Source organism: Enterococcus ureilyticus (assembly GCF_001730315.1).
Taxonomy (GTDB): domain Bacteria; phylum Bacillota; class Bacilli; order Lactobacillales; family Enterococcaceae; genus Enterococcus_L; species Enterococcus_L ureilyticus.
The window spans coordinates 1-57,671 of the sequence record NZ_MIKC01000023.1 but is presented as its reverse complement, the minus strand read 5'-3'; the positions used below and the strand labels follow the sequence as shown (position 1 = coordinate 57,671).

General features: G+C 34.9%; 57 protein-coding genes and 1 pseudogene. 47 read left to right on the top strand and 11 right to left on the bottom strand.

The window, feature by feature from the left end:
• The first annotated feature begins 292 nt into the window (after positions 1–292).
• From BCR24_RS09375 to BCR24_RS09360, 4 genes are all read left to right on the top strand, one after another.
• Positions 293–910, top strand: coding sequence for a hypothetical protein (locus tag BCR24_RS09375; protein ID WP_240604563.1), 618 nt, complete (start codon positions 293–295; stop codon positions 908–910).
• A gap of 91 nt (positions 911–1,001) precedes the next feature.
• A complete protein-coding gene (locus BCR24_RS09370; RefSeq protein ID WP_069640289.1) occupies positions 1,002–2,225 on the top strand; it encodes a hypothetical protein in 1,224 nt (407 codons plus the stop codon).
• 200 nt (positions 2,226–2,425) lie between these two features.
• Positions 2,426–2,881, top strand: coding sequence for an arginine repressor (gene argR, locus BCR24_RS09365; RefSeq protein ID WP_069640288.1), 456 nt, complete (start codon positions 2,426–2,428; stop codon positions 2,879–2,881).
• A 38-nt stretch (positions 2,882–2,919) separates the two neighbouring features.
• Positions 2,920–4,440 (top strand): phosphohexomutase domain-containing protein, encoded by a 1,521-nt coding sequence (locus BCR24_RS09360; RefSeq protein ID WP_069640287.1) that lies wholly within the window; start codon positions 2,920–2,922, stop codon positions 4,438–4,440.
• A gap of 44 nt (positions 4,441–4,484) precedes the next feature.
• Here BCR24_RS09360 and BCR24_RS09355 read toward each other — a convergent pair whose 3' ends face one another.
• Together BCR24_RS09355 and BCR24_RS09350 are read right to left on the bottom strand one after the other, a co-directional pair.
• Complete coding sequence (locus BCR24_RS09355; protein WP_069640286.1) at positions 4,485–5,345, bottom strand: RluA family pseudouridine synthase; 861 nt, start codon at positions 5,343–5,345, stop codon at positions 4,485–4,487.
• A 585-nt stretch (positions 5,346–5,930) separates the two neighbouring features.
• Positions 5,931–6,887 (bottom strand): endo-beta-N-acetylglucosaminidase family protein, encoded by a 957-nt coding sequence (locus BCR24_RS09350; protein ID WP_069640285.1) that lies wholly within the window; start codon positions 6,885–6,887, stop codon positions 5,931–5,933.
• Positions 6,888–7,435: 548 nt separating this feature from the next.
• On the opposite strand from BCR24_RS09350, the gene BCR24_RS09345 reads away from it, so the two are divergent.
• The 9 genes from BCR24_RS09345 to BCR24_RS09305 all read left to right on the top strand — a co-directional run bounded on the left by BCR24_RS09345 (position 7,436) and on the right by BCR24_RS09305 (position 18,382).
• The gene (locus BCR24_RS09345) at positions 7,436–9,595 is read left to right on the top strand and encodes a PBP1A family penicillin-binding protein (protein ID WP_069640284.1); all 2,160 of its coding nucleotides are present in this window, start codon (positions 7,436–7,438) and stop codon (positions 9,593–9,595) included.
• Positions 9,596–9,663: 68 nt separating this feature from the next.
• Positions 9,664–10,005, top strand: a complete 342-nt coding sequence (locus tag BCR24_RS09340) for a YlbF/YmcA family competence regulator (protein WP_069640283.1) — start codon at positions 9,664–9,666, stop codon at positions 10,003–10,005.
• A 241-nt stretch (positions 10,006–10,246) separates the two neighbouring features.
• Entirely contained in the window at positions 10,247–10,852 is a 606-nt protein-coding gene (locus BCR24_RS09335; protein ID WP_069640282.1) for a CDP-alcohol phosphatidyltransferase family protein, read from the top strand.
• 21 nt (positions 10,853–10,873) lie between these two features.
• Positions 10,874–11,743 carry a phosphatidylserine decarboxylase gene (locus BCR24_RS09330; protein WP_069640281.1) on the top strand — a complete coding sequence of 290 codons (870 nt, stop codon included), beginning with the start codon at positions 10,874–10,876 and terminating at the stop codon, positions 11,741–11,743.
• Positions 11,736–12,866 carry a metallophosphoesterase gene (locus tag BCR24_RS09325; protein ID WP_069640280.1) on the top strand — a complete coding sequence of 377 codons (1,131 nt, stop codon included), beginning with the start codon at positions 11,736–11,738 and terminating at the stop codon, positions 12,864–12,866. Before BCR24_RS09330 ends, BCR24_RS09325 begins: the two co-directional genes overlap by 8 nt.
• Before the next feature lie 169 nt (positions 12,867–13,035).
• Positions 13,036–14,268, top strand: a complete 1,233-nt coding sequence (locus tag BCR24_RS09320; RefSeq protein ID WP_069640279.1) for a metallophosphoesterase family protein — start codon at positions 13,036–13,038, stop codon at positions 14,266–14,268.
• Positions 14,265–16,967 (top strand): ATP-binding protein, encoded by a 2,703-nt coding sequence (locus BCR24_RS09315; protein WP_069640278.1) that lies wholly within the window; start codon positions 14,265–14,267, stop codon positions 16,965–16,967. The genes BCR24_RS09320 and BCR24_RS09315 overlap by 4 nt, the downstream gene beginning before the upstream one ends.
• A complete protein-coding gene (locus tag BCR24_RS09310) occupies positions 16,964–17,908 on the top strand; it encodes a 3'-5' exoribonuclease YhaM family protein (RefSeq protein ID WP_069640277.1) in 945 nt (314 codons plus the stop codon). Before BCR24_RS09315 ends, BCR24_RS09310 begins: the two co-directional genes overlap by 4 nt.
• Positions 17,909–17,923: 15 nt before the next feature.
• On the top strand, positions 17,924–18,382 hold the full coding sequence (locus tag BCR24_RS09305; RefSeq protein ID WP_069640276.1) for an ASCH domain-containing protein: 459 nt from the start codon (positions 17,924–17,926) through the stop codon (positions 18,380–18,382).
• A 49-nt stretch (positions 18,383–18,431) separates the two neighbouring features.
• Here BCR24_RS09305 and BCR24_RS09300 read toward each other — a convergent pair whose 3' ends face one another.
• From BCR24_RS09300 to BCR24_RS09290, 3 genes are all read right to left on the bottom strand, one after another.
• A complete protein-coding gene (locus tag BCR24_RS09300; protein WP_069640275.1) occupies positions 18,432–19,484 on the bottom strand; it encodes a peptidylprolyl isomerase in 1,053 nt (350 codons plus the stop codon).
• Between the two features lie 299 nt (positions 19,485–19,783).
• Positions 19,784–20,125 carry a YtxH domain-containing protein gene (locus BCR24_RS09295; protein ID WP_083244371.1) on the bottom strand — a complete coding sequence of 114 codons (342 nt, stop codon included), beginning with the start codon at positions 20,123–20,125 and terminating at the stop codon, positions 19,784–19,786.
• Complete coding sequence (locus BCR24_RS09290) at positions 20,125–20,553, bottom strand: HIT family protein (RefSeq protein ID WP_069640273.1); 429 nt, start codon at positions 20,551–20,553, stop codon at positions 20,125–20,127. The genes BCR24_RS09295 and BCR24_RS09290 overlap by 1 nt, the downstream gene beginning before the upstream one ends.
• Before the next feature lie 136 nt (positions 20,554–20,689).
• Between BCR24_RS09290 and BCR24_RS09285 the strand changes: the two genes are divergently transcribed.
• From BCR24_RS09285 to trmB, 5 genes are all read left to right on the top strand, one after another.
• On the top strand, positions 20,690–21,427 hold the full coding sequence (locus BCR24_RS09285; protein ID WP_069640272.1) for an ABC transporter ATP-binding protein: 738 nt from the start codon (positions 20,690–20,692) through the stop codon (positions 21,425–21,427).
• Position 21,428: 1 nt separating this feature from the next.
• Positions 21,429–22,646: an ABC transporter permease gene (locus BCR24_RS09280; RefSeq protein WP_083244370.1), complete on the top strand. Its 1,218-nt coding sequence runs from the start codon at positions 21,429–21,431 to the stop codon at positions 22,644–22,646.
• Between the two features lie 2 nt (positions 22,647–22,648).
• Positions 22,649–23,518, top strand: a complete 870-nt coding sequence (dat, locus tag BCR24_RS09275; RefSeq protein ID WP_069640271.1) for a D-amino-acid transaminase — start codon at positions 22,649–22,651, stop codon at positions 23,516–23,518.
• 104 nt (positions 23,519–23,622) lie between these two features.
• The gene (locus BCR24_RS09270; RefSeq protein WP_069640270.1) at positions 23,623–24,402 is read left to right on the top strand and encodes a phosphotransferase family protein; all 780 of its coding nucleotides are present in this window, start codon (positions 23,623–23,625) and stop codon (positions 24,400–24,402) included.
• Positions 24,403–24,518: 116 nt separating this feature from the next.
• Complete coding sequence (gene trmB, locus BCR24_RS09265) at positions 24,519–25,163, top strand: tRNA (guanosine(46)-N7)-methyltransferase TrmB (protein ID WP_069640269.1); 645 nt, start codon at positions 24,519–24,521, stop codon at positions 25,161–25,163.
• A 153-nt stretch (positions 25,164–25,316) separates the two neighbouring features.
• Here trmB and BCR24_RS09260 read toward each other — a convergent pair whose 3' ends face one another.
• A complete protein-coding gene (locus BCR24_RS09260; RefSeq protein WP_069640268.1) occupies positions 25,317–25,658 on the bottom strand; it encodes a PepSY domain-containing protein in 342 nt (113 codons plus the stop codon).
• Between the two features lie 238 nt (positions 25,659–25,896).
• Here BCR24_RS09260 and pepA point away from each other — a divergent pair, with 238 nt between their 5' ends.
• The 6 genes from pepA to BCR24_RS09230 all read left to right on the top strand — a co-directional run bounded on the left by pepA (position 25,897) and on the right by BCR24_RS09230 (position 31,425).
• Complete coding sequence (pepA, locus tag BCR24_RS09255) at positions 25,897–26,973, top strand: glutamyl aminopeptidase (protein WP_069640440.1); 1,077 nt, start codon at positions 25,897–25,899, stop codon at positions 26,971–26,973.
• Positions 26,974–26,982: 9 nt separating this feature from the next.
• Positions 26,983–27,297: a thioredoxin family protein gene (locus BCR24_RS09250; protein ID WP_069640267.1), complete on the top strand. Its 315-nt coding sequence runs from the start codon at positions 26,983–26,985 to the stop codon at positions 27,295–27,297.
• 64 nt (positions 27,298–27,361) lie between these two features.
• The gene (locus BCR24_RS09245; RefSeq protein ID WP_069640266.1) at positions 27,362–27,823 is read left to right on the top strand and encodes a universal stress protein; all 462 of its coding nucleotides are present in this window, start codon (positions 27,362–27,364) and stop codon (positions 27,821–27,823) included.
• A gap of 126 nt (positions 27,824–27,949) precedes the next feature.
• A complete protein-coding gene (gene ytpR, locus BCR24_RS09240; protein WP_069640265.1) occupies positions 27,950–28,576 on the top strand; it encodes a YtpR family tRNA-binding protein in 627 nt (208 codons plus the stop codon).
• A gap of 341 nt (positions 28,577–28,917) precedes the next feature.
• On the top strand, positions 28,918–30,018 hold the full coding sequence (locus BCR24_RS09235) for a hypothetical protein (protein ID WP_100630471.1): 1,101 nt from the start codon (positions 28,918–28,920) through the stop codon (positions 30,016–30,018).
• A gap of 66 nt (positions 30,019–30,084) precedes the next feature.
• Positions 30,085–31,425: a dihydrolipoyl dehydrogenase family protein gene (locus BCR24_RS09230; protein WP_069640439.1), complete on the top strand. Its 1,341-nt coding sequence runs from the start codon at positions 30,085–30,087 to the stop codon at positions 31,423–31,425.
• Positions 31,426–31,729: 304 nt separating this feature from the next.
• On the opposite strand, the gene BCR24_RS09225 is transcribed toward BCR24_RS09230, so the two are convergent.
• Together BCR24_RS09225 and BCR24_RS09220 are read right to left on the bottom strand one after the other, a co-directional pair.
• Positions 31,730–32,119, bottom strand: a complete 390-nt coding sequence (locus BCR24_RS09225) for a hypothetical protein (RefSeq protein ID WP_069640263.1) — start codon at positions 32,117–32,119, stop codon at positions 31,730–31,732.
• 162 nt (positions 32,120–32,281) lie between these two features.
• Positions 32,282–33,022: a tyrosine-protein phosphatase gene (locus BCR24_RS09220; RefSeq protein ID WP_069640262.1), complete on the bottom strand. Its 741-nt coding sequence runs from the start codon at positions 33,020–33,022 to the stop codon at positions 32,282–32,284.
• Positions 33,023–33,610: 588 nt separating this feature from the next.
• Here BCR24_RS09220 and BCR24_RS17295 point away from each other — a divergent pair.
• A complete protein-coding gene (locus BCR24_RS17295) occupies positions 33,611–37,033 on the top strand; it encodes a Cna B-type domain-containing protein (protein ID WP_083244368.1) in 3,423 nt (1,140 codons plus the stop codon).
• Positions 37,034–37,165: 132 nt separating this feature from the next.
• Positions 37,166–37,618: a universal stress protein gene (locus tag BCR24_RS09210; RefSeq protein ID WP_069640260.1), complete on the top strand. Its 453-nt coding sequence runs from the start codon at positions 37,166–37,168 to the stop codon at positions 37,616–37,618.
• 249 nt (positions 37,619–37,867) lie between these two features.
• Here the strand turns inward: BCR24_RS09210 and BCR24_RS09205 are convergent, their stop codons facing one another.
• Entirely contained in the window at positions 37,868–38,152 is a 285-nt protein-coding gene (locus BCR24_RS09205) for a hypothetical protein (RefSeq protein ID WP_069640259.1), read from the bottom strand.
• 153 nt (positions 38,153–38,305) lie between these two features.
• The gene (locus BCR24_RS09200; protein WP_069640258.1) at positions 38,306–39,625 is read right to left on the bottom strand and encodes a S1C family serine protease; all 1,320 of its coding nucleotides are present in this window, start codon (positions 39,623–39,625) and stop codon (positions 38,306–38,308) included.
• Positions 39,626–40,048: 423 nt separating this feature from the next.
• On the opposite strand from BCR24_RS09200, the gene rlmH reads away from it, so the two are divergent.
• The 21 genes and pseudogenes from rlmH to BCR24_RS09105 all read left to right on the top strand — a co-directional run bounded on the left by rlmH (position 40,049) and on the right by BCR24_RS09105 (position 57,035).
• Positions 40,049–40,528 (top strand): 23S rRNA (pseudouridine(1915)-N(3))-methyltransferase RlmH, encoded by a 480-nt coding sequence (gene rlmH, locus BCR24_RS09195; protein ID WP_069640257.1) that lies wholly within the window; start codon positions 40,049–40,051, stop codon positions 40,526–40,528.
• A gap of 104 nt (positions 40,529–40,632) precedes the next feature.
• Positions 40,633–40,920: a TIGR04197 family type VII secretion effector gene (locus BCR24_RS09190; RefSeq protein WP_069640256.1), complete on the top strand. Its 288-nt coding sequence runs from the start codon at positions 40,633–40,635 to the stop codon at positions 40,918–40,920.
• A complete protein-coding gene (locus tag BCR24_RS16885) occupies positions 40,920–41,069 on the top strand; it encodes a hypothetical protein (RefSeq protein ID WP_157804695.1) in 150 nt (49 codons plus the stop codon). The genes BCR24_RS09190 and BCR24_RS16885 overlap by 1 nt, the downstream gene beginning before the upstream one ends.
• A gap of 226 nt (positions 41,070–41,295) precedes the next feature.
• Entirely contained in the window at positions 41,296–42,771 is a 1,476-nt protein-coding gene (locus BCR24_RS16495) for a T7SS effector LXG polymorphic toxin (protein WP_083244366.1), read from the top strand.
• 10 nt (positions 42,772–42,781) lie between these two features.
• Positions 42,782–43,165, top strand: coding sequence for a hypothetical protein (locus BCR24_RS09180; RefSeq protein ID WP_069640255.1), 384 nt, complete (start codon positions 42,782–42,784; stop codon positions 43,163–43,165).
• Between the two features lie 168 nt (positions 43,166–43,333).
• Positions 43,334–43,937: pseudogene (locus BCR24_RS17110) on the top strand (type I restriction endonuclease subunit R, EcoR124 family); the annotation flags it as partial.
• Between the two features lie 72 nt (positions 43,938–44,009).
• Positions 44,010–44,555 carry a hypothetical protein gene (locus BCR24_RS09165; protein ID WP_069640252.1) on the top strand — a complete coding sequence of 182 codons (546 nt, stop codon included), beginning with the start codon at positions 44,010–44,012 and terminating at the stop codon, positions 44,553–44,555.
• A gap of 73 nt (positions 44,556–44,628) precedes the next feature.
• Positions 44,629–46,383 carry a hypothetical protein gene (locus BCR24_RS09160; RefSeq protein ID WP_069640251.1) on the top strand — a complete coding sequence of 585 codons (1,755 nt, stop codon included), beginning with the start codon at positions 44,629–44,631 and terminating at the stop codon, positions 46,381–46,383.
• Positions 46,384–46,687: 304 nt separating this feature from the next.
• Positions 46,688–46,975, top strand: coding sequence for a TIGR04197 family type VII secretion effector (locus tag BCR24_RS09155; RefSeq protein ID WP_069640250.1), 288 nt, complete (start codon positions 46,688–46,690; stop codon positions 46,973–46,975).
• Positions 46,975–47,124 carry a hypothetical protein gene (locus BCR24_RS16880; protein ID WP_157804695.1) on the top strand — a complete coding sequence of 50 codons (150 nt, stop codon included), beginning with the start codon at positions 46,975–46,977 and terminating at the stop codon, positions 47,122–47,124. The genes BCR24_RS09155 and BCR24_RS16880 overlap by 1 nt, the downstream gene beginning before the upstream one ends.
• Before the next feature lie 226 nt (positions 47,125–47,350).
• Entirely contained in the window at positions 47,351–48,646 is a 1,296-nt protein-coding gene (locus BCR24_RS09150; protein WP_069640249.1) for a T7SS effector LXG polymorphic toxin, read from the top strand.
• Between the two features lie 50 nt (positions 48,647–48,696).
• Positions 48,697–49,164, top strand: coding sequence for a hypothetical protein (locus BCR24_RS09145; RefSeq protein ID WP_141707045.1), 468 nt, complete (start codon positions 48,697–48,699; stop codon positions 49,162–49,164).
• Between the two features lie 459 nt (positions 49,165–49,623).
• Entirely contained in the window at positions 49,624–50,142 is a 519-nt protein-coding gene (locus BCR24_RS09140; RefSeq protein WP_069640247.1) for a hypothetical protein, read from the top strand.
• Positions 50,143–50,640: 498 nt separating this feature from the next.
• Positions 50,641–51,081, top strand: a complete 441-nt coding sequence (locus tag BCR24_RS09135) for a hypothetical protein (RefSeq protein WP_069640246.1) — start codon at positions 50,641–50,643, stop codon at positions 51,079–51,081.
• Between the two features lie 62 nt (positions 51,082–51,143).
• On the top strand, positions 51,144–51,611 hold the full coding sequence (locus BCR24_RS09130) for a hypothetical protein (RefSeq protein ID WP_069640245.1): 468 nt from the start codon (positions 51,144–51,146) through the stop codon (positions 51,609–51,611).
• Between the two features lie 12 nt (positions 51,612–51,623).
• The gene (locus BCR24_RS09125) at positions 51,624–51,863 is read left to right on the top strand and encodes a hypothetical protein (protein ID WP_069640244.1); all 240 of its coding nucleotides are present in this window, start codon (positions 51,624–51,626) and stop codon (positions 51,861–51,863) included.
• Between the two features lie 14 nt (positions 51,864–51,877).
• On the top strand, positions 51,878–52,021 hold the full coding sequence (locus BCR24_RS16875; protein ID WP_157804692.1) for a hypothetical protein: 144 nt from the start codon (positions 51,878–51,880) through the stop codon (positions 52,019–52,021).
• Between the two features lie 722 nt (positions 52,022–52,743).
• Positions 52,744–53,241, top strand: a complete 498-nt coding sequence (locus BCR24_RS09120; protein WP_069640243.1) for a hypothetical protein — start codon at positions 52,744–52,746, stop codon at positions 53,239–53,241.
• A 5-nt stretch (positions 53,242–53,246) separates the two neighbouring features.
• Positions 53,247–54,605 (top strand): PTS cellobiose transporter subunit IIC, encoded by a 1,359-nt coding sequence (gene celB, locus BCR24_RS09115; RefSeq protein ID WP_069640242.1) that lies wholly within the window; start codon positions 53,247–53,249, stop codon positions 54,603–54,605.
• A 122-nt stretch (positions 54,606–54,727) separates the two neighbouring features.
• Positions 54,728–55,462 carry a GntR family transcriptional regulator gene (locus BCR24_RS09110; protein WP_069640241.1) on the top strand — a complete coding sequence of 245 codons (735 nt, stop codon included), beginning with the start codon at positions 54,728–54,730 and terminating at the stop codon, positions 55,460–55,462.
• A 592-nt stretch (positions 55,463–56,054) separates the two neighbouring features.
• Entirely contained in the window at positions 56,055–57,035 is a 981-nt protein-coding gene (locus BCR24_RS09105) for an aldo/keto reductase (protein ID WP_069640240.1), read from the top strand.
• A gap of 245 nt (positions 57,036–57,280) precedes the next feature.
• Here the strand turns inward: BCR24_RS09105 and BCR24_RS09100 are convergent.
• A partial coding sequence (locus BCR24_RS09100) for an IS3 family transposase (RefSeq protein WP_141707044.1) occupies positions 57,281–57,671 on the bottom strand: 391 nt, incomplete at its 5' end.

Sequence of the window (57,671 nt, the reverse complement as noted above, 5' to 3'; positions counted from 1 at the left end):
AAGGGCAACTTGTACGATCAGTGTCGGCTGAATGTATAAGGCTCTGTGGGATGACGACCAATCGTCCTGCAGAGTGCCTTTTTATTTTGTCTAACTAAACGAAGTTCGTTTGGCTAGATTTTTTTTCGTTCTATCTCATTCCATTTTAATTTAAGTGGGGTGGAGAGTCAATGGGGGAATGTAAGTTTATGTGATAAATTTTGTTTTTAAAGTATTTTTATTAGTTTTATTAGACTGTAATATGAAACTTTTTGTTTATTTTGATATAATATATAAAAGGAGGTTTTTTGTAGTGAATAATGATTGGTTAAATAAAGCTTCAAGAAATTTACTGGATAAAAGTCAAGAGAAAATTAACTTTGTTAAAGCGAGGGAAGAATGGATATATATAGGACTCGAAGATAATGAAGATGCAGATTTTAATTGTGAACTGTGTGACCATAAAGATATCAGATATGAATATACTATTCAAAATAAGTTAAATGGAAATGAAATGATTGTTGGAAGTTCCTGCATTAATAAATTTATTGATCATCTAGAAGCTAATAAAGAAAAGTTGTTAGATGATGAAGGATATGCTGTTGACCATAGTAGACTAGAAACAGATAAGAAGGAGTATTGGAAAAAAATACTCTTTAGTAAGTTAGACGAGTTATTTATAAGTAGTGATTTTCAGAAATCAATTACGGAAACAATAAAACAAAAAGGTAAGTTAACAATTAATCAAGCAAAAACAATGAGGTTTTTTTACAGTAAACTCAACAAGATGGAGCAACAAGCTTTTCGGAAATGTGTTTCTATACGTCTAGTAAAAAAAGCGCACAAAGAGCAATATGAACTTTTAGATAGATCGGATAAAGTATTTATCGACATGCTACTTAGCTCTGATCAAAGGAAGAGACTATTGTAATGTTATTAAAATAGGTATAAGTAAATTTACCAAAGATATACATTAAAAAGATGATTATACTGTTATTATAAAGCGAGGTGGAATGTTGAAGATGTTAGAAAAAATTCTTGACTTACAAAGAAATGATCGAAGACTAGAATTAATTTCATTGATGATAGGAACGACTATTTTGGATAATTGGAAATTTGTTTTTTTTAGTGATAGTAAAGGAGCCGATTTACCTGAAAATTTAATGGCAGACTTTGGAACTATCTCAGTAATGAGTATCAGTGGAACTTCAAAATTTAATTATTATGATAAAATTCAAGCTGAAAACTTGGTGAAAAAATCAGATTCAGATTTTCGCTTTGTGACGTGTATCAATTTTGATACACAGCTTATTAGTTATATGGTTGACCTTTTTGAAAATAAAAATATTGAAAAACATAGAGATGTGTATCTATTTTTAAAACATGTCCTTAAGTATAAGATGGACTACACTTGCATTCCGTACAGTATTGAAAATTGCTCTAAACTATACAATGAAAAAACAAAGATTGGTGTTTGGAAAACGTTGAGAACCTTTTTCTTTTTCAAATCAATGAACAACTTAAAAGAATTTGATAAATTTTTTTCTTCAAATGAACCTCTAATGATTAATAGAGAAATAGAGTATGAAACGCAAAGTTTTGTAGAAAAAACTATGAAACCATTAGGGAAAAATCTGAGTACGAAAGACCCTCGTTTTATGCAGAAAATAATTCATTGTTTAATTTTGCAGGTAATAATCATTAAGAACTCATCAAAAAAAGGGATTAAAAAGAAAGTAGAACTTTTATTTGATTTTTGGTTTAATCAAATAGGTATTTTTATGTATAGAGAGATAGCTATTTGCTATCTCTATTTAAAAAATGACAAAAAGGTAGAAAAATTTTTCAGGAAAATCCAGAAAAACAATGAAAATATTTTGGGTACGATCTCAGGAATGGCGTGGGATTTGTTCCATATCAGAAATTTAGAAAAGCCTATGGGAAGTAGTGAGAATATGGATGCAGATTTTGAAATGCATTTATTGGCTACTTATGATAAAGGGCTAAAAGAAATTTTATCGAGCTATCCAATAAAATCAATCTCATTTTATAAGTCTGAGACTATGGAGTTGAGAACATATCCATTTTATAAATATTCTATTGAGGAGCTCATTACAGAAATAGATTTGGAACAATTTTCCAAAAAGCGAAGCCAAAAAAACAGAAATAAGATTTATGAGAAAACAAACTTTGATTATGTAATAAATGAGAGGGAAAATGTCCTTAAAAAGTTGTTTGAAAAGTAAAGTTTGCTTTTTTTATTGCAAGAAAATGAATCTAATAAAAACCAAAGCTTCGTGTCCATGATACCAAACGGACGCGAAACTTTTTTCATCTCATACGCCACTTTTCTCATAATAAAGTAATTTTTACCAAAAAGAAATGCAAATTTCTCAAACTTTCGCTATAATAAAGAAAATAACCAAAACAGGAAGTGTAGCTAAACATGAAAAAAGTAGACCGACAACGGTTGATCAAGCAACTGATCACAGAAAATGAAATAGAAACTCAAGACGACCTGATTGCACTTCTTGAACAATCTGGTGTCAAAGCAACCCAAGCTACTGTTTCAAGAGATGTACGTGAAATGAGCATCGTTAAAACGCACGGTTCAGATGGCAGAGTAAAGTATGCCTTATTTTCTCAACAACAAGTATCTAGCAGTGAGGAAAAACTAAAAGAATCTGTGAAAGATTCAGTGACTCGCATGGAACGTGTCCAATTTATGGTCATCGTCCATACAGATATGGGCGCAGCAGATGTCGTCACTAATTTTTTAGATGAAGTCAGTTATGAAGAAATTGCAGGAACGGTCGCAGGAGTTGATACAATCATTATTATTGCTCGCTCAGAAGATGACGCGGTAGCTGTTGTTGAACGTTTTGAAGCAATGATAGATTAAAATAAAACCAATCAAAAAATGAAGGGAGATTTGGTTACATGGATTTGAAAGCGTTACAAAACGGGTCAGATATAAGAGGAATAGCAATAGAGCATGAGGAAAAAACAGCGAACTTAACACCAGCGCAAGTCGGGAAAATTGCAGTCGGAATGGTTCATTGGCTTCGTGATGAGAAACACTTAGCTGAAAAACATCAATCAGGAAAATTAAAAATCGGTATCGGTCATGATAGCCGTATTTCGGCAGATAGCTTAAAACAAGCTTTGATTGACAGCTTTGTAGAGCAAAATATCGAAGTGTTAGATTTTGGTTTAGCGACAACGCCAGCTATGTTTATGACCACGCAATTTCCACAATATGATTGTGATGCGGCAATTATGATCACTGCGAGTCATTTGCCTTATTATTTTAATGGCTTGAAGTTGTTCACTAAATCTGGAGGCGCAGAGAAAAAGGATATTGCGTATCTCTTAGAACATACTGACAAACCAGCACTTGTAGCGAAAGGAACAGTTACCAAAACCTCGATTTTAGAGGATTATTCTGCTGATTTAACCGATAAAATTCGCAAAGGCATGAAAACGACAGAAGAAAAACCATTAGAAGGTTTTCATATCATAGTAGATGCTGGTAATGGAGCAGGTGGTTTCTTTGCAGAACAAGTCTTAGCCAAACTTGGCGCAGACATTACAGGTTCGCAATTTTTAGAACCTGACGGTATGTTCCCAAATCATATTCCTAATCCTGACAATAAAGAAGCAATGGCAAGTATTCAGCAAGCAGTTTTGAGAAACAAAGCAGATTTAGGTGTGATTTTTGATACGGATGTAGATCGCTCGGCGGTAGTGGATGCGTCAGGTGAAGTAATCAACCGAAATAATTTGATTGCTGTTCTAGCGACAATCGTTTTAGCTGAATATCCAGGCAGTAGCATTGTAACAAATTCACCAACTTCAAGTCATTTGAAAGTATTCATCGAGTCAAAAGGTGGTAAACAAGTGCGTTATGTTTCTGGTTATCGCAATGTGATCAATAAAATGATTGAACTGAACGATGAAGGAATCGATACTCAATTAGCAATCGAAACCAGTGGACATGCAGCTTTTAAAGAAAATTACTATTTAGATGATGGTGCCTATGTTATCGCTAAAATCCTGATGCTGTTACCTAAATTAAAAAAAGAGGGCTCAACACTTGGCGATTTGATCAGCTCATTAAAACAACCAGCAGAAACTCAGGAATTACGCTTTGAGATTCTAGCAGAAAATGTTCGCGAGTACGGTGAACAAGTGATTCGAGATTTAAATGATTTTGTAGAGAGTCAACGAGGGCTAAAAATTGATCCTGAAAACTATGAAGGGATACGAATCAATGTTTCTAATGAATATGGCAGCGGGTGGTTGTTATTGCGTATGAGTTTGCATGAACCCTTACTAGTTTTACAAGTCGAAAATGATCAAGATGGAATGAATCAAAAGGTTTTAGAAGAATTAGCAAGTTTCTTTGAAGAGTATAAACAATTGGACTTAGCTAAATTAAAGGAATCATTGAAGAAGTAATAAAAAGCTAGGAAAGAACATTTGTGTTCTTCCTAGCTTTTCATTTACCATAAACTAGGTTCAGCAATTGCTGCAATCACTTCTCCAGTAAATGGATGGGTTAGGTGTAATTCATAAGCATGAAGCATCAAACGCCCAGTAGGTTTTGGATGGTACAAAGGATCACCAATGATTGGGTGCCCTATACTTGCCAAATGTACACGGATTTGATGGGTTCGGCCAGTTTCTAAAATGCAATAGAGTGTTGTCAGATTCACCTTTTTTACATAAGAATCAACTTCAACATGCGTAATTGCCAGATCGCCACGTTGCTCATCAATCACACGTTTGCGCCGATCATGTCGATCACGGCCAATTTTTTTACGAATAGTCAAAGAGTTGGCTAAATTTCCCGAAATCACCGCTTGGTAACGTCGATAGATTTGTTTACTTTCTAATAGACGTCCTAAAATGGGAAGTACAAAAGGATTTTTAGCAAATAAAATCGCACCACTTGTTTCTTTGTCTAAACGATGCACCACATATGGAATTTGTTTTTTCGGTGCCAAATAAGCAGCTAAATGATTGAGTAGTGTATCATTTTCATCAGGTTGGTTAGGATGAGTTTTCATTCCTATCGGTTTATTCAAAATAATCAACTGTTCATCTTCAAATAAAACATCAATATTCGCGGTATTTCCTAGAAGAATCGTAGGTGTTGGATAGTCTTCTGATTCAAACTTTAAAGTAACAATATCCCCATTTTTTACAGGGAAATGAAACAGTGCAGACGATCCGTTAATCGAGACATTTTTTCGAGTGCGCAAAAAATGTCGGACTTTACGAGGGACTAACCATTCTTGTTCAAGCAGTTCTCGGACTGTTTGTTCTTTAAAATTCTTAGGTAACTGGATGGATAATTCCATTTGTTTTCCACCTTTTCAATAGCGTTCTCTCATAGTTTAACAAATGAAGGGATAAGTTCAAGTGGTTAGATGGAATTAAATCGGTAGAGGAAGCAGAAGTTAATTTTTGAAACGGATTACTGGAAAGGAGTAACTTTTCTATGGGCCATTGATCAGGTTGTTCTTTGCGATTCGCAGCAATTGACCAATTTTTAAAGTTTGCTGTTCTTTTTAAAGTTGTCTATCGTTATTTAGTTTAAGAAGATTGGTGATTCACAAGTAATGAAACGTGCCAGGTATTGCGTCTGATCTGCTTTAATATAGTTAATTATGGTGATTCACAAGTGATGAAACTTCGCTCACTGCGTTCGCCAAGTATTGCTCATCATCTGCTCTGTCATTGCCAATCGCAGTGATTCGCAACAAAATACCCACTCTTTGGGGAAGAGTGGGAAAAGGAGTTAAAAAATGAAAAAGTGTTTTGTTAGGGTTGTTTGTTGGTATACATATATAATACAAATAAAATATGAATTTTTTGTGTATTAATTGATTCAAAACTGTAAATTTTTTCTAAAGAAGTGTTTAAGTTTTTCACAAAACGGTTAACTATTGACCATTCATCGTATTAATCAAACGTTTCGTCCAGCTAAAATCAGTTTTTGTGATTGTATCATCACCAAATTGTTTGCCATCTCGATCAATGGCGTAAACAAACATGCCCCCTTTTTGTCCATCTTTTGGATGCCACTTTGCATAAGAATAAGCGCGACTTGTTTGATAAGGGTCTACAGTATCATTCCACCGATTCTGGTCTTGTTCTTCGGGGAAAGAGATTCCAGGGAGAAATTGTTGTGGGATGATCGAAGTTTTATACGTATTCCAAGTATTATCCAAAGATGCAGCAGAGCGGCCATAAGCTTGGACAAATAAATAATCAAAATAAGAAGCAGTTTTTTTAAATAAAGAATGATTGTCTTTATTTGTATCATAAATCAATAGTTTCCCTGTATTGGCCTTTGGACCTAATTGTTTCGATAATGCTTTGAACGTACCCACAGCCATTTCTTCTTGCTGGGCGGTCAAGCTAGATTCCATATCGACGTCCAGTCCATCTAAGTTCCAGGGTGTTAGATAAGTATCAATTAATTGTTGTGCATGGCGTTCATACTCAGCTGTTGTCGGGGTAACACCTGTATGTGGAACATTCCAAACTTCTCTAATATCAATTGTCCGAATGACACGTGTTCCTCTGGCGTGCAATAGTGGAACATAAGTAGTTTTCAGGGTGTCCCAGAATTTCTGTTGATTCGTCCCTGGGTTGACATAATGGAAGACAGAGACAATATCTACTCCTTCTGGAATATCTGTCATCGCAGTTACATTTTGATCAGGTAAAGTGGAGTTTGCATCATGAGGCATGGTAATATCGCGCCAGGTACGATAATAGGCCATCATAATCGGATCTTCTGGATTAGCCTCTATAGCATTTGATTGGTTAGGCAACAGACTAAAACTTAGTAAAATAAAAATTGGGATCAGCAAAAATGTTAACTTCTTAGACATAAAAACACTCCTCTTCGATTTTTTTTGAAACGTTTACATTTCGGGAAAAGTGTAGCATAAAAAAATCAAAAGTCACAGTGAGAGTGGCTAGAGATAGCTATCTAGGTATCAGTTTCACTTTTTTACTCACTTATTTGAAAATTTTCTCGAAATAAAAAAAGACCCACTCTTTGGGGAAGAGTGGGAAAGGAGTTAAAAAATGAAAAAGTGTTTTGTTAGGGTTGTTTGTTGGTATATATATATAATACAAACTAAATATGAATTTTCTTTGCCCTAATTTATTTGAAATTGTAACTTTTTTCTAAAGAAATCATTAAGAGGAGAAACTTTTTTTTATATTCTAACTAATAAGCTCGATCCGTAGTATATTCTTAAGAATTTTTATTTTCTTGACAGATTCTTAAGCTTTTCTACATAAAATTAAAAGAAAAGCATGCTAAAATAGGCAAAACATGATCTCTGTGCATAATTCATGCTAAAGCTGGATGAATCTAAATGCTAAATTATGTTAAAATAGCTTAGAAACTTTTATATAAAGAGGGAGCACTATGGACTTTAAAACAATTATGGAAAAAATAAAATCTGGTTTCCAACGTTTTTGGACGTGGATCAAACCGTATCTTGTCCGTTTTCATCACTGGCGTAAGCGGATTTGGAAAAAATATCAAATTAATAAAATTATTTTGCTATTAGGGATGCTTGTTGTTCTCATTGCCAGCATTTATTTATTTACGTTGGCTAAATCTGCAAATGTCGGTGCTTTGAAAAAAGGATTAGAGGAATCTACCGTTATTTATGATAAAAATGGCGATGAAGCAGGGAAATTATTTGGGCAAAAAGGAACCTTCGTCACGATCGATCAAATTTCTCCCTATGTGAAAGACGCGTTAATTTCAACTGAGGATCGAAATTTTGAGACCCACCATGGGTATGATATCAAAGGACTTTTTCGGGCGGTAGTCGGAAAACTTAGTTTTGGTAAAATTGGTGGAGGCGGCGGAGGAAGTACGATCACTCAGCAGCTAGCCAAAAATGCCTACCTCACACAAGAACAAACAATGACACGTAAAGCAAGAGAACTATTTTTAGCGATCGAAATCGAGAAAAAATATGATAAACAGCAGATTTTAGAAATGTATCTGAATAATTCCTACTTTGGTAATGGGGTTTGGGGAATTGAAGATGCTTCACATCGCTATTTTGCTGTCAGCGCCAGTGAATTAACAGTAGGTCAAGCAGCAACTTTAGTTGGTATGTTGAAAGGACCAGGTATTTACAATCCACTTGATTACTTGGAGAATGCGGTAAATCGTCGTAATACAGTGTTACAATTAATGGTTGATAATGGCAAATTATCTCAAGGTGAAGCCGATGCTCAAGCAGGGGTGGATATGAATAGTATGCTAGCTGATAATTATTCAGATAAAAACTCCGATTATCGCTATCCTTATTACTTTGATGCAGTGATTGATGAAGCAGTGAATAAGTATGGGATGAAAGAGGAAGACTTATTAAATAAAGGCTATAAAATCTATACAGCATTAGATCAAAATTATCAAACAGCGATGCAGCAGACATATGACAATGATGCCCTATTCCCACCGAATGCAGAAGATGGTGCAGTGGTTCAAAGTGGATCAGTTGCCCTTGATCCTAAAACGGGTGGCGTACAAGGAGTAGTTGGCGGACGAGGCGAGCATGTGTATCGTGGTTTTAACTTTGCCACTCAAACAAAACGTTCTCCTGGTTCATCCTTGAAACCAATTTCGGTGTACACACCGGCATTGGAAACTGGAATGAAACCAGATAGTATTTTAGAAGATCAACCGCAAGATTATTACCCAGCAGAAAACTATAGCCGCACAAATAGTGGTGAAGTCCCAATGTATCAAGCATTAGGAGAAAGTTTGAATCTACCTGCTGTTTGGACGTTGCATAAAATAGGGTTGGATAAAGGCTTTGAAAAGACACAAAAATTTGGGATCCCATTAGCGAGCGAAGATAAATATTATGGATTAGCTTTAGGTGGATTGAAAACGGGTGTTTCACCGTTGACGATGGCGAATGCTTACAGTCCATTTGCAACTGGTGGCGCTCAGTCAGAGGCTCACTTGATTACTAAAATCGTTGACTCAACAGGTGCTGTGATCGAAGATAATACAAATGCTAAAACAAAACAAATCATCACAAAAGATACAGCGGATCAAATGACGAGTATGCTTCTAGGTGTCTTTAGTTCGGGAACAGGGATCAATGCTGATCCGGCTGGTTATGTCATGGCTGGTAAGACTGGAACGACAGAGACCAATTTTGATACAGATAAAACGAATGACCAATGGGTTGTCGGCTATACACCGGATGTAGTGATTGCAACATGGCTTGGTTTTGAACAAACAAGTGAAAGTCACTATTTACAAGGAAGTAGTGCCACGCATGCTTCAACTGTCTTTAGTAGTCAAGCACAAGGGATCATGCCGTATACAGCGCAAACACCATTCACTGTAGCAGATGCTTATGCGACAGGTGGGATCGTACAAGAAGCTGGAGCAGTTCCAGCAGGAAATACTAATGATTGGCAAGATAGTGTGAAAGATATCGGTGGTCAAGTTAAAGAAGGTGCCAAAGATATCGGCGGCAAAATCAAAGAAGGTTGGGACAATGCGAAAAATGGCTTGAAAGACTTCTTTGGTGGTTTAACAGGAGAATAATCGGTTTGAAAACGAATCAAAGAATGGTACAATCAAAGAGAAGAATTTATAGAAACGAGGGAGATTGAATGAGTAATATTTATGATACAGCTAATCAAGTAGAACGCGAAATCCGTGAGATGGAAGAGTTTAAAGCCTTGGAACAAGCTTACGCTGAAGTGAAAGCAGACGAAGAAGCATACACTTTATTCAAAGAATTCCAAACGTTCCAACAAGGTTTACAAGAAAAACAAATGCGTGGCGAAGAATTTTCAGAAGAAGATGCTGAAAAAGCGCAAGCGTTAGCAACAGAGGTTCAAAAAGCAGAGGTCATCAACCAATTGATGCAAAAAGAACAAGCATTTAGCTTGATTGTGAATGATTTGAACCGTATTATCATGACACCGATTCGTGATTTGTATAACGATTAATTGATTAAATTGTAAAAAGTCTCTTTAAACATAGCAGATAGAATGTATTTTTCACTGCTATATTAAAGAGGCTTTTTGTTTTTTTATGGCACATTTGATTTGCGAAAAGGAGTAGAGAATAAAGGAAGAATAAAACATATGAGACACTAAAAATCACATGAAATCTGAAAAAATTTCCCAATTTCTGCTCTTTTAATGATATAGTAATACTAAATGAAAAAAGGATTGGGGAACAAAAAGTATGATTGGTATTTATGATTACACAGTTATTCTAACCTATGGAAATGCAGTTTTTTCTATAGTTGGTATGTATTTAGCATTAACCCAGCATATCGTTGAAGCAATTTTTTGTTTAGTCTTGTCAGGTATTTGTGATATGTTTGATGGCTTTGTTGCGAATATGAAAGAGCGGACAAAAAGTGAAATGTGCTACGGTATTCAAATCGATTCATTAGCTGATTTGATCAGTTTCGGGGTTTTTCCGACTGTTTTAGGGTATGCATCTGGTTTGACGCAAGGGATTTATTTGCCATTATTTGTATTTTATATTTTAGCTGCGTTGATTCGTTTGGCACATTATAATGTGACTGAAATGGAACGAAAAGAACAGACGTGTGATCGTCGTGAATATTATGAAGGCTTACCCGTGACAAGCAGTGCTGCACTGATACCTTTGTTATTCTTTATTGCGGGTAGATTGCATATTGCGATCGCCTTAGTTTATCCAGCAGCCTTACTCGTCATTGGTTTTTTATTTATTTCAAAAGTGAAAATCAAAAAAGTCGATCCTAGAAAGCTAGCTTTTGGGGCATTCGTAGGTGCAATTGTCGCCTTTATTATTCGCTAAACTTTTCAAAGGAGTAAAGACATGGAAAAACGCTTTAAAACAGTGTCTATTTCAGAAAGCGGAAGTCATTTATTGACTTTTCTATATAAAAATCCAGTAGGACGTCTTCTATTAAAGGGATGCATCCAGCCTCCGCTGACCAAAGTGGCTGGGGCTTATTTAAATAGCCCGCTCTCAAAAGGAATGATTCCCCGCTTCATCAAGAAAAACAAACTCCAAGTTGAAGACTACATAGCTGAAGAGTACACTTCGTTCAACCATTTCTTTATGCGGGAGATCAGACCTGAAGCACGTCTACTGACTGAAGAGGAAGCATTTTTATGTGCGCCGTGTGATGCTAAAGTCACCGTTTATCCAATCAGTAAAAAACGAACGTTTAATGTGAAACATTCTGAATATGCTCTTTCAGAGTTACTTGATAACACAAGCCTTGCTGATGAATGGCAAGGCGGTAGTGCTGTCATTTTTCGTTTAACACCGGATGACTATCATCATTATTATTTTATTGATGAAGGAACGATTCTCGAACAACAGAAAATTTCGGGTGTATTCCACACAGTTCAACCAGTAGCAATCCATAATGAGCCCGTTTTTTCTAGAAACGCCAGAGAAGTTACGGTGATTGAAACCAAAAACTTTGGGAAAATCATACAGATCGAAGTAGGTGCTTTAATGGTCGGCAAGATCAAAAACTTAAAAAAATCAGGAAAGTGTCATCGTTTTGAGAAAAAAGGGTGGTTTGAATTTGGCGGATCAACAGTGATTCTATTATTTCAAGAACATCAAGTGCGAATCGATCCTGAAATTTGGCTTAACACCGAAAATAATCGTGAAACGATCGTCGATTTTGGTCAGGTGATAGGTGAAAAGAGAGAGGGGAATAATGAATAAATTAGCCTTTCTAGGCATTACTGGATTATTCCTTTTAGGGAACTACTATATTGGTAGAAAATTTCTGACTATTTTAGAGTATTTTGTATGGTTTAAATATCCAGGGATCTTATGGGGAATCATTGGTTTATTGGCTATTGCAGCCTTAGTGACATTATTAGTGTTTAATGGAAATGTTGGCGGTGTGGTTGGGAAAATCGGCAGTTACTGGTTGTCGTACTGGTTTTTATCGTTAGTTAGTTTTGGGATAACTGATTTGATCCTTAAAATAACTAAAAAAAACACAATGATTCAATCAAAAAATGAGTTGCTTATTTGGATAATTGCACTAGCTGTAACAGTTGTTTTATTTTGGTATGGTTCATGGCAAGCGCAACAAATCAAGACAGTGAATTATCAAGTAACAATCGATAAACCAACAGACGGTAAGTCCCAAAAAATAAAGGCCGTTTTGATTAGCGATGTGCACCTAGGCTATGTTAATGACGTTAAGAAATTAGAAAAAATTGTCACAAAAATCAATCAACTGCAGCCAGATATTATTTTTATTTCCGGTGATTTGTTTGATGGTAATTATCAAGCATTACAAGATGCAAAGAGCATGGAAAAACAGCTTAGTCGACTGTCTTCTGTTTATGGTACCTACATGTGTTGGGGCAATCATGATGCTGGAGCAAGCTTTGAAAAGATGAAAGAGTTAGTTCAATCAGCAAAAATTACTTTGTTAGAAGATGAAATGACAGTTGTTGGTGAAGAACTATTGGTTGTCGGTCGCAAAGATAGCCGACCGATCGGTTCACAAGATGGCACTAGAGAAAGTCTGCAAGATCAATTTGAAAAAGTCGGAAACCAACTACCAAAAATTATCTTAGATCATCAACCCTCTAACCTAGAAGAATATGAGCAATCAAATGAGTTGATTCTTTCAGGCCATACCCATCAAGGGCAAATATTTCCATTCAGCTTAGTAACAAAAGCGTATTTTATTGTGGACTATGGTTACTATCGTAAAAATGAAAATAGCCCACAGGTGATAGTCTCTTCTGGTGTTGGGACATGGGGACCGCCAATGCGGATTGGAACACAAAGTGAAATCGTTCAAATCGATATTATAATAGAATAGCTGGAAATAGTAGGACTGGAATCGTAGCTCGTAGAGTTTGATTTCAGTTTCTTTCTTTTTATAGTCTTTAAAAAATGAAAAACGAACAAATTTTCGTATGTTTTTACTGACCGATACTTAATAAAATGATATGATTAGAGAAAAGAATCAAGGCGAATAGGAGGATCTAATGAAAGTATTGCATACGGCAGATTTACATCTGGATCGGTCTTTTGAAGGCCTAAAAAATATACCCAAACAAATCGCTGAAAAATTACAGCAGGCAAACCATCAAGTAGTCACAGCGATTGTTGATATAGCGATTAAAAAACAGGTTGATGTAGTGATTTTTGCGGGGGATACTTTTCACCAAAGTCGGACATCGATCCGAACACAAGCCTATTTTATCGCTGAAATGAAGCGTTTGGAACAAGAGAAGATTCCTGTGATCATGGCATTTGGAAATCATGATTACTATGTTGCAGAGCGTTATTGGTTTGATTTTCCCAAGAATATGTTTCTTTTTCAAAAGGAGCAGGTGGAAACACATTATTTTATGACGAAAAATCAAGAAAAGATAGCCGTTTCAAGCTTTAGCTATGAACATCCGTGGATCAATGAGAATAAACTTTCTGAATTTCCAAATAAAGATGCCACAGCAAATCTACATATTGGGATTTATCATGGTGATACCGTGAATAATGGAGTGCAAAATTATGCGCCATTTTCATTCAGTGAAATGAAGAGAAAGGGCTATGACTATTGGGCGTTAGGCCATATCCATCAACCTCAGGTGATGAGTGCAGACCCACTGATTGTCTACCCAGGAACACCGCAAGGTCATACTAAAAAAGAACGAACTGTTCAAGGTGTGGCGATTGTGTCTATTGAATCAGGCCATGCAACTGTTCATTTTGAAGCTGTAGCCAAGGTTAATTGGCAAAAGACTAAGTATTCACTGAGCCAGACTAGCAATTTACAAGCAGCCTTGAGTTTATTGGAGGAGCTTCTTGTGACAGAAAGTCTTGATCAAAAATCTGTTGTTTTAAAAGAAATCCAATTGACAGATACTGAGCAGCTCGGTGAAGAATTCCGGATATCTTATGGGAATGGAGAGTTACTTCATTATTTACAAACTACGTTGCTTCAGCGATCCAATCATTTCTTATTTTTATTCCAAATTGGATTATTGACTGAAGAGCTGGATGAAAAAGTAAGGATCACAGCGGATCCAGAGCTGTTGAAGCAACTAGAAAAAAATTATCTACAATCAGAAATCTTCTCAAATACATTGCAAGAATTAGTCCAAAATCCGTTATTTTCATCTGTAGTACAGCCAAATGAAGAGTGGCGTGAACGTAGTGTAGTACAAGCAGATCAGAAAATTAAAGCAGATTTCGTTATTGAGGAGGATCGCCTATGAAACTCATTGCAATAGAACTTGTTGGATTTGGTAAATGGCAGCAACATAAGATTGAATTTCAACCGAAAAATCAATTACTATTTGGAACAAATGAAGCAGGGAAATCAACGATTTATCAGTTTGTTCAAGCCATGTTTTTTGGTTTTCCTGCAAAAGGAAAAAAAAGAAAAGACTATCAACCAAAAAATGGCGGCGCTTATGGCGGTCGCTTATGGTTTGAGCATCCAGTTTATGGGAAAGTCCAAATTGAACGCTTCAAAGGGCAAAATAAAGGACAAGCAAAAGTCTATTTTAATGATCAAATCGGTGATGAAACCTTATTGGAAAAGATGCTCTATCCTTTGACCAAGGAGCTGTTTCAATCGGTTTTTACCTTTCAGCAAGAACAACTTAGCCATTTAGAAAAATTAAACGAAGAAGAATTGCAAACTTCGTTGCTTTCTTTAGGACTATCAGGAAGTCAGCAATTGTTGCTAAGTAGAGAAGCCTATTTTAAACAGGCTCAGATGATTTATAAAGGTAAAGGGAGTCAACCGCCGTTAAATCAAAAATTAAGTGAGTATCAACGCTTACAGCAACGGATCAATGAAAAAGAACAACAAGAGCGTCCGTTTCAACAACTGCTTGTAGAATTAGACACTACAGGGCAAAAAATAGCGGAGCAACGCCAAGCGTCACAAGAAATGAAGGATCAGTTGGCACGACTAGAAAAACAAGTCATGAATTTACCGTTGTATGAAGAATTACAAGCAATTGAACAGTCAAAAACAACGGCAGTGCTAACTCGTGAAGAAGAAGAACAATTGCTTTCTTTTTTTCAACAATATCGTTTTTTAAGTGAAGAATTGACGCGCTTAAATCAAAGTATTGCTACACAAAGCGAGACGCAAGATCAGACAGAGGATTATCAGTTTTATTTAAACGAAGAAGAACATATTCAACAACTACTGAATCAACGTTATGATATCGATAAATTACTTTCTGAAATCAGTTGGATGAGCCAATCCTTACAGCAAAATCAGCAAGAAATGCTTCCTTTAGAAAAACAATGGGGGTGGAGTCGAGAGAATCCGCCGCAGTTGTCTTTTGAAGAACAGGTTATAAATGAGATGAGAGAAGACATTATTGCACGAACAGTTAAGCTACAGACCGCACAAACAGACTTGCGATTATTAGAAAAAGAAATTGCGACACGTGAAGAAAATTTAAGTACATTTGAAACGATCAATAAAGAAATGTTTCGCAAAAATTACCGACAAACCAATAAAAACATTAATCCACTTTTTTGTGGAGCTGGCGCACTTATTTTATTGTTGAGCTTCTTTTTACCTACTCCATTTCGTTACGGAACGTTTATCTTAAGTGCGGGCTGTATGATTGCAGGCGTCTGGCCATTGTTTTATCAGCCTAAGGATACTTACGAAAATGAAAAAAAACAGTGGCAAGAAAAATTATCTCAGTTGGATTATTTAAATGATCAGTTACTAAAAATAAGAGCAGATATCAAACAGATACGTAAAGAAGAGAAAGAAATGGCTCAATTTGTTGCAGAAAAAGTAAAAGAAAACCATTTAGGCCGAATGGATCAAGTTGAGTTTTGGTTGACTCATCGTTCAGACATTACTCGCTATTTGATTTTGCTCAATACCAATCAAGAACTTGAGCTTCAGTTGAAAGAAGATCAGAGACAGGTAACCAAATTAGCGGAGCAAACAGAACGTTATACAGCACATTTACCTATTGCGGGCACTTCTTTAGCAGAAAGAATCCGTGTGATCGGTAATTTTGCTAATAGAATGGAAAAAATCCGTTTTGCACAAGAGTATCAAGCAGATGCTTATACACGTCAGACGATTCGAGAAGTAAAGGAAAAACAACAGCAAGTACTGGATCAAAGTAAACCGTTGTTACAACGTTTCCAGATTGCTTCAATCAATGAGATTCCCAAAAAAGTTCAACGTTACCAAACAGCTTCAGCGAACCACAAACGAAAACAGGAACTAGAAACCATGTTGCTAGGGGTGTATCCTGAAGCTATTGAGCCGCAACAATTAACCGTAAGACAGCTTGAACTTTCACAAGAAATAAAAGCAATAGAAACGACCATCCAGCATCTACAAGAAAAAGAACAAGAACTTCTTTATCAAAAACAACAAATGCTGTCAGATGGAACGCTGGATGAATTGTATCAAGAACAAGCAATGTTAAAAACTGAAATCGAAGAACTAGCGTTGGAATGGTCAGGTAATCAATTAGCAGGTCAGTTACTGATGGATTTACTAACGGAGTTATCAGAAAAACAATTACCTAATCTATTAAAAAAGGCAACCGATTATTTTAAAATATTGACCCGAAATTCGTATCGTGCAATTCAACTACAAGAAGAACAGCTGATTGTCATTCGTAAGGATCATGAACGTTTTATGTTGCATGAATTGTCTACAGGTACAAGAGACCAAGTTGTGATGGCCGTTCGTTTTGCCTTTCTTTATCTTCAAGAGCAACGTAACTTATGTCCGATCATGATTGATGATGGCTGGCTACATTATGATAGTCAAAGAAAAGAACAATTAGCTCAATTATTTGCAGTATTTTCTGAACATCAGCAAGTCATCTGTTTTTCTTCTGACAAAGAAATGGTAAGCTATTATAAAGAGTTGAAACAACCAATTATGGAATTAGAAGGAGCAGAAGTATGAAAAAAATTCGTGAATTAACTGTCGATGAAACATTTGAATTATTTCTTTTGATCAAAAATGCGGATGTGCGTATCGCAAAAAATGGCAAAAAATTTATCGCCTTTACTTTCCAAGATACGTCAGGCACGATCGACGGGAAATACTGGGATGCTTCTGAAGAAGAAATCAGTCGTTTCGCAGCGGGAAATGTTATTCTTTTAAATGGGAAAAGAGAAGTCTATCAGGGCAATCCTCAAGTGAAGATCATCCATATGCGCGTGGCACGACCGGATGAACCTAGTCAACCAACTTTGTACATGGAACGGGCGCCACTAAAACGTGAAGATATGGTGGAAGAAATCAATCAAACAGTGTTTGAAATCACTAATGCTCATTGGCAGCGAATCGTTCGCTATTTACTCACACAATATCAAAAGGAATTTTTTGATTATCCAGCTGCGAAAAGGAACCATCATGCTTTTGCTAATGGTTTAGCCTATCACACTGTATCGATGCTACGTTTAGGCAAAGCAATCTGCAAGGAGTACAATGAATTAAATGCTGCATTACTTTATTCTGGCATCATTTTACATGATCTAGGCAAAGTAAAAGAACTTTCTGGTGCGATGACGACTGAATATACGTTATCAGGAAATTTGATTGGTCACTTGGTACTTGTAGATGAAGAAATAACAAAGGCGTGCATTGCTTTAAAAATAGATGAAAATGATGAAGATGTGATTGTGCTACGTCATATGGTTTTAGCTCATCATGGCTTATTAGAATACGGATCACCAGTTAGACCACGAATCATGGAAGCCGAAGTATTACATCAAATCGATAATATCGATGCTTCGATTCAAATGATGTTAGGCTCAGTTCGTCAAACTGAGCCAGGACAATATACAGATCGAATCTTTGGGCTAGACAATCGTAGCTTTTATGTACCCAAGAATATTTAAATGGATTAGGAGACAATGATGAATCAATCAGTGGTAGATTTATGGACACAATTTAAAAATCAATCTGAAATCACAGCGGATCATTATGAAGCTTGGGCCTTTGGCAACTCACCTGAAATGGCAGATGAATTGTTAGCCCATGTTCTTAAAGGCGAAAAGACAGGGACCTCTTCCCTACACCTTTTATATGGACGAAACTTTGAAGACGAAAAATTACCCGAAGTTGGTGATTATAGTGTGCTGTTAGATGGAAATAACCAAGCACAAGCTATTATTCGTACGAAAGTAGTGGATATCTTGCCATATTCTCAACTATCAGAAGTACATGGTTATCTTGAAGGAGAAGGGGATCGAACATTGCGCTATTGGCACAGTGTTCACCAACCTTTTTTTGAGCAAGCATTAGAGAAATATGATCTAACTTTTTCAGAGGAGCTATTAATTGTTTATGAACTTTTTGAGTTAGTTTTTTAAAATAGTAGAACAAAAAAAGAGATGAAATCCATCTCTTTTTTTTGTTCTACTATTTAGAAGACTCTTCAGTTTTACTTGATGATTCTTCAGTTTTGCTTGAAGAATCTTTAGATTTTTCAGAGTCGCTTGATTTAGATTCTTTTTCTTTAGAAGATGATTCTTTTTCTTCTTTCTTAGAAGAATCACTTGATTTAGCAGAATCTTTTGTTTCAACTAAACCAGCTAAGACATCTTTAAATGCGTCATCTTTGATTTTAACATTTGCTGCAGTTAACACTTCAGAAGTCACTTTTTGAACAAATTCTTGATCGTTTTGTTTAGCAGTTTCAGCAATTTTTGTTAGCTCTTTTTTGAATGGAGCCATGTCATTGCCTTTATCTTTATTTTTCACCATTTTTACGATAGTGAATGTTGATTGGTAACCAGTTGAATCAGTTGCTTGGATCGGTTCAGAAATTTCGCCGTCTTTTAATTTAAAAGCAGCTGTTTTAACAGCTTCAGGAATAGTTTCTGTTTGAGAATCAAATTTCACTTTACCGCCATCTTTTGCTGTTGTTGTATCTGTTGATTTATCCTTAGCGATTTTTGCGAAGTCGTCGCCGTTATCTAATTGTTTTTTGATTTCTTTTGCTTCGTCTTCAGTTGCGACTTGGATGATTTGTGCTTCTACTTCTGGGTGGAATGTTTCCCAAGCAGCTTTTAAATCTTCATCAGTGATTTTGATATGTGCTTTGATTCCAGCTTTGTAAGCAAGACTTTGTTTGATTTGTTCTTTGTAGCTTTTCTCTGTAAGACCAGCTTGTTTTAGTTGATCTGCAAACACTCCGCCTTGCGCTTCGATGTTTTTCTTAGTCTCATCAAATTGAGCTTGGATATCTTTTTCTGAAACATCTTTACCATATTTTTGATCAAATACTTTATAGATGATCATTTGTTGAACGATTTGTTGACTTTGTTGACTTGATTTAGTTTGGTTAAAGAAATCATCAACAGTGATTGTTCCGCCTTTCATTGTTGCGATATCTTGTGAACCGCCTGTACAAGCAGCTAATGTAAAAATACTAAGTACACCTGCTGCAGCTAAGATTAGTTTTTTCTTCATTCTTTTTAGCACTCCTAAGTTTGTTTTATTTTTTATTATGTAGAAATTAATTCTCACGGTTATTACTATACCACACTATGTTTCATAAAAGAAATACGTAAACGATAGTTTCAAACAATTTTCGAATTTAGGACACAATTTCATCTATAAAAACGGTGGGTTTTAAGAAAGTTAGTCTAAAATACCTCTTTAATTGATGAAATAAGCCACTTGATTTTATTTAAAAAAGATGGTTTTTTGAATTAAAATAAAAAAACGAGGATAAAATTTTAGGGATAATCATTTTATCCTCAGCTTTTTTAATCTTCTAATGGCATTTCTGGTAATTCCGATTGGATTTTTTCTACTTGCTCTTGGATTTGATCTAGTCTAGGCTCGGCTTGAAACATAAAGTTTTCAACATCACGGTTGATGCCGTCAATAAAAGGTTCAATGTACATGTCTGCTGTGGCCTGTAAAGCCTGTGCTGATTCTTTGAAATGGTCTAATTTTTCGGTAAAATCTTCTTTTAAATCAGACCACTCCTCTAGTTCGTCGACAAATTTTTGACGAGTATCTTTACCACTTCTAGGAGCAAAAAGTAAACCGCCAACACCGCCAACAAGTGCGCCAAATAAAATTCCTTTAGAAAATTTTCCCATTATTGTTCCACCTGCTTCATAATTTTTTCAGCTATTGCTTGCATTTCTTCACGAGAGTAGCTATCTTGATTGTTTCCAAAATGGATAGAGAAATCATCAGATTTCCCGAAACGTGGGATCAGATGAATATGAGAGTGGAAAACAGATTGATACGCTAATTCCTTATTATTGTTAATAATATTTAGTCCTTGCATCTCTGGAAAAGCTTTTTCAAGAGCTCGGGCAACTTTAGGAACTCGTGCAAAGACTTCACCAGCAAGTGCTGGCTCATAATCAAAGATATCTGTAACATGTTTTTTAGGAACAAGTAAAGTATGACCTTTCGTTACTTGAGTGATGTCTAAAAACGCATAAACCTGCTCATCTTCGTAAACTTTATAACTAGGAATGGCCTGATCGATGATCTGACAAAAAATACACTCTTTCATGGTTTCCCTTCTTTCTTTTAACTGTTTCTTTTACTTTACCATACCTTGAATTTTATTTGGGAGAAAAAGTTCATGAAACCTTCAAAAAGTTCGTGGTATAATAGATTCACGATAAAAATGAGTTGGAGGCAATGAGATGAGTTTAGTAATTGAACACTTAACAGGCGGCTATGGCCATATCCCTGTTTTAAAAGATATTAATTTTGAAGTGAAATCTGGTGAGATGGTCGGCTTGATCGGCTTGAATGGTGCTGGAAAGAGTACCACGATCAAGAATGTGATCGGATTATTGACACCGCAAAAAGGGAAAATTTCTATTGATGGCGAAACATTACGACAACAGCCAGAAAGTTATCGCAAAAAAATCGGTTATATTCCTGAAACACCTTCATTATATGAAGAATTAACCTTGAGAGAGCATATCGAAATTACTGCAATGGCTTATGATATTCCAATCGAAGAAGCATTCAAACGGGCAGATACCTTATTAAAAACATTCCGTTTGGAGAATAAATTAGATTGGTTTCCTGCTAATTTTTCAAAAGGAATGAAGCAAAAAGTAATGGTCTTATGTGCTTTTTTGATTGAACCTAGCTTGTATATTATTGATGAACCATTTTTAGGATTAGATCCGTTAGCGATTCACGCATTGTTGGAATTAATGGATGAAATGCGAAATCAAGGTGCTGCTATTTTGATGTCTACGCATATTTTAGCTACTGCTGAACGCTATTGCGATCGTTTCGTTGTTTTACATGATGGTCAGGTGCGAGCGGTTGGTTCCATGGAAGAGTTGCGTGAAGAGTTTAGTTTACCTGGTTCTTCTTTGGATGATATCTATATTGCATTAACAAAAGAAGAAAAGGTGGGTTGATATGTCTGGATTTTTTGGCATTCGTTTAGCACGCCATTTGAAGAAAATGATGAAGTATATGCGTTATGTTTTTAATGACCATTTTATTTTGGTGTGTGTCTTTTTACTAGGTGGCTTGGGTTTTTATTATTCTCAAGTGTTAAAAACCTTACCAGAAAATTTTGTCTGGGGCAGACCAATTATTGTGGTTCTATGGTTGGCATTGTTACAAATTGGGCGAATCGCTACCTTAGCTCAAGAGGCTGATAAAGTATTTATTTTACCGAAAGAGCCCGAGATGAACAGCTACTTGAATCGTGCCATGCGTTATTCTTTCTGGCTACCATTAGTGACGTTAATCTTGATGGGCGGGATGTCGATGCCGCTCGTGGTTGTCTCAACTGGTTGGGCATTCGCTACATTTTTCTACTTTATTGTGATGTTAGGGATTTTGAAGGCAAGTCATTTGCGTTTGCAAAAGTATGGGTTGTATCAAGTTTCCGCAAGAGTATATCAACAATGGTCAGTACTATGGTTGGTCACAAGCTTCATTACAATTGCGCTTAGCTTGTATGTATTGCCTCTAGCAGGACCAGTTGCCGCCTTGGTGCAGGCCGCGTTCTTTTATTTAGTATTGAAGAAAAAAGAACAATCAGTCGCGTTAGATTGGGAGTCGATGGTGCAAACTGAAAAAAATCGAATGCATCGGATTTATCAGTTTATCCATTTATTTACAGATGTACCGGAAATTTCTAGCAGTGTGAAACGTCGGAAGTTTCTTGATCCACTCGTGCATAAAATTAAGAAAAATAGCCAAAATACGTATTTATATCTGTATGCCCGTAGTTTTTTAAGAGGATCAGAGTACAGCGGACTATTTATTCGCTTAGTGTTGGTTGCTGGGGTGATTTTATTTTTCTTGAAAGAGTTTTGGATCTCATTGGGAGTATCAGTCCTGTTTGTTTATTTGATTGGCTTTCAGTTGATTCCAATCTATACACAGTTTGATTATATGGTGATGACTCATTTATATCCTGTCCCAAATGAACAAAAGAAACAAGCGGTGAGTAAACTTATGACAGTCTTGTTATTTGTAGCTGCTGCGTTGTTTAGTATTTTTGTTTTGATTGCCCTACCGGATTTGAAAGAAGGCTTATTAGTGGTCGGAGCTTTGATTATTGAAGTTCTCTTATTTGCTAAATTCTATGTTCCTTATCGTTTGAAGAAAATGGAGGTTTAATGATGCATATTTTATGGAATGATCAAATTGTTGAGCGTGGAGAAGTAAAAATCGATATAGAAGACCGTGGTTATCAATATGGTGATGGGCTATATGAAGTAGTTCGTGTTTATAATGGTCACCTGTACATGATGGAAGAACATTTAGATCGATTATGGAGTGGTGCAGAAAAAATCAGAATGCAATTGCCCTTTTCAAAAGAGAAATTAGCAACTAATTTAAAGAAACTGGTCGACATTGAAGGAATCCGTGAAGGGAAACTTTATTTCCAAGTAACACGCGGCGTCGACTCACCAAGAAATCATGCTCTACCTGATCCCAAAAAAGTCAGAGGGGTCTTAACAGCGAATATCAGATCATATGAACGTCCGCTGGGAAAAATGGAAACAGGCATCACAGTTGCGGTTGTTCCTGATACACGGTGGCTACATTGCGATATCAAGTCATTAAGTTTAATGGGCAATATATTATCCTTGGATGAGGCTCGCCAAAAAGGATTTGATGATGCAGTACTGGTTCGTGATGGTAAAGTAACAGAAGCTTCAGCGGCGAATTTTTGGGTAGTGAAAGACGGAACTATCTATACACATCCAGACGGAAATTTGATTTTGCCTGGTATCACGAAAAAGAAAATTCTAGAACTGGCTAGAGAATTAGAAATTCCAGTTAAAGAAGAAGCTGTTTATGAAGAAGAGTTATTTAACGCGGATGAATGTTTCGTGTCTGGTTCATTAACAGAAATCGTGCCTGTCGTAAAAGTGAACGATCATATCGTAGGAACAGGAAAACCTGGCAAAATCACGAAACAACTATTAAATGCTTATATTGCAGGTGTTGAGGCAGTGTGTGGTACTTCAAAAAGTAACGATTAATGTTAAAAGAACAAGAGAGATGCTTGACGTTAAACGCTATGGAAGCTAAAATGATACTTACTGTAATAATTTATTAGAAGTTGTTAGGATAGGAGATAATTTCCATGGCATTTCAGTTGGATAAGGAATGGCGCTTGCAGCCAATAAAAGGCGCAACTGGCCAAACTTTCATGGGTATACGTGCGACTGAAAGAGTATTTATTAAACGAAATACTTCTCCTCTTTTGGCTGCATTGTCTAAAGAAGGAATTGCCCCTAAGCTAGTTTGGACAAAACGAACAGTGACAGGCGATATTTTAACAGCACAAGAATGGCTGGATGGTCAAGTACTGAAAGCCCAAGAAATCGGTCAAAGAAATGACGTTGTGGATGTCCTTTATCATTTACACCATTCGCATATGCTGAAAAGCATGCTGGAAAAAATCGGCGGTCAGATTCAAACACCTGCGATGATGCTTCAAGGGTATGATGAGAAATTGCCTAAAGAACTTCAAAATAATTCATATCTTGCTAGGGTGTATCACTACCTACAAGAAAATATACCAAATTATTCTATTCATAATTATATGGTCGTTCATGGTGATGTAAACCATCGCAATTGGATCGTCTCTAATAATTATTTGTATTTAGTTGATTGGGATTCAGTAATGATTGCTGATCCAGCTTTAGATTTGGGGATGTTGCTAGGACATTACGTTCCGCAGGGGAGCTGGAATAAATGGCTGTTGTCTTACGGTATGCGCCCAAGCGAGGAAGCTTTGACACGAATCAAATGGTATGCGTTATTTAATTTTCTACAAGAAATTCTCCGGCATCATCAATTAGGAGAAAGACGGGAAATGAATGCAGAAATTTTGAAGTTGAAACGAGCTTTTGGGTATTAAAGAGAGCGCATAGAGTGTCGGTCTATTCGTTACTTGAATAATAGAGGGCAGCGCAGAACGATCTTGGTTTTGTTCTACCCTCTTAAAATTTGTTATGAAGAAAGGAAACATAAAATATGCGAATGAGAAAAAGGCCTGGAGCCGCAGAACTGTTGGCTAGTCATCCTGAATTAGTTGTTGATGAGCCTGAAAAGTGGCAGGGACGTTGGGCAGAACGTTTTGGGAATACTCACCCAATCCATATTGAAATTGGTTCTGGCAAGGGACAATTTGTAGTAGGTATGGCAAAAGCACACCCAGAAATCAATTATATTGGGATTGACATGCAACTGAGTGTGCTTTCAATTGCTTTGGAAAAGGCCTTAGAAGAGGAATTGCCTAACTTACAATTACTTCATGTCAATGGAGAAGAATTGACGCAATATTTTGCTGAAAATGAAGTGGATCAAATTTACTTGAACTTCTCAGATCCATGGCCGAAAACTCGCCATGAAAAGCGTCGTTTAACATTTAAAACTTTTTTGGCGACAGATGAAGAAATTTTAAAACCAAATGGTGAAATTCATTTTAAAACGGATAATCGCGGATTGTTTGAATATTCATTGAGTAGTTTTTCAAAATATGGCATGATTTTGGAACAAGTTTGGCTGGATTTACATGCAAGCGACTATGAAGGCAATATTATGACAGAGTATGAAGAAAAATTTTCTGCTAAAGGTCAGCCGATTTATCGAGTTGAGGCAAGGTTTCAATCTAAATAATTTTAAAAAAAGGGTATATAGTCTGACAGATATGTCGTGCTATGTGGTCCTTTTTTATTTTTCCCAAATATAAGCAATTAACTATAAAGACTAAAAAAGAACGATTGAAACCACATGTCGAGCAATGTGCTGGTTTCAATCATTCTTTTGCGTTTAATCCTTGATTCGCTTGACGTCGATCACAGTTCCTGTAAAGGCATCCGCAATAAACTCATATTGAACCATAACGCCATCTTCTAAACGTGAAATGCCACCATTATAGGTTTTTGAATGAACGGCAAATTTACGTAATGGTTTTTTCTCGAATTCGATCCATGAACCTTCAATTGGACCTTCTTGCAAAAAAGCCTCCTTGACGTTTTCTAAAACTAAATCCGCATCTAATGTTTTCTTTTTCTGATACCATAAAGTTGAAGCGATTCCGCTTATGATGCCAAGACTGACACCAAGCGCTAAGCCGCCTTTAAAATAGCTTAATTCATTTTCTTCATTCATGGGGAATAACCTCCGAGTATTTCAAATGGTTGCCAAATTTCATTAGCTTTATCTCTATTCTAACACATTGTATGAAAATATCGAAAAACAAAAAACGTGGGCAATTGAAAATTTTTGCGTTATAATGAATGTGAAATCATATGAAAGGAGTATCTGCCGTTTTTGTTTGAATCTCATGTTATTTTCAGCAAAAAAGAATAGTTGCTCCGAAGCAGGAGAATGGGCAGATAATACAACGATGGAAGAAAAAACTTTTCAACGCATCAAAGAGTTAACAGAACTACAAGGAACAAGCGGATTTGAAGATGATATTCGTGCCTATATGAAAAAAAATATGGCCCCATTAGTAGACGAGCTTCAATATGATGGTTTAGGTGGGATTTTTGGTCTAAAAAGAGCGAAAGAACAAGATGCACCACGCGTCATGGTTGCCGCTCACATGGACGAAGTTGGCTTTATGTTGACACAAATCAAAGACAATGGCTTATTTCAGGTTGTTCCCTTAGGCGGTTGGAACCCTTATGTGGTATCCGCACAGCGCTTTACTTTAAAAACAAGCAAAGGCAATTATCCATGTATTTCTTCTTCAGTACCGCCGCATTTATTACGTGGCACAAGCGGTCAAAAACAGCTAGAGGTAGCTGATGTGTTATTTGATGCTGGTTTTGAATCAAAAGAAGAAGCGGAAAGCTTTGGTGTGCGCCCTGGTGATTCAATCGTGCCGCAAACCGAAACAATCAAAACAGCTAACGGTAAAAATATTATCAGTAAATCTTGGGATAACCGCTATGGTTGTACCTTAGTATTAGAAGCATTAGAAGCGTTGCAAAATGAACAATTAGGCCATACGTTGATTGCTGGTGCTAACGTTCAAGAAGAAGTTGGTTTACGTGGTTCGAAACCTTCTGTTCATAAATTTAATCCAGATTTATTCTTCGCGGTAGATTGTTCTGCCGCAGATGATATCCAAACAAAAAAAGGCACTTACGGTCATTTAGGTGAAGGAACATTATTACGTATTTACGATCCAGGAATGATCACATTACCTCGTGTACGTGAATATTTATTAGACACAGCAGCAACACATAACATCCCGTACCAATATTTTGTGTCTAAAGGTGGAACGGATGCAGGTGCGGCTCATACAACAAACAATGGTGTACCAAGTACCGTGATTGGCGTTTGTGGACGTTATATCCATACTCATCAAACGATGTTCAATATCAAAGACTTTGAGGCAGCACGTGAAATGCTGATCCAAGTGCTAAAAGGTCTAGATAAAACAACCGTTAATACGATCATTTACGGAAAGTAGGGATGGTTTATGATTATTCCAACATCTTATGAAGAGCTTGCGGGCTATGTATCAGAAGGAAAAAGCGTCTTTTTCTTTACGGCAGATTGGTGCGGGGATTGCCGCTATATCAAGCCGGTAATGCCAGAAATCGAAGCTGAATTTTCCGCGTTTCGTTTTATTGAGGTAGACCGTGATAAGTTTATGGAGCTTGCTTCTGAGTGGACTATTTTTGGGATCCCAAGTTTTGTTGTGACAGACCAAGGGAAAGAGTTAGGCCGTTTAGTCAATAAAGACCGTAAAACGAAAGAAGAAATCGTAACCTTTTTAAAAAGTGTCAGTTAAGTTTAGACTCAACAATAACGAGCCGATTCAAGAGATAAAATAAAACAATCGGGAGATGGATACGATGTTAACACAAACATATAAAACTATTTTAGTTGGTGTAGATGGCAGTGAGCAAGGGAAGTTAGCCTATCAACAAGCAATTGAAGTCGCTAAACGAAACAGTGGTCGTGTGATTGTCGCTCATGTTATAGAAAATAAAGTCTATACAATGATGGGTTATTCTTCTTTGAATGATAGTTTGTTAGATCAAGAAACAGAAAATGCTAAAGAACTACTGGATGACTGTAAAGCATATGCTAAAAGCATTGATTTTTCTCAGATTGAACCTGTTGTAACGTATGGTTCAGCAAAAGAAGTGATGTGCCAAGACTTACCTGAAAAATATGCTGTTGATTTGATCATGGTTGGTCAGTCAGGGTTAAATGCCGTAGAGCGTTTAATGATGGGAAGTGTCAGTAGTTATATCATCCGCCATGCACCATGTGATGTGTTGATTGTTCATCCTGAAGCAAATAAAAAATAACTATCGAAGATAAAATTGGTGAAGCAAAGCGTAACCGTTTTGTTTCATTTTTTTGTTAAGACAGAACAGAAGATATATTATAAGAGAGTATCTTGAAAAATGATAAAAATGGAGTGAATTTGAAAAATGATTTTTGCTTATAACAAGGAACATGTCGGCGATGTCTTGATGGTCATCGTAGCAGATGATAAAGGACAAGAAAATCGTGTGGAACGAAAAGGAAATGTGGCAAGGGTTAGCTTGCTTGAAGACGGGCAAGTCGTTGCTTGGAACATATTTGAAGTATCCACCATATTAGGTGAAATTGAAGGCAGCGGTCAAATAGAATTGACCGAAGAACAAGTGACTAAATTAAACGAGGAACTTGCTAAAACAGGTTTTTCTGAAACAGTAGCTACTGAAAATGAGCCTAAAATCGTGATCGGTTTTGTAAAATCATGCAAAAAGCATCCTGATTCTGATCATTTATCAATCACTCAAACAGAAGTAGATAATGGTACAGTCTTACAAATCGTTTGTGGAGCGCCGAATATCAAAGCAGGGCAAAAAGTCGTAGTAGCTAAACCTGGTGCAATGATGCCAGATGGCTTGATGATCTGGCCTGGCGTATTACGCGGTGTGGAAAGTTTTGGCATGATCTGCTCAGCTGGAGAATTACGTTTACCGGATGCACCTACGAAAAAAGGGATTTTAGAATTACCTTTTGATGCAGTAGTTGGCGAAGCATTTCCAGTAGGAAATAAACGTGCCTAATTATAGTTATTATTTTTTTAGGAACTGGAAGAAAACACATTTTGTTTTCTTCCAGTCCCTGTTTATTTATGCTGATTGTACGTTTTGATTTAATCATGCTGGATCTATTGTTTCAATTTCTAATAATGTGTATGTATTGTCCCTAATCAATATATTTAAGTAAAAAAATACTTGAACAATAAATAAAGAAATGTTTTATGGTACAGATGAAGACGAGTCTTTCTAAAAAGTGATGACATTTGATTTGCAACTTATCATTTTTTTACATAGAATGAAAGAAATGAAAGAATTGTAGAGCATTTGGAAATGGAGGAGATTTTATTCAGACTCGATTTAAGGAAATGATATTGTTTCTTTTATGCATAACTATTTTTTCTGGTTGTTCTAAAATCAATAAAGAACATGACTCGACAGGATCAACAAAAATAGATAAACAAGGAAAAGTGATGACCAATGTAACACCTGCTATTTATAAAACTTACGAACAACAGGCTGAAGCGATCATCGAATATTCAGAATTGTATGATTTAGCTGTCGAATCCCAAAAGGGAAAAAAAGAGGATGGTATGTATGTGATACCAGGGTTACTTAGTACAACAACACTTGAAAATGATCAGGCAAAAACAATCGTTGAATGCGATTCTATGACACCACAAGGAGTCACCATGGCAGGCGATTACATACTTATTTCTTCTTATTGTCATGAACATAAACATAATTCAGTTTTTTATGTGTTGGATAAGAATACTCATCAGTATATAAAAACAGTGGTTCTTGAAGGTTACCCCCATGTCGGAGGGATCACATATGATCCGATTGCAAAAAATGTCTGGGTTTGTGCTCGCCATAAAGATCGAGCAGAAATTGTTGCAATTCCGATGGACAGTATAGAAAACTATGTATTAAAAAATACGCTTCAACCAATTAAGTACACACAACGAGTAGAATTACCACAAGTAAAAAGGGCGTCAGTCATTACGTATTCAAATAAAAATATATATGTCGGCTATTTTGATAGTCAATCAGATGGCAAGTTAGAACAGTACCCTGTAGATGAAAGAGGGAAAATGACAGGGCAATTGGCTTCGGAGCAAGTAATCCACACAACTATGGATACAGATAAAAGCAAAACAAATAAAACAATCGTTAAAGAGTTACAAGGAATTACGTTTGTTGAAGATAAACTAGTTGTTACTCAATCTTATGGTGCGTTCAAAAACTCTAAGTTACTACTATTTAATTATGATACAAACAAAAAAAGTTTTTTAGATAATGATATAGAGAAGGTGGTTGATCTACCAGCTCATGCAGAACAAGTATCAGCAAGTGAAGGACAAATATATGCGATTTTTGAGTCTGCTGCTAAACCTTATCGAGAAAACGAAAAAGTGTGGGTTGATCGAGTTTTAAGGATTGATACCAAAAAATTGCTTCAAGAATAATAAAATCACTAAAAGAGAATGTTTATCAGTAAAGAGCTAAAATTAACTAGATGGGAAAGTGAGCATATGACAAAATCGTATGATGTGATTGTTATTGGAAGTGGGTTAAGTGGTTTGACGATTGCTTACGGACTAAATAAAAAAGGGTTGAGTGTTGCTATTGTCGAAGCTAACAAGTTTGGTGGTGCGGTTGCAAACTACGGTAGTACTCGAAAAAAAGAGTTGGTTGCTTTTGCAGAGCTAAAACTCACTGCACAGCAACTAGCCAAAACAGGTGCGGTAAATGAACTAACGCCCAACTGGCAGTCAGCTATGGCCTATATAGATTCACTCGAGAATACTGAATCATTAGAGCATGAAACAGCATTGCGAAAGGTTGGAATCGATACAATTTATGGAGAAGCAATATTTGTGGATGAGCATCATATTGAAGTAGCTGGCTCTCAATATGAAGGGGAAAAATTTGTGATAGCAACAGGTGCAAAAAGTAGAACATTACAAATTGAAGGTAGCGATTATTTAAAAGACAGTACTGATTTTTTGACGCAAAAAGAATTGCCGAAGAAAGTAATTTTTATCGGGGCTGGGATTATCGCATTCGCCTTTATGACCATTGCTGAAGCTTTCGATACAGAAGTAACTGTACTTCAGCATGATGAGCGAGCCTTAGCTGCCTTTGACCAAGAACTTGTTTATAAACTGATTGAGTTGAATAAAAGTCGTGGAATAAACTATCATTTTGATGAACAGCTTATTGCAGTAAAAAAAAATCAAGACAATTATAGTGCCATAACGGCTAAAGGTATCGAGTATCAAGCGGATGCTATTTATTGTGTTGCTGGTAGAATACCAAATATATCTGATTTAGGAATTGAAACGATCGGGATTGAAACAGATCAACACGGTATTGTCGTCGATGAGTATCTAACAACCAACATATCAACTATATATGCATGTGGAGATTGTAGTAACACTCCTGTACCAAAACTAGCTACATATGCAGTTTGGGAGGCAGACTATTTAGTCGAACATTTGACCGGAGATGGGCTGAAAAACATAGACTATCCATTATCAGTGATGTCCACCTTTAGTCAACCTAAATTAGCCCAAGTAGGCATCTCAATTTCCCACGCCAAAGAAAATCAAGAGCTATATAGCGTTGAAACGATCGATATGACTGATTGGCTAGAATATAAAAAAAATAATGACGCTATTGCGTTAGTAAAAGTTATATATCAGAAAAGTGATAATAGAATAGTTGGTGCAACTAGCTTAAGTAATCAAGCGGATTTGTTTATTAATTATTTTACGATGGCATTGCATGCGGGATGGACTAAAGCAGAGCTGAAAAAAATTATTTTTGCTTACCCATCATTAGCGAATGATGTGTTAAGAGCGTATCATTAAAATAATATGGAAAAATAGATGCGAGTGAAGGAAATTCAAAGATTGAAGTAAGTACGATAATCTTTGGATTTCCTTCACTTTTCAGTGAGGAGAATAACAAGATGAATGCTAGCGTGTACGTGTATCTAAGGAGATCAGGTTGATTGTGCTGTAGTAAGAATGCACTATGCAGGTACCTTTTTTTATTATCAAGATTTACGACTATCTATATCAGCCTTGACAATAGTTGGTATTCATAGAAAAACTTATTAACAGGAATTGCTTTGTTACGATTACGACGAAAAAATTAAAAATCATAACATTGTTATTTTTTTCTGTTTTTTTCCATATAGTCAATCGTTGTAGGGATTATTTTCTGAACATATAACCAGATAATCAAAAAAAATATACTAGGAAATACTAAATTTACTACTGTATGGAGAGTAGCGTTTGTAATGAAAATATTTATAATCCCAGTTATGTAGCAACTGCAATAAAAGGTTAGTGCAATATTTTTAAACTTTAAAATTTTCAATTTAGTAGATTCACTTATTTTTTTTTTATACTTTAGTTCATAATTATCAGTGTTTATCAACAATGTAATCATCGTACCAAAGACACCTATTTTAGCTGTTTTATCTGCTAACAATAAGATATATGCAAGAACAAAAATAATTGGAATATATGAAATGATGTCTTTTAATTCTTCCTTCACTTTATAACCATCCGTTCGCTAGCAGATCTTTTTTATGGGGAGTACATTAATTAAAACGAGGATGAGACATTTTCCTATGACTTAAGCAACTCGAATAAGTGGTGGAGACAGAAACAACTATCTCAACCTCGTTTTATGAGATAGATTATGTTCAACAACTAGCTAAACAATAAATTTTTTTCTGAATTGATCTACATAATCAGTATCTAGTTTTAATCCCTTAAGTAAATAATTGTCAAAAGAACCAAAATGCTCTTCTAAAACTTTTTTTGCGTGACATAAATACGTTTTATCAACATTTAAAGCAAGTTCCAAAGCGTTTAGTTGTTGTTCAGTAAGTTTGCTTTTCAGTGAGTCAATGATTTGTTTATTTGCTGATTTTCTAGATTCATTTGTTTTTAGATAATCGTCCATGATACTTTGATCAGAGGCACCAGCTATTTTTAAAATAAGAGCAGCTGCAAATCCAGTACGATCCTTCCCGGCAAAACAATGAAATAAAATAGGTTGATTGTCTTCTAAAATTTCCGTAAGAAACTTACTATAACCAGACAGTGCAGAAGCACTGACTACAAGTTCCTCATAGGTTTCAAACATCGCTTTTTCGACGTCACTTTGGTCAATATTTAACATTCCTTGTAAAGAAGCGATGCTAGATGAATCCTCAGATGCTAATATATCAATATTCTCTATTGCAATGTTGTTCATATCCATATCTGGCTGCTCTGAAATTTCTGTTTTGTTTCTAAAATCATAGACCTTTTTGATTCTACAATCGTCCTCTAAAAATAGAATATCTTTTTTCTCTAATCCAACTAACTGACCACTTCGATAGAAATATCCTTCTTTTAAAGTTCCTGTAGGTACGGTAATGCCACCTATATCTCTTAAATTTGTTATCATAGTAAACACCTTTCTACATAATTTGTATATGTAATAATACTCTCGATATTTGTGGATGTAAAATAAATAGACAGATGAAATAGTTAATAGCAGAGACTCTTTATAAAAAATTAATATTTTATTTTTATAGAAGTAAGATGAGTGTTAATTTTAATTTTTTAAAATATATTTAAAAAAACAAATGTTGATTGGTGATGAAACTCCTTTGGTATCAGTCGTTTTTATGATAAAAACAGTTATTTTGAAATTAAATTAAAAATATTATAAAATTAAATATTAATATTGAATAGTTAGTTAATCAGATGATACTCTAAAAATCTAGGAAAGAGAAAACTTCATTTCATGATGTGATAATTAAATAACGAGTGTCCGGTTTTTATAATTTTTAAAGATAATGTATAATCTGAAATGTTTGATGCGAAGTAAGATTTTCAATAACGTTTTAATAGCGAGTAGATTTTAATAAAAGAACATGAATAGTCTAGTGAATTATAAAAATGTTTAATTTAAAAATTACTTTGGAAATGTTATTGAAAATCAGATGCTATTCCATTTATATGTAATTATAAAAAGAAAGAAGATGAAAAGATGAAGAAATGCATATATTTATTGTTGATTTTCTTTAGTTTTATTTGTTTGCCTAAAGTTGCCAAGGCGGAGGCGACTATTTTGCCGCCAGAACCAATTAAAAATGTTCGTTTAGATACGAATTTAAAAGGTAATCCTGATGTTAAGCTAGTTAATTTGAATTTATTGAATTCTAGATTATATACGATTGTCGATAATGATAAAAATTTATATTTTTGTTTGGACGAAAGTAAATACTATCCATCAGGTCAAGATTATAAAGTAGATATGAACAAAAAAATATCTGGCTCAGTACTATGGTTGATGCAAACTTTCTACGAAAATCAAGATACACAGAATTCTGTACCAAATGTTGAAGGATATCGTGATGCAAACGAGTTAACTAGATATGCTGCAATACAAGTTGTTATTTGGAAATTAACTGGAGGAAAATTTGATAATAAGTTAATTGAATCAAATCCTTTAATAAAAGATCTATACACAGAAGCGCAAACAAAGACCAACGATGATACCTCGTATCAAGAAGTAATCAACAAAATAAATAACGTTGAAATCAACGCAAAAGAGATTATTCCAAACGGTGACGATGGGACAAATTATAATTACTTATTGCAATTTGAAGACAATATCGATCAAGAAACAGAAAAATTACTTCAAGTAAAAGATGAAGAGATAAATATAGGGGTACAACTCTATAAGAATTCTAAAATAACCGATATTACGAAAGATACTACAATTAATAAAGACTACGATAAGCGAACAATCTCTATAGATATACCGAAAGACCTAATTGATAAAGATAAAGCCGATGATACGGTCATTTATTTTAATATAGATACACTGCTCACGACTAGACATCCCTACTATTTGGTATTTATTTCAAGTGGAGTTCAACCACTCGGTGGATACCAACCAATTGAAAGGACATTAACTACCAGAACCAGTATTGATTTAGATTTATCCGAAACATCTTTTTCAGTATTGAAAAATTGGGATGATTCAAATAATCAAGATGGCATACGTCCATTGAATTTACCTGTACAATTATATCAGAGCGATAAACCATACACGCATACAAGTAACGAAAGCCTGACACAAGGCAATGAAACTAAATTTGGTGAGGTACAAGAGCTAAATGAAGAAAATGGCTGGGAGTATATCTGGGGGAACTTACCAATAAAAGATAATAATGGAAATCCTCTATATTATACGGCTAGAGAAGAACTTGATTCAAAATATGATTTGAGTATAAATTCGACTGATGAAGGAAAAGCTATCCTTTTAACCAATACGTATAAACCTGAAACAGTTGACCTAAAAGGAGTCAAATCATGGGAAGATGGAAATAATCAAGATGGGATACGCCCCTCATCTATTGTGGTCAATTTATTAGCAGATGGAGAAATAATTCAAACAAAGAATGTTACAGAAAATGAAGGATGGGCATATGAATTTTCTGATTTACCTAAATATAAAGAGGGAAAAGAGATTGACTATACAGTGACAGAAAATTCCGTTCCTAATTATACAGCAATTAGTGATGGGATGAATATTACAAATACCCATATCCCAGAGGTAACAGAAATCAGTGGAACAAAAACATGGGATGACAAGAATGACCAAGACGGTAAACGTCCAACAACGATAACAGTAAACCTGTTAGCCAACGGAGCACCAGTTGACTCAAAAGAAGTAACGGAAAAAGATAACTGGACGTACCATTTTGATAACTTACCTAAATATAAAGATGGGCAAGAGATCGTTTATACTGTAACAGAAAATGATGTGCCAGAGTATTCAACAAGTATAGAAGGAACAACTATTACGAATCATTATACACCAGGCAAAACCAGTGTAACAGTAACAAAATCGTGGAATGATGGAAACAATCAAGACGGCATACGTCCCAACAGCATCAAGGTCCAATTATATGCGGATGGTGAAAAATCAGGAGAAGAAGTTGCCTTAAATGAAGCCAACAACTGGACAACGACTTGGACTGATTTGGCAGAGAAAAAAAATGGACAACCGATTGTCTATACTGTAAAAGAAGTAGGAAGTATCGAAGGATACAATAAAACAGTCAATGCCGAAAATAGCGGCAACATTATTATTACAAATACCCATATCCCAGAGGCAACAGAGATCAGTGGAACAAAAATATGGGATGATAAAAACGATCAAGACGGTAAACGTCCAACAACGATAACAGTAAACCTGTTAGCCAACGGAGCACCAGTTGACTCAAAAGAAGTAACGGAAAAAGATAACTGGACATACCATTTTGATAACTTACCTAAATATAAAGATGGGCAAGAGATCGTTTATACTGTAACAGAAAATGATGTACCAGAGTATTCGACAAGTATAGAAGGAACAACTATTACGAATCATTATACACCAGGCAAAACCAGTGTAACAGTAACGAAATCGTGGAATGATGGAAACAATCAAGATGGCATACGTCCCGACAGTATCAAGGTCCAATTATACGCGGATGGTGAAAAGTCAGGAGAAGAAGTTACCTTAAATGAAGGTAATAACTGGACAACGACTTGGACTGATTTGGCAGAGAAAAAAAATGGACAACCGATCGTCTACAGTGTAAAAGAAGTAGGAAGTATCGAAGGATACAATAAAACAGTCAATGCCGAAAATAGCGGCAACATTATTATTACAAATACCCATATCCCAGAGGTAACAGAGATCAGTGGAACAAAAATATGGGATGATAAAAACGATCAAGACGGTAAACGTCCAACAACGATAACAGTAAACCTGTTAGCCAACGGAGCACCAGTTGACTCAAAAGAAGTAACGGAAAAAGATAACTGGACATACCATTTTGATAACTTACCTAAATATAAAGATGGGCAAGAGATCGTTTATACTGTAACAGAAAATGATGTACCAGAGTATTCGACAAGTATAGAAGGAACAACTATTACGAATCATTATACACCAGGCAAAACCAGTGTAACAGTAACGAAATCGTGGAATGATGGAAACAATCAAGATGGCATACGTCCCGACAGTATCAAGGTCCAATTATACGCGGATGGTGAAAAGTCAGGAGAAGAAGTTACCTTAAATGAAGGCAATAACTGGACAACGACTTGGACTGATTTGGCAGAGAAAAACAAGGGACAACCAATCGTCTACAGTGTAAAAGAAGTAGGAAATATTAAGGGATACGACGTAACAATCAACGCCGGAAATGTCGGCAACATTATTATTACAAATACGCATATACCCAAAAATGGAGTAAAGGGTAGTGATCCTGAAACGCCAAGTAAAAATAGCCTTAATAAAGATTATCCAGCAACAGGAGAAAAAATTAGTTGGATTTTCTATGCAATAGGAATACTATTGATAGTAATTGTGGGGTATGTAGGCTTAAAAAAGGTAAAATACCATAAGTGAATTGATTAGAAAAAAATACGGATCGCAAAAATTAATCCTTAAATAAGAGATAATAAAAGCAATATAAAGTTGTATTAAAGGTATAAATTTCAAATGAATGGTATACTTAAGAAAAAATTTGAGGTGAATTTTATGTATAAAAAAATAGTAACAGTAGTTGATGTATTTGGAGAACCAAATGGAGTATTAGCTGAAGTCATTACTATGTCGCAAAGAGAAAATTCTGAACTTCATTTATTAATTAACAAACCTGAAATAGAAGCGCTTGAACAACTGAATTATCTACCATATGATAGTGGAATGTATATGCCTTATGAATATGATATGATTAAAGAGAATGACGAAAATTATCAAAAAGATGTGGATAAGGTTATTTCGAAAGTCAAAGCCGAAGGCGTAGACAAATTGGTGACTACAATTTATAGTGGCAGTACAAAATCTTTTATCAATAAATATATCGAAAAAAATAGTATGGATTTAATCGTCCTAGGTAGCTATGATGAATTATTGTCTAAAAGAGAACTAGAATCTGTCGCAAAACATGTTATAAAGAATACGACTAGTAATCTACTTATTTTGAGATGATCCCGATATATGTTAAATTTAAACGTGAATAAAATAGCTTGAAGTGGTTGCTTCTGCTCCCACCGTCTATACGGATTCTTTGAGTCTGAGATATAACTCGTAGAGTTATGTCCCAGACTCTTTTTAGAGCTATCTTAGCTGTACTGATGAGGAGTTTTATCTGTAATTAGTTTCATAAAAAAAGATGTCGGTGATTATTCAGCGACATCAGAACGTGTAGATTCGATATATAGACTTTACTTACATTTGCTAGTCGCCGTTATATTCAGCAAAACTAGGCCCATTTGAACGAACTTTATCTTGTTCTCCTTCTTCTAAAGAGGTAAACAAAGTACTATCATTTAAAAAGGTATTCCAATCTGCATCCATCATGGCATTTAAATCTTCTATAGAACGGTGACCCAAAACCTCAGTATTCAAACCATCACCTGTAATGAAATGTCCATTTTCATCATGCTTCGCATTTTTTACTGTATCTAAATCGTATTTTTTACCAAATAATTTATCCCATTTTTCGCGCAATTTGTGAGCCATAGTGCATCCCTCTTTCAATATTTTTACTGTATCTTTATTCTACAATATTCTTTGATTTATTCCTCCTATAAAGCTTTATGAATAAAGCAAAAAACTAGGCTGTACTTTTTCATGTCATTGAAAAGAATACAACCTAGTTTTATTTAACTGAAATTATGGATTTTGAGAATTATCTGAGTTGGATGAGTTTTGTTTAAGTGCGGATTGATCGATAGTTAAATCAACATCTACGCTTTGTTCTTTTCCATCACGATAGAAGGTAACTTTCATCTTGTCGCCGACTTTTTTCTTGTAAAGTGCGCTTTGTAAGTCAGTGACAGAATCAATATCCTTGTCATCGATTTTAGTGATAACGTCGTATCGTTCAAGTCCTGCTTTGTCGGCAGGTGTTGCTGTCTGAACAGAACGAACAAGTACGCCCATTTGAACAGTATCAGGAAGCTTCAAGATTTCTTTTCTTTGTTGTGTTGAAACATTTGTTAATTCTTCCATTGTGATTCCCAATGCTGGACGAGTCACTTTGCCTTCTTTTTCCAATTGATTGATGATGCTTACTACATCATTACTTGGAATCGCAAAGCCCATACCTTCAACACTGACTTGGCTTTCAGATTGAACGATTTTAACTGAGTTGATCCCAATCACTTGCCCTTCAATATTTACTAAAGGACCACCGGAATTTCCTGGGTTGATCGCTGCATCTGTTTGGATGGCATTAATATTGATCGCTTGCCCATTGTTTTCATTTTGGATATTTCTGTTTAATGAAGAAATGATCCCTTGCGTTACGGAGTTCGCATATGCTGAACCTAATGGAGAACCAATCGCTAAAGCTGGTTCACCGATTTTCAAGTTATCAGAATTGCCGAATTCAGCAATTGAATCCACTTTATCAGAAGAAATTTTGATTACGGCAAGGTCAGTATAAGAATCAGTACCGACTAATTCGCCTTCCACTTTTGTTCCGTCATGTAAAACAACCTCTAATCCTTTTGCCTGATCTACTACGTGATTGTTGGTAACGACATAAGCTGTTTTACCATCTTTTTTATAAATCACGCCACTTCCTTCACTGGCCGCTTGTAAATCACTGCCATCGGATTCAGCGCTGTTAGAGTCGCTGCCGTCATTTCCGCCAAAGATACTACCGAAACCGCTAGTGTCACTACTTTGACTAGGGCTTTGTAAGTTGATGACCGAAACAACAGAGTCTTTGACTTTGTCAACGGCTTTAGTCACATCACTATTAACATCCAAACTAACATTGGTTACTTTGGTGTCGCCTTTATTATCTTTTACTGTACTAGTTGTTGTAGAGGAATTAGACGAAGAAGAATTTTGCCCCATGATCGCATAAGCACCACCAAAGGCTAACGCACCTCCGAGTAACCCACCAATCAAACCAATGCCAAATTTTTTGAATAATCCATTTTGTTTTTTATCTGAACTAGGTGTAACATCTTTTTTTTGCATACAAGCAACCTCCTATTTAATTATCATTATTTGTTATATTTAGTATAGTCTTTCAAGACACCTTTAGTCTACCCAAGAGCTTTGAATTTTTTATGAACAAGTTAGGGAGAAAAACAGATATAAATAATGAAAAAAGATTATTACTGGAATACTTATACACAATAAAGTGTGAAGAACTCTTGAAAAACAGAGGAAAACCCCTGTGAAAAAGTTATCCACAAAATGTGGATAATGTGGATAAACAAATGGGAATATGTGTTTGTATCTCAAAATACGATGAAATAAAGGCTGATTCAGCATAAAGCTGTGGATAAGTCTGTGCATATGTGTATAACTTTGTGGGAAAGTATGTGGAAGACTCAAAACATTCATGATAAAATTGTTAACAAGTAAAAGAATCAAGTAGGAAGAGACGTGAAATCTATGAAAATAAAAATCATTACTGTGGGTAAGCTGAAAGAGAAATATTTAGTTCAAGGGATCAATGAATATTTAAAACGTCTGCAAAGTTATGCAAAGGTCGAAATGATCGAGGTGGCAGATGAAAAAGCACCAGAGAATCTAAGTGATGCAGAGATGCTGCTAGTCAAGGGAAAAGAAGGCGAACGAATTCTAGCAAAAATCAGTGATCAAGATCATGTCTTTGTTTTAGCAATCAACGGCAAGCAGTTTAGCAGTGAGGAATTTTCCAAAGAGATCGATCAACTTGGCATTAATGGAAAGAGCCAATTGGCTTTTGTGATTGGCGGTTCACTTGGATTGAGTGAGGCAGTAATGAAAAGAAGTCAGCAGCAGATGTCATTTGGAAAGTTGACGTATCCACATCAGTTGATGCGATTAGTTTTGGTGGAACAGATTTATCGTGGGTTTCGGATTATGCGGGGGGAACCGTATCATAAGTAGGGATATTTTTTTGCTTATTAACAAAAAGTATAGAAAATAGATATGCTCTTTGGTAAAATTAAATAGACACAAAGTTAATGACTTGTTAAAAAGGAGAGTGAAGCATGTCGATTAATAGTAATTCTAGTATTGCCAGTGGGGTTTCAGCCTCATTTAGTCAATCAGCTAGTGCATTAAATAGAATATCCGTTTCTGTCAGCTCTGGACAAATCAACGTGGCTGGTAATAGCACTGCAATTGAAAGTTTTTCAACCTTTCAATCTAGTCTAAAAGGTGTGTCTAACAGTATTGTAAAAGCAGGGGACAATATAAATTCTGTTGCGAAAGAGTTTGAACGCATTGACCAAAAAATTGCGCAGTTACCTACTCTTTCAATTGGAGGGATAAGGTAATGACGTTAACTTCGCAACAACGTTTTGACGATCAAAACTACCAGTTTCGAAATCAACTGGAAGAACTTCAAGAAGCACAACGAGATAATAAGAAAGACCAACAGTTTATTGAACAACTACAAGAACGATTCTATGCGTTACAACAATAAGAACAACGAATCTATCAGGAATCTCTAAATGAAGTAGAATCAGAAGAGAGAGCTTTTTTTGAGGAACGACAGGATGATAGTTTTCACTTATCACGACAAGCATTACAAGAATTTGAAGAGGAACAAGAACAGTTAGCGCAAGACCGTAAAACCTTGTTAGAAAAAGAAGACTCGGTCCATTCAGCACATCGAAACTTCTTAAAAACAGAAGAGAAGGAGATGTCGAATGGGACTTAAATTTATTGTGTCAGAAGCACAAGCTAGAAGTTTACAAGCAACACAGGTTAGTAGTCAGGCACAACAAGCTGTGTCTTCCTTACAACAAAGCATCCAACTGTTCTTGTCTGCGCCTTTATCCAGTAAAGCCTATGATTCGGCTAAAAATTATTTTATGGTGGCGTATACGCCTATTTGTCAGTCCATTATCATGACTGCGGAAGCTTTTACCAGTGCGCATAAGAAATTTGTAAGTGAATATCAGGCTACTGTTGGTGGAGAAGATATAGATGAGGACAAAATTCAAGCAGAGATTGATCAATATCAAGAATTATTACACACGATTGACGACTTGATTCGCGATGCGAAAAGGCCGCGACCAGACTTAGAAAGACGTTCGATGAACGCTTATGAGGCCATGCAAAAGCGAAAAGAAAAACTGGAGAAATTACGGACATACAGCGCTCAGTCAACAAGCTTTTTTAGTGAATATACTTCTTCTCAACAAGAATTGAATACAGCGATTAATCAAGTAAAGGATTGTAAAGCGTGGAATGCCTCTACAGGGACTTTTGATATCAGTAAGTTAGATATGAACTGGGCAAAAGCTATTACTACTCGTTGGAAAAATAGAGAAGTAGCTAAAGCAAAGCAAAAAGAAGAAGCGTTTAATAACAACTTAAAGAAACTAGAAGGCTATACTATTTATGCATGGCCATATGAAGACCCTGTAACTGGGAAGGTTTCAGTTAATTGGTTTATAGATAAAGATGGCCGCAGACTTGATAATAGTGAATTACAAAACTTCTTAGAACAACATGGAACGGAATTAGATCCCAGTTATTATCAAATTGTCGATTGGAAAAAAATCAGAGATTTAGAGAATGATGCCTTAAGACGAGGAGAAACCTATATAACAGGTCAAAAATATGAAGGACTATCAAAAGGTTCTATACAGTTGAGTGGCTATATTTCTACAGGATATGCATTCGCACAAGATAGTGGACTATATGATCTTGCTATGATGGCGGGGCTTTCTTATGCAGGTTCTAAAGCGAAGGTTTCAACTCCAAAGAAATCTAGTGGGACTAAACCTCCTAAAACTGATTTTGGTGCAGAAAATCCAGTATCTGGAAAAGACTGGAATAATTACTTTAAAGATAAATATGGTGCTGGAAATGTCCAATGGAAACCTAACTCTTTTGAAGATATAATAACTAATCCACAGAGATTATATGGTTGTACGCCTAATGAAATTAAATCAATGTTAGGAGATGGTTGGTCATTTAAATCTTATGGTTCAAATGGTTTGGGTTGGGAATTTTATAGTTCAGAAGGAAGAATTTTTTATCATGCAGGTGGAGGCATACATGGAGGTTCATATTATGGATATGCAACAGGTCCTACGGGAAGAGTTAAGATAGTTGACGATATGTATATACGTACATTTGATGACAAGGCGACTATCATACCAAGAGATAAATGAGGTGAGATAAATGGAAAAATTAACAACAGAACAGTCTTTTGAATACTACCTTTCTTCTTTAAATAGACTAGGTATGAATACACTTAATTTAGAAGACAAGGAAATAAAACATGAAATATTTGAAGAGTTAGCGATTGATTATCCAGCTTCTTTTAGTCAATATACACGGGAAGTACTAGAAGATAATGACATAATTGATAGAAATATTTCTCTTCTAAGTAAACAGCTCCAAACAAAGCTTTTAGAACTCGAAAGGGGAGAAGTTTTTTGGAATGTAAAAGCAGTAAAAACGACATCAGAATGGAAAGAAGTTTTACAATTATCTGATGAGATAAAGGAATTGATACATCAAAAATGGACAAACGAAGAGTTAAATTTTTTATTAGGTAAATAATAATTTTTGATCATGAGATGTCCTCAAGTTACAATATTAATCAGATTAAGTACTATCTAAGATCATTTAAAAATTAAGTAAAAAAGGCACTTTACTACCTAATTGAAGTCGGATAGTAAAGTCTTGGCTAGTGAGTGCAAACTCACTAATCAAGTTGCTAATATCTAGGTTACATATGATGAGATGGAAGCATCTCCTACATTGAAAGAACAAGTGTCCATTTTAGAGGAGCAAGTAGGGACCTATGAAACCGTGAAGAGTTCATTAATCGAAATCGAAGAAGAGTCAGACGTAACGGAGGAAGATTTTTCAGGTATTACATTTTACAGTGATGCTTCAGTGAAATTGTACGACATCGATTCAGCCTACATTAACCAACTATTAGGAACATATGCAATAGTTCGGATGTCAGAGAAGAACTAGAAAAAGCCTTGCAAAAATTAAACAAAACAGAACAGAACAAGTCAAGGACGTCTATCGTTCTATCCTAACGGTAATTGACCAACATCAATTACCAGAAAATGAGGATATTTTTAGATTGAAGCGACATTTCTTTACTCAAGAAAGAAATCAACTGATACAGGCATTTGCCAACGAATGGTTCGCATCAGAAGAAGAGCTTCAATCCTCAGCAATGCAATATATGATCGGGATGGACCCGATTCCGAATATGGGAGCAGTCATAGAAAGTAAAAACTATGAAGAATACAGGTCAATCCATCCAGAAATGAAACCGTTTAAGTACCCACAAGCGATGAAACGAGCGTGGTGAGAGGTGTTGGATGATGCAGTGATACCATTGGAAGATGAATTAAGATAATTAAAAAATGCGAAGAAGTAGAAAATGAATAAAAAAGTTGTATTTATAGTGGGCAATGGCTTCAATTACTTTCTAAGTCAATACGTAAATGAGGAAAATAAAAGTGTATTATTAAAAAAAATAGTAACAGAAGGTCATTATGAAGAAGACACAAAAATTTGGCTGGATAAATTAAAAATAGGATTAGATGAATATTGTAATTTGTTAGATTTTTTGAAACTAGAGAACTATTCTGAAACGGGAGAAACACTATTATCTAGGTTATATCACTTCTTTAAGAGTATAGACAACGATATTAGTAACAATGAAACCGAAGAATATACTGAGGAAATCAATAAGAACTTAGAAAAGCTAGTTGTTAAGAAAATTGATACGATTTTTAAAGATACAGCAATCTTAATAGATGAAAAAAAGAGTAAGAAAAGTTATATTAATACAACTGCTCGAAGAATCATGTTTAGCCTAAGGGGAAATTCTTTTGCTAAAAATATTGATAATTTAGTAAAGAAGATGATAAATACTTTAATTTGGTGTATACATTTGTTGCTAAGGATTTGTATAAAGTGTTGAGAAATGAAGTTATAGATTATTGATATAGAAAATAAAATTTTTAATTAATTTTAAGAAAGATTGAGGTTTTGATGTGGAAAAAAAACTAAATAATTTAATAAAAGAATCCGATTTCATTGATAAAATGCATGAATCTTTTGTAATGACTAATAGTGATACTGATATTATTGATACAGGGACAATGGAAAATTTAAAAAAATTAGATGAGTTATATGTAGATATAAACGGTCACTTAGAAAGTTTAGTAAAAAAAAGTATGAGATCCAGTGGTGTTGTATCTGGTTTACGTGGAACAGGAAAAACACATTTACTTTTACTAGCAAGGGAAAGAATAAATCACACTAGTGAAAAAAACTTTTGTTTTTACATTAATTTGAAACAACTTAATTTTCCAGAAAATTTAGATTTAGATGCAACTAACAAAATTTTTAGTATAAAAATTTATGAAGAAATATCAAAGCAGTTGTTATATCATTTTGAACAAATAGAGTACACCTTTTTTGAATTTTTGGTTAAAAGAAAAGGTAAGTATAAAATATTGGAGGCTATAAATTTCTTAGAACAGTGTCTATTTACAGCATCTATAGGTAATTTAACAATAAATGATGATCAAAAAATGAGAGTAGAAAAAGAAAGGACACTTGAAAATATTAACGAATCAATAGAAAAAATGAATATGAAATTATCTTCTAAGAATGGAATGAGTATTGATGCTGAGCTTAATGAAAAAGAAATTTCAAAGGACTTGGACAGACTTATGACTCATTCAGATATGAGAAGGTATCTTGATATTTCAACTTTTAAAGATAATATGAAAGAATTATTAGATATATTAGGGAAAGATAGATTTACATTCTACTTTGATGACTGGGAAAAATTGAGAAATAAAGATAAAAGTTTACAAGAAAATTTATCAAAATTTATAGATACCATCAATGTCAATCCAATTTTTATATGGATTGGAATAGTTCCTGGAAGAGGGGATTTACATAGCTTGGTTCAGGGATCAGACCTTCCTCATAGAATTGATTTAGATGATAGTTTGATATTTGAGAAATCTAGTACAGAATCAAAAAAATGTCAAAAATATTTTAAAGAGCTGGTGGAAAAAAGACTAAATTATTTTGTTCCAGATAAGAATCTTAAAGTGACAGATTTATTAACTACACAAAATTTTTTTTTACTGATACATGCATCTATGGGGAATTCTAGAGATTTCTTAAATATGTTGTCGAATTCCTGGGATGGCTATTACTCAGCTAATAAAGCATCTAGAGGAAATACACATAAGAAAATTAGTAAAGATATGGTTATATCATCTATTGAGAATATTAGTACCCAGAAAATTGAGAATATTGTTAATAAACCTGAAGTGATGGATATTTGGAATGATATAAAGAAATTTTGTTTAGAGAAAGAGTATAGTCATTTTGCTATTAAAACAAATTATGAAAATAATATTTTAGTTAGACATGAGTGGTTTGAAGAATTAATCTATCAAAGAATTATCCATAGAAGAAGACGGGGAATGTCACAAAAAGAGGCATCTTATGATGATGTAGATATATATGCAATTAATTACAGTATGATTTATGATAGAGTTGCTGGAAGAAATAAAAAAATTGAATTTGTCTTAGACTCAGATATAATCCATAATAAGATTAGACGATATATATATTCACCAGCAATCATTTTTTCTACAATTGAATCTAGGCGTAATGAAATTGCCAAGTGTAAACATTGTGATAAAGAAGTCAATAAGAATGATAATGAGTATATGTGGAAGCAAAAAAAATGTCCTAGTTGTGGTAGTGAATTGGATATTTAATATATATTTTTTTAGAAACTTCATTTAAAAATAGTTTGAAATATAAATATTAAATTAACCTCGTTAACTTATAATACGGACATGCGTATCATAAGTAATGTGGTTTTTTTTGAGTGTTGGGAGATTGAAAAAACCAAGGCTGTTATAGGATTTTAGGAATATCATTCACTTCCGATACGCAGAACCGTATCACAAGTAGTGATATTTTTTACTTATTAACAAAAAGTATAGAAAATAGATATGCTCTTTGGTAAAATTAAATAGACACAAAGTTAATGACTTGTTAAAAAAAGGAGAGTGAAGCATGTCGATTAATAGTAATTCTAGTATTGCCAGTGGGGTTTCAGCCTCATTTAGTCAATCAGCTAGTACATTAAATAGAATATCTGTTTCTGTCAGCTCTGGACAAATCAACGTGGCTGGTAACAGCACTGCGATTGAAAGTTTTTCAACCTTTCAATCTAGTCTAAAAGGTGTCTCTAACAGTATTGTAAAAGCAGGGGACAATATAAATTCTGTTGCGAAAGAGTTTGAACGCATTGACCAAAAAATTGCGCAGTTACCTACTCTTTCAATTGGAGGGATAAGGTAATGACGTTAACTTCGCAACAACGTTTTGACGATCAAAACTACCAGTTTCGAAATCAACTGGAAGAACTTCAAGAAGCACAACGAGATAATAAGAAAGACCAACAGTTTATTGAACAACTACAAGAACGATTCTATGCGTTACAACAATAAGAACAACGAATCTATCAGGAATCTCTAAATGAAGTAGAATCAGAAGAGAGAGCTTTTTTTGAGGAACGACAGGATGATAGTTTTCACTTATCACGACAAGCATTACAAGAATTTGAAGAGGAACAAGAACAGTTAGCGCAAGACCGTAAAACCTTGTTAGAAAAAGAAGACTCGGTCCATTCAGCACATCGAAACTTCTTAAAAACAGAAGAGAAGGAGATGTCGAATGGGACTTAAATTTATTGTGTCAGAAGCACAAGCTAGAAGTTTACAAGCAACACAGGTTAGTAGTCAGGCACAACAAGCTGTGTCTTCCTTACAACAAAGCATCCAACTGTTCTTGTCTGCGCCTTTATCCAGTAAAGCCTATGATTCGGCTAAAAATTATTTTATGGTGGCGTATACGCCTATTTGTCAGTCCATTATCATGACTGCGGAAGCTTTTACCAGTGCGCATAAGAAATTTGTAAGTGAATATCAGGCTACTGTTGGTGGAGAAGATATAGATGAGGACAAAATTCAAGCAGAGATTGATCAATATCAAGAATTATTACACACGATTGACGACTTGATTCGCGATGCGAAAAGGCCGCGACCAGACTTAGAAAGACGTTCTATGAACGCTTATGAGGCCATGCAAAAGCGAAAAGAAAAACTGGAGAAATTACGGACATACAGTGCTCAGTCAGCAAGCTTCTTTAGTGAATACACTTCTTCTCAACAAGAATTGAACAATGGTATTGCGCAAGTGAAGGATTGTAAGGCATGGAATGCCTCTACAGGGACTTTTGACCTCAAGAAATTGGATATGAGCTGGGCGAAACCAATCAATGAACGTTGGAAACGAAGTCCAATTTATCTAGATAAACAAATTGAAGCTATTCTAAATAGTTCTGATTCAGATGCTGTTAAAACAGCAAAAATAGTTAAAGCATATGAAGATTATTTGTATGAATTGAATAAAGTTGCACTGAATGAATACAATAATACTAGAAAAAAATATGGGGATGAATGGTTCTCTAAAGACCCGAAAATGAAAGATATTATTGATGATATTGAACAACGATTATCAAACTATCTTATACAATCAGGAGTTGATATCAAAGCTGTAGTTAGGAACATGGGAAACGATATACTAAAAGCAAACGGGACAAAAGATGGTATGTCACCGTTAGATTATCTTTATTTTGCAAGTATTGTTGATACAGGAGCACCACTTGACTTGAAAACAAGAGCTTATAGTGAAGATTATGATTTTTCTATATGGTCACGAAACTGGACAGGTGACATGTCAGGAGATTATCTAGGTAATTATCTTTTTGGCTATTTTGGTCAAGGCTTTTTAATGTTTGATGGTTCTGTACTGAAATTAAGTGCTGGTGCCGCACAAGCTTGGTCTGATAAAGATATAGCTAAATGGCTAAAAAACATGAAAGCAGGTAATTTTGGAGATAATCCGAATGATGCACAATATATTGAAGATGGGATAAAAGACTATAAAAATCAAAAGGGGATTAATTAATGTACCTCTATCGAAAGAGACTGTATAAATATGTATTCATAGTATTTGCGATGTTAGTCGTACTTTTTAGTTTCTTAGTTTTTATAAACTATACTAAAATATTTGCAGGGTTGGGATATAAAACACTCAATCCTAAACAGGAAATAACAGTAGAGGTTAAACCAAAAGTTGAACAAGTAGATTACAATTCAACACTCAGAATTATAAATAAAGATGGTCTTAAGCTGAAGTTTAGTACAGGGAGTGATGGAGAACTCTGGCACGACTTATCAACAGATACTTTTTATAATACTGTTACTAAACTGAAAACAACAAGGGTAATCGTTGATAATGAAATGATAAAAAAAAATTCACCAGTAGATAAAACTGATGGTGTTAGTTTTGATGATAACAATTTTATAATGGAATTCAAAGGGGAAAAAACGTTTGATGTCACTAACAATAAGAATTACACTATAAAAATAGAAAATGTATCAAAGCATTCAGGAAAAATCGAGATATTTGTAGAGAATACTTGAGCCATTATTCAACCTTATAGTAAACATAATCCCAATTGATCCAAACAGCATAGTAGTTTTAGAATTGGTGGAGTATCTTTGTGAAGTTAAAATGGTCTAGATAGAGAGAGCGTAGGTGCTTGTTCTTCCCTAATAAAAGCAGTAGACACTTGCTAGGACAGATTCACCTATTAATACGATGAAGGTGAATTAGTGTATCCAACACAAAAACCACTTTATATTATATCTATGCAGAGAAGTTTGTCTCTGATCAATTGCGGGAACTTGTGGCTATATTGGACAAGGGTTTGATGATCCTGTACTGAAATTAAGTGCAGGTGCCGCACAAGCTTGGTCTGATAAAGATATAGCTAAATGGTTAGAAAACATGAAAAAAGGTAATTTTGGGGACAATCCAAACGATGCATAATACATTGAAGATGGGATAAAAGACTATAAAAACCGAAAGGGGAGTAATTAATGTACCCCTATAGAAAGAGGCTATATACATACTTACTCATAGTATTTGCGATAGTAGCTTTACTTTTTAGTTTTTTAGTTTTTATAAACTACACCAAAATATTCGCAGGATTGGGCTATAAAACACTCAATCCAGGACAAGAGATAGTGCTAAAAGTTGAACCGAAAGTAAAGCAAGTGGATTACGATTCCGTACTTAGAATTGAGAATAAAGATGGTATTAAGTTAAAGTTTAGTACAGAATACGATAAAGAACTCTGGCATGATTTAACAACAGATATATTTTATGATACAGTAACAAAACAAAAAACAGAATTTGTTACTGTTGACGGTGAGGTTGTTGAAAAAAAAGCTCCCATAAACAAAAACGATGGTGTGAGTTTCGACAATAATCACTTTGTAATTGAGTTTAAAGGGGAAAAAACGTTTGATGTCACTAACAATAAGAATTACACTATAAAAATAGAAAATGTATCAAACTATTCTGGAAAAGTATATGTATCTGTAGAAAACACTTAGCTAGTTATTTAACCTGTCGATTCAGATAACTAAAGCATTTTATCAATTTTACGATTGGTGAGCTAGATTTGTGAAATTAAAAATAGTCTAGATAAAGATGGATTATAGATACGTGTTTTCTTCTTAGCATAACAGCAGTTGATACTTTCTAGGGCCGATTTACTTATTAATACGATGAGGTTAAACTAGCGAATTCATCTCAAAAATAATTATATATTATATTCATGAAGATCAATCATCTTAATCAGTGGTTGGTCTATTTTTATATCTAAAGGAGTGAGCAAATGTTTAAAACAAAAAAGAGTCGTTACATCACGAAGGGAGTGAACGAACAAGCACCGAAAGAAATCGATTAATGAAATCATATGGCATCAAAACTGAATAAAATAATTACAGCAATTATCTTGAGATTATGGGTAGTTGCTATTTTTTATTTAATTTAGAAGGGTAAAATCGTTCAATTTTTTGTTACTATAGATGTAAAGGAGTGTGGTATGGTTGAGTACAGATTATCCAGTAACAATAAAAGAGTTTTTTCAATGGTTAGATGATGGTGGGTTTAATCAGTTTGGAATTCATCTGAGTGAAAATACAAATCCAGAAGGATATGGAGTAAGAAGAGTTGGTTCACAACTTGAACTATTTTATTCTGAAAGAGGTCAGGTATATCCAGAAAAACAGTTTAATACTGAGAAAGAACTAGTTGGCTACTTAGCTGCAAAATTAGAGAAAAGTAATTGGGCTAGAACCCATTGTATTTCTGCTACAGAGAACAAGAATACCTCAGAAGTATTAGCTAAAGAACTGAATAAAATGAACATTAAATTTGATCAGGAAGAGCTACCATATTCCAATGATGGAAGAATGTTTTACAGAACAATGGTGTACGGGACTGATATCAAGAAGGTAGAACATCTAAAACAGAAATACTATAATTAACATAATAAAATATCGGAAATATTATCAAGAAGAAAACGTAAATTGGGCATAGGAGTAATGTAATGACAAAAACATTTGAAGATGAATTTATGGAATGGCAAGCAGATATGGTTGATATCGCTAAAGAATTTATTGAAGATCGAGCAGAAAAAATTTACTTATATGGTTCTATTGAAAATGGGGGGTATTCCTTTAATTTATTCTTTCAAATCCATGGTCGAATTGTAACCATGAATAAAGTCAATTCTGCAATAATTGAAGGGGAAAAAGAATATGATATATCTTCCGATAGAAAATGGGCTGTTCTGCGAATAGGGACTGAAGACTTACAAAAAATAGAAGAAGTTTGCAAGAAATATGAACAACCAGTACCGACACAATTCAAATTGTATTATGATGTGCATGAAAATAGTTTGAAAGCTAAATACAAGTATGATCCTATGTATTCTAATACTGATGGCCTTCATAGTTCTGACATCTTTATGTCATGGTATGAAGAAGTAAAACAAGAAACAGAGGGAGAAAAGTAGAAGAGGAAGAAAATGATGAATAATAAACAAATGTTTTACGTGATAGTATTAAACGTAATCACTTTTTTCTTACTCGTTTCATGTAAAAATTCTGAGAGCATTAAAGGAACTTGGCACGTACAAAATGACTCTGGTGAAATTTCAGAAATGATAATCACGGATACGACAATGACCGTAAATGATGTGAAGCTAGAAGTCAATCAAATCACTTCAGGTACGACTGAGGGGAAAAATATTTTGAAATGGAAATAGGGAGAGTAGGGAGAGTGCATATTATTTTCCCAGAAAAAAAAGATGATACCATTGCTATTATGATTATTCCTAATACTAAAGAACCTTATTTACGCTATGCAATGAACAGAGAGAAACAACCTGATTATTCCAAATATGATGAAAAATATGTGAAGTAATATCTATTTGAATCATTAGATAAGTTCTATAGAAGAGTTGTTTTTTTCAAGTAACCAAAATTCTGTCATACGGTATGGCATATGTGTTGAACCAAACATCATACATTATAGGGAGTATTCAAGAAAATTTTACCTAAGAAACTAATAATCATTTTGAAGAACGCAGGGGTCTACAAAATTTACTTAGCTGTTTTTCGATGATATTATGAGGAAGTTTTTTACGTCAACATGTTTTCTTAACCAAAAATATTTACTCAAGTGACTAATTGTATTTTATCAAAAACAACTATATATTATATCTACGAAGATCAATCATCTTAAATGGTGGTTGGTCTATTTTTGTGTTTCAAGGAGGGAAATAAAATGTTTGATAACAAAGAAAATCGTTACATCATGAAGGGAGTGAATGAACATTTCAACGGGATTGTTAGTATCTGATTGCTCAAAAAAGAAAGGACGTAGGATTACTTACTAATTTTAATTTCTAACTAAAGTATTATTTATCCTAATCATCTAAAGTTGTCATTTTTATTTTTAAAATAGCATTCTGTATCCAAATTTTTAAAAAAGAATGCGTTTACATAATTGCGATAATGTGTTACTCTTTACTTGTTCGAACAAGTAAGGTTGCTAGTAACTCTAAAAGAAGTAATGATACAAAAATGCTTTATTATTAGAGGAGGCGTGAGGACTTCATTAAACGTAAAAGGAAGGAAAGGAAAATGAAAAATATATCAGCTGAAACAGAATTAACTAAACAATCTAAGTCAAAAAGTATCCATTTCAATCGCTTTCTACTATTTCGCTACATTACTGCAATTTTTTTCTTTATCAATTTATATTGGAGTATATTGTTTTTTTCAGCTTTGAGTATCTGGATTATTCTACCCTTGTTGCTAATTGTAATTGATATCGCGATCATAATTGAACAGACCACTAAATATTGGCATCCGTCTAATCGTTTGTTCATTACTAAAACTGGATATGCTGTACAGATATTTAGTAATTTGTTAGGAATTATAATAATCCTAATAGGGCAGCAACAGTTACTCTTTCCTTTTATCAATAATGAAGGACGCGGATTGTTACTTGCAAGTCTTTTTGTGGGGTGTCTGGTTGGTATTGTTGTCGAATGGCGTGCTTGGCAAATTGAACACAATAAAGATGCTTATTTAAGACATATGGAAATTTTTGAAAATAATGTAAAAAAAGAAAGGTGATAAACATGGATTCAGAAAACAAACTATTTAAATTTTTGAATAACTATTTAATGGGACCTATGGGTAAAATCTCACAGTTTAGAATTGTTCGTGGCGTTATGGCTGCTGGGATGGCCTCGATTCCATTTACAATCGTAGGATCAATGTTTCTGATTATTGCTGTTTTACCGCAGAGCTTTCCGGTGTTAAAAGGAATATGGGAAGTTTCGTTTGAGCGAGTTGAGAGCTTGTATATGCTTGCTAATATGGCAACTATGGGGATTTTGGCACTTTATTTTTGTATCGTTTTCGGCTACGAGTATACAAAAATTCAAGCACAAGAAGAAAAACTCAATCTAAATCCTATGAATGGGGCATTGTTATCTATGATGGCTTACTTCATGTGTTTACCGGAATTGATTTTTGATGGTGGCGTTGCTACATTGGTGAATGTTGTGACTGATGATAAAAAAATTATTGATGGTTGGGAAATGTCAGGTGGTGTGACACGACTAGGGACAACAGGAATTTTTACTGCAATTATTATGTCGATCATTGCTGTTAAAATTTATGCTTTATGTGTGAAGCGTAAATGGGTGATCAAAATGCCTGAAACTGTACCAACAGGTGTTTCAAATTCTTTTACAGCTCTTATTCCAACTGTGATGGTTGCATTGACTGTTATTATTATTAATGGCATCCTAGTTGCTCTTGGAACAGATATATTTAAAATGATTGCTATTCCATTTGGTTTTGTAACAAATTTGACCAATACCTGGGTTGGATTATTGGTTATATATTTCTTGATGCATGCACTTTGGATAGTCGGAATTCATGGTGCAACAATCGTTACGTCATTTTTAACACCGATTGTTTTATCAAATATGGTTCAAAATCAAAATGGAGCGAATCTTCCTTTTGCGGGTGAATTTAACAATAGTTTTGTAACGATTGGCGGTTCAGGGGCAACCCTTGGAATGGTTATCTTCATCACGTTTTTTGCAAAATCAGCTCAATTAGGTGCTTTAGGTAAAGCAGCGGTTGTACCATCATTGTTTAATATTAATGAGCCAATTTTATTTGGGATGCCAGTTGTCTACAATCCATATACAGCGATTCCGTTTTTCTTAGCACCAATGAGTTCAATGTCAGTAGCCTATTTTGCAATAAAATTCGGTATGGTCAATCCACCTATAGCTCAAGTTGCGTGGCCAACACCACTTGGCTTGTCAGGATTTATTGGTTCAGGTGGCGATTGGAGAGCTTTTGTATTAGCGATCGTCTGTGCGGCCGTGGCATTTATAATTTGGTTTCCATTTATTAAATTTTATGATAGAAAATTGTACCAAGATGAACAAGCAAACGCTACTGTAGAAAATGTATAGCACCGAAGTAAACAAAGAAGTTGCTGAAAGAATATAAGTAAGAGGTATTGTTTTAATAAGTTGGTATAAGATAAATAATAAGCTACTATTCGTTAGGCATAATAAAAAAGGAGTGTCTAAAGATGCAAAGCAAGAATTCATTTGATATTAAATCATTAGTCAAAGAGATGATTGATGAAATACAAGAGGGTAAATTGGCAGATGAAAATAGAAAGTTACCAAGTGAACAAAAATTGATGACTTATTATGGTGTTTCGCGTTATACGCTCCGACAAGCTTTGGCGCAGCTTGGTGATATGGGGGTTATTTATCAAGCTCAAGGTATTGGTTCTTTTATACGTCCAGAACGCCATGAAAAAGTACTGAACTTACAAAATAACATTGGAATAACGGAAGAAATGGCACGACCTGGGCGGACGATCAAGACTATAGAAGCTAGTCGTAGGATTGTGAATATGACAGCAGCAGATTTCTTACCTAAAAATAGTACATTGTCTCCGGATGTTCAATTGATTGAGGTTAACCGCTTGAGGACACTGGATGATAAGCCATACTTAGCCGAAAAATCTTACTTTTTACAGTCAATTATTCAAGAAATTCCAGAAGAATATTTGTATGATTCAGTTTTTAACTATTTTGAACAGGATAAAAACATAAAAATAGGCTTTATTGACAAAGTCATTAGTAGTGAGGCACTTTCTGAGCCTGGTGCAAGTTTTTTTAAATTACCTATAGGTGCTCCAACATTGGTGGTCAGAGATGACACATTTTTAAGTTCAGGAAAGCTATTAGCATTTTCAAAAATTTGTTATGATTATCGAAAAGCCGAGTTATTTATGTTTAAAAAAACATACTGATTTAAAAAGTTCAGCTGAGCTACTAGTTTTATGAGTAAATAAAGCTGATTTTGAACATTTTAGGTTCAAAGTCAGCTTTTTAAAAGTGTAGCAGATTTTTTTGGAATATCATTTCAGGTACATGGAATATAAGTTGGAGCAGCTTCTATTGAGCAGTATATAGAGAAAGCAGCTCAATTTACCAAAAATTTATGAAGAGCGAGTACCAAGATGGTTAACAAGCCAGCATCAGGAGTTAAGGGAGCTTATAAAAAACGGGGAATAGGTCTTTATTGCTCCAGACGAAACGAATGTATCTTTTGGAAAATAATAACCTTCAAAAGGAAGTTAGTTTAAGTGGGGCAATTTAGAGTTAATGGTGTTTAAAAAAATTGGAAAAATATCTTTAGAATTCGGGACAACAGTTTATGAAGAGGATAGAGGTGCGTAACGAAAGTTAAAACGAGTTCGCATTGCTTTAGTGCATAGTTGTTCGCACATCCTTTAGTTTAACTTTCTTTAAACACTAAGTTCATATAAACCTTGTGTTAAAGTGTACTTTAAGTTGTATAATAAAATATAGAACGAGTATAAAAGTGAGAGGATGATAAAGATGGAGTATGCAAAATTAGGGAATACGGGACTAGACGTTTCAAGAATCTGTTTAGGTGCAATGAGCTTTGGAGACCCTAAAAACTGGATTCATAAATGGGTACTTGAAGAGGAAGAAAGTAGACCGCTGATTCAAAGAGCGCTAGAACTGGGCATCAACTTTTTTGATACTGCAAATGTTTATTCTTTAGGTAGAAGTGAAGAAATTTTAGGTAAAGCGCTAAAGGACTACGCAAATCGAGATGAAATTGTGCTAGCAACAAAAGTTCACCAAAAAATGTTTGATGGCCCAAATGGTCAAGGATTATCAAGAAAAGCCATTATGTCTCAAATAGATCAGAGTTTGAAACGTTTGCAAACAGAGTATGTCGATTTGTATATCATCCATCGTTGGGATCCATTTACGCCTATTGAAGAAACAATGGAAGCATTAAATGATGTTATCAAAGCTGGAAAGGCAAGATATATTGGAGCTTCTGCGATGTACGCTTATCAATTTCAAAAAGCAAATCATGTAGCAGAAAAAAATGGTTGGGCAAAATTTGTCTCTATGCAAAACCATTTGAATTTGATTTATCGTGAAGAAGAACGTGAAATGATTCCCTATTGTCTTTCTGAGAAAATTGCGCTTACACCCTATAGTCCAATGGCATCAGGGCGATTAATTAGAAGTGCTACAGAAGCAACCAAACGAAGTACCACTGATGATGCACAAAAAGCTAAATATGATGAAACAGCTGCTAAAGATCAGATAATTATAGAGCGTGTTGCTGAATTGGCTGCTAAATATGAGACAAATAAAGTGAATATTGCCTTAGGATGGTTACTACAAAAAAATCCAGTAGTTGCACCCGTCATTGGGGCAACTAAAATGAATCATATTGAAACAGCGGTGGGTGCCGTAGATTTTAAATTAAGCCCAGATGATGTTCTTTATTTAGAAGAACCTTATATCCCTCACAAAGTAGTAGGACACGTTTAAAAATGAGGATGGGATAGAAGTGTTTAACCCCGAGAACCACGTAGGTACTGTGCAACATCAACTCATTCCTTGCTGTGTTTTACAGCAATTTCAGCTTATTTCCGAAGCCTTCAAATCTTAGTGCTTTAGCACTTAGAATTTGATGTGATCGAAGCGAAGCGTAGTGGTTGCTTCTGCGTCCACTGTTTATTTGGATTCTAAGTGATTGAGTTGTAATGATGTGCGCCCTAAAAGTTGTACGTAGATTAACCTGTCAATTTTGCTTTTATCCGATGATGATTGTAATAATCAATATAATTTGTAACTACTCGTTTTAATTCCTCAAAGCTAGAAAAACTACGGCCATAATACATTTCTTGTTTCATTAGACCAAAGAAATTTTCCATTAATGCATTGTCCAGACAATTTCCTTTTCGTGACATACTCTGGTATAACTTTGCTTGCTTCAATTGTCTAACATACTGTTTATTTTGGTAATGCCACCCTTGATCGGAATGGATTGTTGTTCGAAAGTTGGTCTTTTTACTTTCTTTAATGGCTGTTTTTAAAGGAATCAATACGCAATCCAACGTTGGTTTTTGCTGAAATTGATAGGCAATGATTTCTCCATTAAAACCATCAAGAAAAGGACTGAGA

Excerpts from the sequence above, each read along its gene's own strand:
- BCR24_RS09370 (WP_069640289.1), top strand. The coding sequence starts at position 1,002 with ATGTTAGAAAAAATTCTTGACTTACAAAGAAATGATCGAAGACTAGAA.
- argR (WP_069640288.1), top strand. The coding sequence starts at position 2,426 with ATGAAAAAAGTAGACCGACAACGGTTGATCAAGCAACTGATCACAGAA.
- BCR24_RS09360 (WP_069640287.1), top strand. The coding sequence starts at position 2,920 with ATGGATTTGAAAGCGTTACAAAACGGGTCAGATATAAGAGGAATAGCA.
- BCR24_RS09355 (WP_069640286.1), bottom strand. The coding sequence starts at position 5,345 with ATGGAATTATCCATCCAGTTACCTAAGAATTTTAAAGAACAAACAGTC.
- BCR24_RS09350 (WP_069640285.1), bottom strand. The coding sequence starts at position 6,887 with ATGTCTAAGAAGTTAACATTTTTGCTGATCCCAATTTTTATTTTACTA.
- BCR24_RS09345 (WP_069640284.1), top strand. The coding sequence starts at position 7,436 with ATGGACTTTAAAACAATTATGGAAAAAATAAAATCTGGTTTCCAACGT.
- BCR24_RS09340 (WP_069640283.1), top strand. The coding sequence starts at position 9,664 with ATGAGTAATATTTATGATACAGCTAATCAAGTAGAACGCGAAATCCGT.
- BCR24_RS09335 (WP_069640282.1), top strand. The coding sequence starts at position 10,247 with ATGATTGGTATTTATGATTACACAGTTATTCTAACCTATGGAAATGCA.
- BCR24_RS09330 (WP_069640281.1), top strand. The coding sequence starts at position 10,874 with ATGGAAAAACGCTTTAAAACAGTGTCTATTTCAGAAAGCGGAAGTCAT.
- BCR24_RS09325 (WP_069640280.1), top strand. The coding sequence starts at position 11,736 with ATGAATAAATTAGCCTTTCTAGGCATTACTGGATTATTCCTTTTAGGG.
- BCR24_RS09320 (WP_069640279.1), top strand. The coding sequence starts at position 13,036 with ATGAAAGTATTGCATACGGCAGATTTACATCTGGATCGGTCTTTTGAA.
- BCR24_RS09315 (WP_069640278.1), top strand. The coding sequence starts at position 14,265 with ATGAAACTCATTGCAATAGAACTTGTTGGATTTGGTAAATGGCAGCAA.
- BCR24_RS09310 (WP_069640277.1), top strand. The coding sequence starts at position 16,964 with ATGAAAAAAATTCGTGAATTAACTGTCGATGAAACATTTGAATTATTT.
- BCR24_RS09305 (WP_069640276.1), top strand. The coding sequence starts at position 17,924 with ATGATGAATCAATCAGTGGTAGATTTATGGACACAATTTAAAAATCAA.
- BCR24_RS09300 (WP_069640275.1), bottom strand. The coding sequence starts at position 19,484 with ATGAAGAAAAAACTAATCTTAGCTGCAGCAGGTGTACTTAGTATTTTT.
- BCR24_RS09295 (WP_083244371.1), bottom strand. The coding sequence starts at position 20,125 with ATGGGAAAATTTTCTAAAGGAATTTTATTTGGCGCACTTGTTGGCGGT.
- BCR24_RS09290 (WP_069640273.1), bottom strand. The coding sequence starts at position 20,553 with ATGAAAGAGTGTATTTTTTGTCAGATCATCGATCAGGCCATTCCTAGT.
- BCR24_RS09285 (WP_069640272.1), top strand. The coding sequence starts at position 20,690 with ATGAGTTTAGTAATTGAACACTTAACAGGCGGCTATGGCCATATCCCT.
- BCR24_RS09280 (WP_083244370.1), top strand. The coding sequence starts at position 21,429 with ATGTCTGGATTTTTTGGCATTCGTTTAGCACGCCATTTGAAGAAAATG.
- dat (WP_069640271.1), top strand. The coding sequence starts at position 22,649 with ATGCATATTTTATGGAATGATCAAATTGTTGAGCGTGGAGAAGTAAAA.
- BCR24_RS09270 (WP_069640270.1), top strand. The coding sequence starts at position 23,623 with ATGGCATTTCAGTTGGATAAGGAATGGCGCTTGCAGCCAATAAAAGGC.
- trmB (WP_069640269.1), top strand. The coding sequence starts at position 24,519 with ATGCGAATGAGAAAAAGGCCTGGAGCCGCAGAACTGTTGGCTAGTCAT.
- BCR24_RS09260 (WP_069640268.1), bottom strand. The coding sequence starts at position 25,658 with ATGAATGAAGAAAATGAATTAAGCTATTTTAAAGGCGGCTTAGCGCTT.
- pepA (WP_069640440.1), top strand. The coding sequence starts at position 25,897 with ATGGAAGAAAAAACTTTTCAACGCATCAAAGAGTTAACAGAACTACAA.
- BCR24_RS09250 (WP_069640267.1), top strand. The coding sequence starts at position 26,983 with ATGATTATTCCAACATCTTATGAAGAGCTTGCGGGCTATGTATCAGAA.
- BCR24_RS09245 (WP_069640266.1), top strand. The coding sequence starts at position 27,362 with ATGTTAACACAAACATATAAAACTATTTTAGTTGGTGTAGATGGCAGT.
- ytpR (WP_069640265.1), top strand. The coding sequence starts at position 27,950 with ATGATTTTTGCTTATAACAAGGAACATGTCGGCGATGTCTTGATGGTC.
- BCR24_RS09235 (WP_100630471.1), top strand. The coding sequence starts at position 28,918 with ATGATATTGTTTCTTTTATGCATAACTATTTTTTCTGGTTGTTCTAAA.
- BCR24_RS09230 (WP_069640439.1), top strand. The coding sequence starts at position 30,085 with ATGACAAAATCGTATGATGTGATTGTTATTGGAAGTGGGTTAAGTGGT.
- BCR24_RS09220 (WP_069640262.1), bottom strand. The coding sequence starts at position 33,022 with ATGATAACAAATTTAAGAGATATAGGTGGCATTACCGTACCTACAGGA.
- BCR24_RS17295 (WP_083244368.1), top strand. The coding sequence starts at position 33,611 with ATGAAGAAATGCATATATTTATTGTTGATTTTCTTTAGTTTTATTTGT.
- BCR24_RS09210 (WP_069640260.1), top strand. The coding sequence starts at position 37,166 with ATGTATAAAAAAATAGTAACAGTAGTTGATGTATTTGGAGAACCAAAT.
- BCR24_RS09205 (WP_069640259.1), bottom strand. The coding sequence starts at position 38,152 with ATGGCTCACAAATTGCGCGAAAAATGGGATAAATTATTTGGTAAAAAA.
- BCR24_RS09200 (WP_069640258.1), bottom strand. The coding sequence starts at position 39,625 with ATGCAAAAAAAAGATGTTACACCTAGTTCAGATAAAAAACAAAATGGA.
- rlmH (WP_069640257.1), top strand. The coding sequence starts at position 40,049 with ATGAAAATAAAAATCATTACTGTGGGTAAGCTGAAAGAGAAATATTTA.
- BCR24_RS09190 (WP_069640256.1), top strand. The coding sequence starts at position 40,633 with ATGTCGATTAATAGTAATTCTAGTATTGCCAGTGGGGTTTCAGCCTCA.
- BCR24_RS16885 (WP_157804695.1), top strand. The coding sequence starts at position 40,920 with ATGACGTTAACTTCGCAACAACGTTTTGACGATCAAAACTACCAGTTT.
- BCR24_RS16495 (WP_083244366.1), top strand. The coding sequence starts at position 41,296 with ATGGGACTTAAATTTATTGTGTCAGAAGCACAAGCTAGAAGTTTACAA.
- BCR24_RS09180 (WP_069640255.1), top strand. The coding sequence starts at position 42,782 with ATGGAAAAATTAACAACAGAACAGTCTTTTGAATACTACCTTTCTTCT.
- BCR24_RS09165 (WP_069640252.1), top strand. The coding sequence starts at position 44,010 with ATGAATAAAAAAGTTGTATTTATAGTGGGCAATGGCTTCAATTACTTT.
- BCR24_RS09155 (WP_069640250.1), top strand. The coding sequence starts at position 46,688 with ATGTCGATTAATAGTAATTCTAGTATTGCCAGTGGGGTTTCAGCCTCA.
- BCR24_RS16880 (WP_157804695.1), top strand. The coding sequence starts at position 46,975 with ATGACGTTAACTTCGCAACAACGTTTTGACGATCAAAACTACCAGTTT.
- BCR24_RS09150 (WP_069640249.1), top strand. The coding sequence starts at position 47,351 with ATGGGACTTAAATTTATTGTGTCAGAAGCACAAGCTAGAAGTTTACAA.
- BCR24_RS09145 (WP_141707045.1), top strand. The coding sequence starts at position 48,697 with ATGTTAGTCGTACTTTTTAGTTTCTTAGTTTTTATAAACTATACTAAA.
- BCR24_RS09140 (WP_069640247.1), top strand. The coding sequence starts at position 49,624 with ATGTACCCCTATAGAAAGAGGCTATATACATACTTACTCATAGTATTT.
- BCR24_RS09130 (WP_069640245.1), top strand. The coding sequence starts at position 51,144 with ATGACAAAAACATTTGAAGATGAATTTATGGAATGGCAAGCAGATATG.
- BCR24_RS09125 (WP_069640244.1), top strand. The coding sequence starts at position 51,624 with ATGATGAATAATAAACAAATGTTTTACGTGATAGTATTAAACGTAATC.
- BCR24_RS09120 (WP_069640243.1), top strand. The coding sequence starts at position 52,744 with ATGAAAAATATATCAGCTGAAACAGAATTAACTAAACAATCTAAGTCA.
- celB (WP_069640242.1), top strand. The coding sequence starts at position 53,247 with ATGGATTCAGAAAACAAACTATTTAAATTTTTGAATAACTATTTAATG.
- BCR24_RS09110 (WP_069640241.1), top strand. The coding sequence starts at position 54,728 with ATGCAAAGCAAGAATTCATTTGATATTAAATCATTAGTCAAAGAGATG.
- BCR24_RS09105 (WP_069640240.1), top strand. The coding sequence starts at position 56,055 with ATGGAGTATGCAAAATTAGGGAATACGGGACTAGACGTTTCAAGAATC.